General features: G+C 57.8%; 60 protein-coding genes and 3 tRNA genes (2 of these 63 cut by a window edge). 32 read left to right on the top strand and 31 right to left on the bottom strand.

Features of this window, described 5'->3' with window-relative positions; translation table 11 throughout:
• The 5 genes from GFB49_RS08520 to GFB49_RS08500 all read left to right on the top strand — a co-directional run.
• Positions 1–619, top strand: the 3' portion of a protein-coding gene (locus GFB49_RS08520) for a polyamine ABC transporter substrate-binding protein (protein ID WP_153215436.1). 467 nt of this gene lie to the left of the window's left edge; the window shows 619 of its 1,086 coding nt (coding positions 468–1,086); its start codon lies beyond the left edge, outside the window; it ends in the stop codon at positions 617–619.
• A gap of 123 nt (positions 620–742) precedes the next feature.
• Positions 743–1,870, top strand: a complete 1,128-nt coding sequence (locus GFB49_RS08515) for an ABC transporter ATP-binding protein (protein ID WP_343032520.1) — start codon at positions 743–745, stop codon at positions 1,868–1,870.
• Positions 1,870–2,751: an ABC transporter permease subunit gene (locus tag GFB49_RS08510; RefSeq protein ID WP_153215434.1), complete on the top strand. Its 882-nt coding sequence runs from the start codon at positions 1,870–1,872 to the stop codon at positions 2,749–2,751. The genes GFB49_RS08515 and GFB49_RS08510 overlap by 1 nt, the downstream gene beginning before the upstream one ends.
• On the top strand, positions 2,748–3,563 hold the full coding sequence (locus GFB49_RS08505) for an ABC transporter permease (RefSeq protein ID WP_153215433.1): 816 nt from the start codon (positions 2,748–2,750) through the stop codon (positions 3,561–3,563). Before GFB49_RS08510 ends, GFB49_RS08505 begins: the two co-directional genes overlap by 4 nt.
• Positions 3,563–4,912 carry an NAD(P)/FAD-dependent oxidoreductase gene (locus GFB49_RS08500; RefSeq protein WP_194269296.1) on the top strand — a complete coding sequence of 450 codons (1,350 nt, stop codon included), beginning with the start codon at positions 3,563–3,565 and terminating at the stop codon, positions 4,910–4,912. The genes GFB49_RS08505 and GFB49_RS08500 overlap by 1 nt, the downstream gene beginning before the upstream one ends.
• Here GFB49_RS08500 and GFB49_RS08495 read toward each other — a convergent pair.
• From GFB49_RS08495 to GFB49_RS08485, 3 genes are all read right to left on the bottom strand, one after another.
• A complete protein-coding gene (locus tag GFB49_RS08495) occupies positions 4,864–5,670 on the bottom strand; it encodes an aminoglycoside phosphotransferase family protein (RefSeq protein ID WP_246149653.1) in 807 nt (268 codons plus the stop codon). The two genes, GFB49_RS08500 and GFB49_RS08495, sit on opposite strands and share 49 nt — an antisense overlap.
• A gap of 87 nt (positions 5,671–5,757) precedes the next feature.
• Positions 5,758–6,435 carry a flagellar hook capping FlgD N-terminal domain-containing protein gene (locus GFB49_RS08490; protein WP_153215432.1) on the bottom strand — a complete coding sequence of 226 codons (678 nt, stop codon included), beginning with the start codon at positions 6,433–6,435 and terminating at the stop codon, positions 5,758–5,760.
• Between the two features lies 1 nt (position 6,436).
• Entirely contained in the window at positions 6,437–8,323 is a 1,887-nt protein-coding gene (locus tag GFB49_RS08485) for a flagellar hook-length control protein FliK (RefSeq protein WP_194269295.1), read from the bottom strand.
• Between the two features lie 129 nt (positions 8,324–8,452).
• On the opposite strand from GFB49_RS08485, the gene GFB49_RS08480 reads away from it, so the two are divergent.
• The 5 genes from GFB49_RS08480 to flbT all read left to right on the top strand — a co-directional run bounded on the left by GFB49_RS08480 (position 8,453) and on the right by flbT (position 11,013).
• Positions 8,453–8,746 (top strand): rod-binding protein, encoded by a 294-nt coding sequence (locus GFB49_RS08480; RefSeq protein WP_153215430.1) that lies wholly within the window; start codon positions 8,453–8,455, stop codon positions 8,744–8,746.
• Positions 8,739–9,098 carry a flagellar biosynthesis protein FlgN gene (locus tag GFB49_RS08475; RefSeq protein WP_153215429.1) on the top strand — a complete coding sequence of 120 codons (360 nt, stop codon included), beginning with the start codon at positions 8,739–8,741 and terminating at the stop codon, positions 9,096–9,098. The genes GFB49_RS08480 and GFB49_RS08475 overlap by 8 nt, the downstream gene beginning before the upstream one ends.
• Positions 9,099–9,311: 213 nt before the next feature.
• Positions 9,312–10,154, top strand: coding sequence for a flagellin N-terminal helical domain-containing protein (locus GFB49_RS08470; RefSeq protein WP_153215428.1), 843 nt, complete (start codon positions 9,312–9,314; stop codon positions 10,152–10,154).
• A gap of 80 nt (positions 10,155–10,234) precedes the next feature.
• A complete protein-coding gene (gene flaF, locus GFB49_RS08465) occupies positions 10,235–10,606 on the top strand; it encodes a flagellar biosynthesis regulator FlaF (RefSeq protein WP_343032519.1) in 372 nt (123 codons plus the stop codon).
• 2 nt (positions 10,607–10,608) lie between these two features.
• The gene (gene flbT, locus GFB49_RS08460; protein ID WP_153215427.1) at positions 10,609–11,013 is read left to right on the top strand and encodes a flagellar biosynthesis repressor FlbT; all 405 of its coding nucleotides are present in this window, start codon (positions 10,609–10,611) and stop codon (positions 11,011–11,013) included.
• A gap of 239 nt (positions 11,014–11,252) precedes the next feature.
• Here the strand turns inward: flbT and GFB49_RS08455 are convergent, their stop codons facing one another.
• From GFB49_RS08455 to rplS, 3 genes are all read right to left on the bottom strand, one after another.
• A complete protein-coding gene (locus tag GFB49_RS08455; protein WP_153215426.1) occupies positions 11,253–12,062 on the bottom strand; it encodes a division plane positioning ATPase MipZ in 810 nt (269 codons plus the stop codon).
• Positions 12,063–12,252: 190 nt separating this feature from the next.
• On the bottom strand, positions 12,253–12,474 hold the full coding sequence (rpmE, locus tag GFB49_RS08450; protein ID WP_153215425.1) for a 50S ribosomal protein L31: 222 nt from the start codon (positions 12,472–12,474) through the stop codon (positions 12,253–12,255).
• A gap of 11 nt (positions 12,475–12,485) precedes the next feature.
• A complete protein-coding gene (rplS, locus tag GFB49_RS08445) occupies positions 12,486–12,860 on the bottom strand; it encodes a 50S ribosomal protein L19 (RefSeq protein WP_153215424.1) in 375 nt (124 codons plus the stop codon).
• Between the two features lie 445 nt (positions 12,861–13,305).
• On the opposite strand from rplS, the gene GFB49_RS08440 reads away from it, so the two are divergent.
• Positions 13,306–13,725: a hypothetical protein gene (locus tag GFB49_RS08440; protein ID WP_153215423.1), complete on the top strand. Its 420-nt coding sequence runs from the start codon at positions 13,306–13,308 to the stop codon at positions 13,723–13,725.
• A gap of 78 nt (positions 13,726–13,803) precedes the next feature.
• On the opposite strand, the gene GFB49_RS08435 is transcribed toward GFB49_RS08440, so the two are convergent.
• Positions 13,804–14,634 (bottom strand): LytTR family DNA-binding domain-containing protein, encoded by an 831-nt coding sequence (locus GFB49_RS08435; RefSeq protein ID WP_153215422.1) that lies wholly within the window; start codon positions 14,632–14,634, stop codon positions 13,804–13,806.
• A gap of 265 nt (positions 14,635–14,899) precedes the next feature.
• Here GFB49_RS08435 and GFB49_RS08430 point away from each other — a divergent pair, with 265 nt between their 5' ends.
• From GFB49_RS08430 to GFB49_RS08420, 3 genes are all read left to right on the top strand, one after another.
• On the top strand, positions 14,900–15,688 hold the full coding sequence (locus GFB49_RS08430) for a MipA/OmpV family protein (protein ID WP_153215421.1): 789 nt from the start codon (positions 14,900–14,902) through the stop codon (positions 15,686–15,688).
• A 39-nt stretch (positions 15,689–15,727) separates the two neighbouring features.
• Entirely contained in the window at positions 15,728–16,951 is a 1,224-nt protein-coding gene (locus GFB49_RS08425; RefSeq protein ID WP_153215420.1) for a fumarylacetoacetate hydrolase family protein, read from the top strand.
• Positions 16,952–17,114: 163 nt separating this feature from the next.
• Entirely contained in the window at positions 17,115–17,378 is a 264-nt protein-coding gene (locus GFB49_RS08420) for a LysE family translocator (RefSeq protein WP_153215419.1), read from the top strand.
• 140 nt (positions 17,379–17,518) lie between these two features.
• On the opposite strand, the gene GFB49_RS08415 is transcribed toward GFB49_RS08420, so the two are convergent.
• Complete coding sequence (locus tag GFB49_RS08415; RefSeq protein WP_153215418.1) at positions 17,519–18,196, bottom strand: TetR family transcriptional regulator; 678 nt, start codon at positions 18,194–18,196, stop codon at positions 17,519–17,521.
• Between the two features lie 188 nt (positions 18,197–18,384).
• On the opposite strand from GFB49_RS08415, the gene GFB49_RS08410 reads away from it, so the two are divergent.
• The 6 genes from GFB49_RS08410 to GFB49_RS08385 all read left to right on the top strand — a co-directional run bounded on the left by GFB49_RS08410 (position 18,385) and on the right by GFB49_RS08385 (position 23,659).
• Positions 18,385–18,876, top strand: coding sequence for an Lrp/AsnC family transcriptional regulator (locus GFB49_RS08410; protein WP_153215417.1), 492 nt, complete (start codon positions 18,385–18,387; stop codon positions 18,874–18,876).
• 132 nt (positions 18,877–19,008) lie between these two features.
• Positions 19,009–20,247, top strand: coding sequence for a trans-sulfuration enzyme family protein (locus tag GFB49_RS08405; RefSeq protein WP_153215416.1), 1,239 nt, complete (start codon positions 19,009–19,011; stop codon positions 20,245–20,247).
• Positions 20,248–20,427: 180 nt separating this feature from the next.
• Positions 20,428–21,198: an ABC transporter ATP-binding protein gene (locus GFB49_RS08400; protein ID WP_153215415.1), complete on the top strand. Its 771-nt coding sequence runs from the start codon at positions 20,428–20,430 to the stop codon at positions 21,196–21,198.
• 55 nt (positions 21,199–21,253) lie between these two features.
• Positions 21,254–22,033 (top strand): transporter substrate-binding domain-containing protein, encoded by a 780-nt coding sequence (locus GFB49_RS08395; RefSeq protein WP_153215414.1) that lies wholly within the window; start codon positions 21,254–21,256, stop codon positions 22,031–22,033.
• 65 nt (positions 22,034–22,098) lie between these two features.
• Entirely contained in the window at positions 22,099–22,821 is a 723-nt protein-coding gene (locus GFB49_RS08390; protein WP_343032518.1) for an ABC transporter permease, read from the top strand.
• A 13-nt stretch (positions 22,822–22,834) separates the two neighbouring features.
• Positions 22,835–23,659 carry an ABC transporter permease gene (locus GFB49_RS08385; RefSeq protein WP_153215413.1) on the top strand — a complete coding sequence of 275 codons (825 nt, stop codon included), beginning with the start codon at positions 22,835–22,837 and terminating at the stop codon, positions 23,657–23,659.
• Between the two features lie 267 nt (positions 23,660–23,926).
• Here GFB49_RS08385 and GFB49_RS08380 read toward each other — a convergent pair.
• From GFB49_RS08380 to GFB49_RS08355, 6 genes are all read right to left on the bottom strand, one after another.
• Positions 23,927–24,003, bottom strand: a tRNA-Arg gene (locus tag GFB49_RS08380).
• 92 nt (positions 24,004–24,095) lie between these two features.
• A tRNA-Arg gene (locus GFB49_RS08375) sits at positions 24,096–24,172 on the bottom strand.
• A 92-nt stretch (positions 24,173–24,264) separates the two neighbouring features.
• A tRNA-Arg gene (locus tag GFB49_RS08370) sits at positions 24,265–24,341 on the bottom strand.
• Between the two features lie 102 nt (positions 24,342–24,443).
• The gene (locus tag GFB49_RS08365; protein WP_153215412.1) at positions 24,444–25,841 is read right to left on the bottom strand and encodes a sensor histidine kinase; all 1,398 of its coding nucleotides are present in this window, start codon (positions 25,839–25,841) and stop codon (positions 24,444–24,446) included.
• A 28-nt stretch (positions 25,842–25,869) separates the two neighbouring features.
• On the bottom strand, positions 25,870–27,288 hold the full coding sequence (locus GFB49_RS08360; RefSeq protein WP_153215411.1) for a dihydrolipoyl dehydrogenase family protein: 1,419 nt from the start codon (positions 27,286–27,288) through the stop codon (positions 25,870–25,872).
• A gap of 4 nt (positions 27,289–27,292) precedes the next feature.
• Positions 27,293–28,063 (bottom strand): TVP38/TMEM64 family protein, encoded by a 771-nt coding sequence (locus tag GFB49_RS08355; RefSeq protein WP_153215410.1) that lies wholly within the window; start codon positions 28,061–28,063, stop codon positions 27,293–27,295.
• A 366-nt stretch (positions 28,064–28,429) separates the two neighbouring features.
• Here GFB49_RS08355 and rpmH point away from each other — a divergent pair, with 366 nt between their 5' ends.
• From rpmH to yidD, 3 genes are all read left to right on the top strand, one after another.
• A complete protein-coding gene (rpmH, locus tag GFB49_RS08350) occupies positions 28,430–28,564 on the top strand; it encodes a 50S ribosomal protein L34 (protein WP_005980833.1) in 135 nt (44 codons plus the stop codon).
• 58 nt (positions 28,565–28,622) lie between these two features.
• Positions 28,623–29,045 (top strand): ribonuclease P protein component, encoded by a 423-nt coding sequence (gene rnpA / locus GFB49_RS08345; protein ID WP_153215409.1) that lies wholly within the window; start codon positions 28,623–28,625, stop codon positions 29,043–29,045.
• Positions 29,046–29,162: 117 nt separating this feature from the next.
• Positions 29,163–29,441, top strand: a complete 279-nt coding sequence (yidD, locus tag GFB49_RS08340; protein ID WP_153215408.1) for a membrane protein insertion efficiency factor YidD — start codon at positions 29,163–29,165, stop codon at positions 29,439–29,441.
• Here the strand turns inward: yidD and GFB49_RS08335 are convergent, their stop codons facing one another.
• Positions 29,442–29,993 (bottom strand): DUF3833 domain-containing protein, encoded by a 552-nt coding sequence (locus GFB49_RS08335; RefSeq protein ID WP_153215407.1) that lies wholly within the window; start codon positions 29,991–29,993, stop codon positions 29,442–29,444.
• Positions 29,994–30,114: 121 nt separating this feature from the next.
• Here GFB49_RS08335 and ttcA point away from each other — a divergent pair, with 121 nt between their 5' ends.
• From ttcA to GFB49_RS08300, 7 genes are all read left to right on the top strand, one after another.
• Entirely contained in the window at positions 30,115–31,002 is an 888-nt protein-coding gene (gene ttcA / locus GFB49_RS08330) for a tRNA 2-thiocytidine(32) synthetase TtcA (protein ID WP_153215406.1), read from the top strand.
• 65 nt (positions 31,003–31,067) lie between these two features.
• Positions 31,068–32,606: a putative bifunctional diguanylate cyclase/phosphodiesterase gene (locus tag GFB49_RS08325; protein ID WP_153215405.1), complete on the top strand. Its 1,539-nt coding sequence runs from the start codon at positions 31,068–31,070 to the stop codon at positions 32,604–32,606.
• Between the two features lie 141 nt (positions 32,607–32,747).
• A complete protein-coding gene (gene yidC / locus GFB49_RS08320) occupies positions 32,748–34,568 on the top strand; it encodes a membrane protein insertase YidC (protein WP_153215404.1) in 1,821 nt (606 codons plus the stop codon).
• The gene (locus tag GFB49_RS08315) at positions 34,565–35,314 is read left to right on the top strand and encodes an MOSC domain-containing protein (RefSeq protein WP_153215403.1); all 750 of its coding nucleotides are present in this window, start codon (positions 34,565–34,567) and stop codon (positions 35,312–35,314) included. Before yidC ends, GFB49_RS08315 begins: the two co-directional genes overlap by 4 nt.
• Positions 35,314–35,964 (top strand): ribosome biogenesis GTP-binding protein YihA/YsxC, encoded by a 651-nt coding sequence (yihA, locus tag GFB49_RS08310; RefSeq protein ID WP_153215402.1) that lies wholly within the window; start codon positions 35,314–35,316, stop codon positions 35,962–35,964. The genes GFB49_RS08315 and yihA overlap by 1 nt, the downstream gene beginning before the upstream one ends.
• 2 nt (positions 35,965–35,966) lie before the next feature.
• Complete coding sequence (locus tag GFB49_RS08305; RefSeq protein ID WP_153215401.1) at positions 35,967–36,332, top strand: DUF2946 family protein; 366 nt, start codon at positions 35,967–35,969, stop codon at positions 36,330–36,332.
• A gap of 76 nt (positions 36,333–36,408) precedes the next feature.
• Positions 36,409–37,836, top strand: coding sequence for a PepSY-associated TM helix domain-containing protein (locus tag GFB49_RS08300; protein WP_153215400.1), 1,428 nt, complete (start codon positions 36,409–36,411; stop codon positions 37,834–37,836).
• 337 nt (positions 37,837–38,173) lie between these two features.
• Here the strand turns inward: GFB49_RS08300 and GFB49_RS08295 are convergent, their stop codons facing one another.
• Entirely contained in the window at positions 38,174–38,902 is a 729-nt protein-coding gene (locus tag GFB49_RS08295) for an SDR family NAD(P)-dependent oxidoreductase (protein ID WP_153215399.1), read from the bottom strand.
• Positions 38,903–39,032: 130 nt separating this feature from the next.
• On the opposite strand from GFB49_RS08295, the gene argB reads away from it, so the two are divergent.
• Together argB and GFB49_RS08285 are read left to right on the top strand one after the other, a co-directional pair.
• Positions 39,033–39,893 (top strand): acetylglutamate kinase, encoded by an 861-nt coding sequence (gene argB, locus GFB49_RS08290; RefSeq protein ID WP_153215398.1) that lies wholly within the window; start codon positions 39,033–39,035, stop codon positions 39,891–39,893.
• 744 nt (positions 39,894–40,637) lie between these two features.
• Entirely contained in the window at positions 40,638–41,135 is a 498-nt protein-coding gene (locus tag GFB49_RS08285) for a SixA phosphatase family protein (protein ID WP_153215397.1), read from the top strand.
• A gap of 11 nt (positions 41,136–41,146) precedes the next feature.
• Here GFB49_RS08285 and GFB49_RS08280 read toward each other — a convergent pair whose 3' ends face one another.
• The 15 genes from GFB49_RS08280 to GFB49_RS08210 all read right to left on the bottom strand — a co-directional run.
• Positions 41,147–42,028, bottom strand: a complete 882-nt coding sequence (locus GFB49_RS08280; protein ID WP_153215396.1) for a hypothetical protein — start codon at positions 42,026–42,028, stop codon at positions 41,147–41,149.
• 156 nt (positions 42,029–42,184) lie between these two features.
• Positions 42,185–42,976, bottom strand: a complete 792-nt coding sequence (locus GFB49_RS08275; protein WP_153215395.1) for an amino acid ABC transporter ATP-binding protein — start codon at positions 42,974–42,976, stop codon at positions 42,185–42,187.
• A 12-nt stretch (positions 42,977–42,988) separates the two neighbouring features.
• Entirely contained in the window at positions 42,989–44,287 is a 1,299-nt protein-coding gene (locus tag GFB49_RS08270) for an amino acid ABC transporter permease (RefSeq protein WP_153215394.1), read from the bottom strand.
• 2 nt (positions 44,288–44,289) lie between these two features.
• On the bottom strand, positions 44,290–45,522 hold the full coding sequence (locus GFB49_RS08265) for an amino acid ABC transporter permease (RefSeq protein ID WP_153215393.1): 1,233 nt from the start codon (positions 45,520–45,522) through the stop codon (positions 44,290–44,292).
• A gap of 128 nt (positions 45,523–45,650) precedes the next feature.
• Positions 45,651–46,667 carry an amino acid ABC transporter substrate-binding protein gene (locus tag GFB49_RS08260; protein ID WP_153215392.1) on the bottom strand — a complete coding sequence of 339 codons (1,017 nt, stop codon included), beginning with the start codon at positions 46,665–46,667 and terminating at the stop codon, positions 45,651–45,653.
• A 227-nt stretch (positions 46,668–46,894) separates the two neighbouring features.
• Positions 46,895–47,602, bottom strand: coding sequence for an ATP12 family chaperone protein (locus tag GFB49_RS08255; RefSeq protein ID WP_153215625.1), 708 nt, complete (start codon positions 47,600–47,602; stop codon positions 46,895–46,897).
• 4 nt (positions 47,603–47,606) lie between these two features.
• Complete coding sequence (locus GFB49_RS08250; RefSeq protein WP_153215391.1) at positions 47,607–48,272, bottom strand: HAD-IA family hydrolase; 666 nt, start codon at positions 48,270–48,272, stop codon at positions 47,607–47,609.
• The gene (locus GFB49_RS08245; RefSeq protein WP_153215390.1) at positions 48,272–49,318 is read right to left on the bottom strand and encodes an RluA family pseudouridine synthase; all 1,047 of its coding nucleotides are present in this window, start codon (positions 49,316–49,318) and stop codon (positions 48,272–48,274) included. The genes GFB49_RS08250 and GFB49_RS08245 overlap by 1 nt, the downstream gene beginning before the upstream one ends.
• Position 49,319: 1 nt before the next feature.
• A complete protein-coding gene (gene crcB / locus GFB49_RS08240; protein WP_153215389.1) occupies positions 49,320–49,697 on the bottom strand; it encodes a fluoride efflux transporter CrcB in 378 nt (125 codons plus the stop codon).
• Positions 49,698–49,836: 139 nt separating this feature from the next.
• Positions 49,837–51,165 carry a replication-associated recombination protein A gene (locus tag GFB49_RS08235; protein WP_153215388.1) on the bottom strand — a complete coding sequence of 443 codons (1,329 nt, stop codon included), beginning with the start codon at positions 51,163–51,165 and terminating at the stop codon, positions 49,837–49,839.
• 15 nt (positions 51,166–51,180) lie between these two features.
• On the bottom strand, positions 51,181–52,575 hold the full coding sequence (locus GFB49_RS08230; RefSeq protein WP_153215387.1) for a trypsin-like peptidase domain-containing protein: 1,395 nt from the start codon (positions 52,573–52,575) through the stop codon (positions 51,181–51,183).
• 14 nt (positions 52,576–52,589) lie between these two features.
• Positions 52,590–53,222, bottom strand: coding sequence for a hypothetical protein (locus GFB49_RS08225; RefSeq protein WP_153215386.1), 633 nt, complete (start codon positions 53,220–53,222; stop codon positions 52,590–52,592).
• Positions 53,223–53,370: 148 nt separating this feature from the next.
• Positions 53,371–54,453 carry a 3-deoxy-7-phosphoheptulonate synthase gene (locus GFB49_RS08220; RefSeq protein ID WP_153215385.1) on the bottom strand — a complete coding sequence of 361 codons (1,083 nt, stop codon included), beginning with the start codon at positions 54,451–54,453 and terminating at the stop codon, positions 53,371–53,373.
• 263 nt (positions 54,454–54,716) lie between these two features.
• Positions 54,717–55,319: a YitT family protein gene (locus GFB49_RS08215; RefSeq protein WP_153215384.1), complete on the bottom strand. Its 603-nt coding sequence runs from the start codon at positions 55,317–55,319 to the stop codon at positions 54,717–54,719.
• Between the two features lie 107 nt (positions 55,320–55,426).
• A protein-coding gene (locus tag GFB49_RS08210; RefSeq protein ID WP_153215383.1) for a YitT family protein crosses the window boundary here: on the bottom strand, positions 55,427–55,536 show its 3' end. 535 nt of this gene lie beyond the right edge of the window; only the last 110 of its 645 coding nucleotides appear in the window; the start codon falls outside the window, past its right edge; its stop codon occupies positions 55,427–55,429.

The raw sequence follows: 55,536 nt of genomic DNA, 5'->3' as shown, positions 1-55,536 counted from the left end.
TGATCCCGCCAATATGGAAAAACTCGCCGAATGCGGTGTTTACTTCCTGGACGCGCCGGACGAAATGATCCCAGCGGCGCTGAAATACATCGGCGAAGATCCCAACAGCATGGATCCCGAAGTTGTCGCAAAGGCCGAAGCGGTTCTGCTGGCCGTGCGCCCCTACATCAAGAAATTCCACAGTTCAGAAAACATCAACGCTCTGGCCAACGGCGAGATCTGCGTGTCCTTTGGCTGGTCCGGCGACATTCTGCAAGCTCGTGACCGCGCAGCTGAGGCCGAAAACGGTGTTGAAATCGCCTATAACCCGCCCAAAGAAGGTGCGCTGATGTGGTTTGACCAACTGGCCATTCCGGTCGACGCTCCGAACCCGGAAGGTGCCCATAAGTTCCTGAACTTCATCATGGATGCTCAGAACATGGCCGCCGCGTCCAACTATGTCTTTTATGCCAATGGCAACAAGGCGAGCCAGGAGTTCCTGGTGGAAGATGTGATCGGTGACCCCGCCATCTACCCCAACGAAGAGACTGTCAAAAACCTCTACATCAAAGAAGCCTACCCGGCCAAAGTTCAGCGCGTGGCGACACGTATGTGGACCAAAGTGAAATCGGGCATCTAATCCCGTTCCCTCTTTGAAACCGGCCAGGGCGTAACACGCGCCCTGGTCCAAGGTGTCCGACCATCGGCTTTCAGCACATGGATAGGCAACCGAATTCTGTCCATGACGTCCAAGAGGTACATCGTGTCTATTCCTGTTTTTGCGCCCTGGGATGATCCTTTGGCTCACCCCCTGATCCAGTTCAAAAACGTCTCAAAACGGTTTGGCCAGTTCACCGCCATCGACGATTTGACCATCGACATTTTCGAACGCGAGTTCTTTGCCCTCCTGGGTCCCTCGGGCTGCGGCAAGACCACATTGATGCGCATGCTGGCCGGCTTTGAGGCCCCCAGCGAAGGGCAAATTCTGCTGGCAGGACAAGACATTGCCGCAGTGCCTCCGAACCTTCGGTCGGTCAATATGATGTTCCAATCCTACGCGCTGTTTCCCCATCTCAGCATCTGGGACAATATCGCCTTTGGCCTGCGCCGCGAACGTCTGCCAAAAGATCAGATCGAAGAGCGCGTGACAGAAATGCTGCGCCTCACCCGTATGGAAAGCTTTGCCCGGCGCAAACCGCACCAGATCTCTGGCGGTCAACGCCAACGGGTTGCGCTGGCCCGATCACTGGCCAAAGCGCCCAAGCTGCTGTTGCTGGATGAACCCTTGGGCGCGCTCGACAAAAAGCTGCGTCAGGAAACGCAGTTTGAACTGATGGATATTCAGGAAAAGACCGGCACCACCTTTGTCATCGTGACCCACGACCAGGAAGAGGCGATGACCGTCGCCTCCCGCGTGGCTGTTATGGACCATGGCAAAATCGTCCAGGTCGCCACCCCCGACAAGATCTATGAAGAGCCCAATTCGGTCTATGTGGCGGATTTCATCGGCGAGGTGAACATTATCAAGGGCACGGCCAAACCCGACGGCGAGGCAAGCTTTGCGGTCACCTGGTCTGACACCGCGCCGCCCTTGACGGCCCTGTCGCAAACCACATTCAGCGCAGATCAGGACTGCCACCTGGCGATCCGCCCGGAAAAAATCGCAATTTCCGCAGACAAGCCCGAAGACGCCGCCAATGCGGTGCAGGGCAAGGTTCTGGACATCGCCTATCTTGGCAATATCTCCACCTATCACGTAGAGCTGCCAACCGGCGCGATCATCAAGGCGCAGACCGCCAACACCCGCCGCATTTCACGCCGCGCCTTTACTTGGGAAGACACTGTTTGGCTGTCCTGGACCGCCAGCGCCGGTGTCCTGTTGGCGAACTGATGCGCCGCGCGTTTCTGATCCTGGTGCCCTATACATGGCTTTTGGCCCTGTTTCTGGTGCCCTTTGTCATTGTCCTCAAAATCTCATTGTCGGACGCCGCCATTGCCCGCCCGCCCTATCTGCCGCAATTTGACTGGGCCGAGGGAATCTGGGCCTTTTTAGCGCAGCTGGATTTTGAGAATTTCGTCTGGCTCACCCAGGATGATCTCTATTGGAAAGCTTACCTCAGCTCGCTCAAGATCGCGATCACCTCGACGTTCTTTACGCTGCTGGTGGGTTATCCCATCGCCTATGGCATGGCCAGCGCGCCGCCGATGTGGCGCCCGACGCTGATGATGTTTGTGATCCTACCGTTTTGGACCAGTTTCCTGATCCGGGTCTATGCTTGGATGGGGATCCTGTCGAATGAAGGCCTGTTGAACCAGTTTCTGTTGTGGAGCGGCTTTATCACCGAACCGCTGGTGATCCTCAACACCAATCTCGCGGTCTATATCGGCATCGTTTACACCTATCTTCCGTTTATGATCCTGCCGATTTATTCCGCGCTGGAACGGATGGACGGGTCGCTGATCGAAGCGGCCGAAGACCTGGGCTGTTCCCGGACAACCGCCTTCTGGCTGGTCACCCTGCCCCTGTCGCGCCCCGGCGTCATCGCAGGCTGTTTCCTCGTCTTTATCCCCGCCTTGGGTGAATTTGTGATCCCCTCCCTTCTGGGTGGCTCAGACACGCTGATGATCGGCAAGGTCCTGTGGGAGGAGTTCTTCTCCAACCGCGACTGGCCCGTGGCCTCTGCGGTGGCGGTGGTTCTGTTGCTGCTTCTGGTGATCCCGATTGTGCTGTTCCAGCGCAACCAGCAAAAACAGCAGGAGGCCGACACATGAACCGGATGAGCTGGTTTAACACCGTTTCCCTGACGCTCGGCTTTGCGTTCCTGTACATCCCGATGGTGATTCTCATCGTCTACAGCTTCAACGAAAGCAAACTGGTGACGGTCTGGGGCGGTTTCTCGCCCAAATGGTATGGGGAACTGCTAAAGAACGAGGCCTTCTTGACAGCCGCCTGGGTCACCTTCAAAGTTGCGGTGGCCTCCTCCACATTGGCAACTGTGCTCGGCACGATGGCGGCCTATGTGCTGGTGCGCGGCGGGCGGTTTTTTGGCCGTACGCTGTTTTCCGGCATGATCTATGCGCCCTTGGTAATGCCCGAAGTCATCACCGGCCTGTCGCTGTTGTTGCTGTTCATTGGCATCGGGCTGGACCGGGGCGTGTTGACCATTGTTCTGGCGCATACCACCTTTTCCATGTGTTTTGTCTCGGTTGTGGTCTCGTCCCGCCTGGTCACATTTGACCGCTCCCTGGAAGAAGCCGCGCTGGATCTGGGCTGCACCGGCTCCGAAGCCTTTCGCTTGGTCACTTTGCCGATCATCGCACCGGCTGTGATTTCGGGATGGCTTTTGGCCTTTACACTGTCGCTGGACGATCTGGTCATCGCGTCGTTCACATCAGGGCCAGCGGCCACTACCCTGCCGATCAAGATCTTCTCGGCTGTGCGTCTGGGCGTCAGCCCCGAAATCAACGCGCTGTCGACGATTATGATTGCTATTGTTGCCGTAGGGGTCAGCATCGCCTCACTGGTGACGAAATACCAGATGACCCGCCAGATGAAAGAAGAGCAGGAGGCGGAACGGAACTGATGCAACGCATCTTTCCCGCTTTCACCTATAGCGAAGGGCCCCGCGACAATTGCTGGTGGGACGACACCATCAAACGTCCCACCTGGCCCACATTCGGCGGCACCCGGACTGTGGACGTGGCCATCATCGGTGGCGGCTTCACCGGCATATCCGCGGCCTATCACCTGGCGCGGGCCGGGGTGCATGTGGCCGTGGTTGAGGCGGAAACGCCCGCTTGGGGCGCGTCGGGCCGCAATGGTGGGTTTTGCTGCTTGGGTGGCGCGAAACTCTCACAAACGGCCATGCAGCGCCGGTTTGGGGTTGCGGCGACCGAGACCTATCTACACAGCGAAGTTGCCGCCGTTGAACTGGCCAAACAGCTGATCGACTTCCACAATATCGACGTGGATGCCCATTCCCAGGGCGAGACACAGATGGCGCACAGCCCCCGCGCGATGGAGGCTCTGCGCCGCGCGGCGGATGCGGCCGCTGCGGCAAATGTCCCGGTCACCTTGACCGAACCACAGGATCTGGCCGCCGCCGGCCTGAACGGCGGTTTTTTTGGCGCGCTGACAACACCCGTTGGATTTGGCCTGAATCCTCAGAAATACCTGTTCGGACTGGCAGCCGCCGCTGCCGAGGCAGGGGCCGAATTGTTTCAAAACAGTCCCGTCACAGATCTGCGCCCGCATATGGGTCAATTCACCCTGCGCCTTCCCGGTGGCGTTTTGCAGGCCAAACAGGTGATCCTTGCCACCAACGGCTATTCCAGCGACGACATCCCCGCCTGGCTGCGGGCCCGTTACCTGCCCAGCCAGTCCTCGGTCCTGGTCACCCGCCCGCTGCAAGACCAAGAGCTGGCAGCGCAGGGATGGACCAGTGACCAGATGGCCTATGACACCCGGCACCTGCTGCACTACTTCCGCTTGATGCCGGATCGCCGTTTCCTGTTTGGGATGCGCGGTGGCTTGCGCGCGTCAGCCAAGGCCGAGGCGCAAATTCGCCGCCAATTGCTGCGCCATTTCCACAAGCTGTTCCCTGCCTGGAGAGAGGTCGAGGTGACCCACCGCTGGTCCGGCCTTGTCAGCCTGGGCGCGGGGCTTGTCCCCTTTATCGGGCCTGTGCCAGACCATCCGGGCCTGTTTGCGGGGTTGAATTACCACGGCAATGGCGTCGCAATGGGCACTTACGCCGGCCGCATCCTGGCGGATTTGGTGCGCGGCACGACCCCTGTGTTGCCCTATTCCAGCGTTGTCCAAACCGCGCCCCGGTTTCCTTTGAACGCCTATCGACGTGCCTTTTTACCCTTGGCTTATGGCTACTACGCGCTCAAAGATCTGAGCTTTGCCACCTCCAGTGACAAGGCCTGACGATCCGCCGCCGCACCTTTTTCTGCCCGCCACGCACAATAGGCCGCCATGCGCCAATGGAACCAGGGGCGCAGCGTCAGATAGCGCGACATCACATTTGGATCGGGATAAGCGCTTAGGAATTCCTGTTCCTCAGCCGCTGATAAAACCGCGCCGCGATACAGAAACTGCATCGAGGGTGACAGGAAAACAGCCAGATCTTCGGCCGGATCGCCCCACACCGGACATTGCCAATCGATCAAACGCCACTGGGGACTGGCGACCAGAATATTGCCCGGAACCGGGTCGCCATGGATCAGCGCACATGTGTCCAAAGGCGCGACAGGGCAACGCGGCCTTAACGTGCCAAGGCCTGGATCCGTCTGACACGCCGCTAAAATCACCTCTGTCTGCGCCTCAAGATCCGCGGATCCATTGGCCCCTTTGGGCAGATCTATGGCGATCTTCTGGCGGTGGAGCTTGGCCAAAATCTGCGCCACCTGCCCCGCGCCGCTGTGCCATGGTGTTCCCGAAACATGCGCGTATTCGATCCAATGCAGCCCGGCATCTAGGCCTGCATTGACAAACCGTGGAACCAGTCCGGTGTCATCCAGACAGCGCAGCATCAGCGCCTCGCGCTGCGGATCATTGGCAAACAATGGGTTCGCCCGCACCGGGTTGTATACTTTTAGGACCGTGGCCCCCAATTGAAACACCTGATTGGACCGCCCCCCGACAAGTCTTTGACGTTTCTGAACCGCCAGGCCGCGACGGGTCAAACAGTCCCAAAACAAAGGATCAATGTCGAAACAGGTGGTGGTCAGAGCGCGCTCCTATTGGCAAAACGCGCCCTGTTTCTGTCCGCCTTAGGCGGCCGGATCACGCAGCGCAGTCACATCCGTTGAGTTGATCGCCGAACCGCCGTCCATGATCAAGACCACTTCATTGTTTACAAACTGCGTTTCGCGGATTCTGCCGTAAACCTCTGGCGTGGACTTGGTCAGCACCTCTTCGTTGCGATAGTTTTCAAGGGAGAAAGTATAGTTTCCAACTGCAACCAGATCACCGTCCGAATCGCGGCCATCCCATTCATAGTTGTCGGTCGACACGGGCAAGCGGAGATCGTTGACCACGTTACCTTCCGAATCCTCGATGACCAAGCGAACATCATCCGCCGTCTCGTCAGGGTTTGGTGAGACTACAATCGGTGTGGCGCCGTCAAAGTAGCCCGCAACAGGCGCGCGCGCTTCCAGCCCGACCCATTGAGTAACCGTTGACATGGCCGACAGCGCCAATTGGGACTGGAGGCCCTGCAACAGCTCGTTGCCTTGAACCTGTTGTTCCACCATCGAGAACTGGGCCAGCTGCGAGGCGTATTCGGTCGAATCAAGCGGCTCCAACGGATCTTGGTTGGTTGCCTGGGTGGTCAAAAGACGCAGGAACGTCTCGAAATCGGAGGTAATCCCGCTGGCAGAGGATCCGCCGGAGGATGATGTAAATACCGATGAGGATGTTGGGTTCGTCCCGGTGACTGGTGTGGTCATTTTATACTCTCATATCCAACCCGGATCCGCCCAGGTTCAACTGTTGTCCGACAGGTGTTGTTTCGATTTCGTCTGCTACGGCTTGCCCTTGACGCGCAGAGCCACCCGATTGGTTGTTTCCGCCGGATTGCGACTGGGAATCACCGCTGGAGAAGGAGAAGGAGATGTTTTCAAATCCCATATCTTTGAACTCATTTTCCAACGCGCTGATGTGGCGACGCATCAAATCGCCGGTTTCTGAACGTTCAGCATGGATGATCACGCGCACCCCGTTTTCGCTGGTGCTCAACTGCATTTTGACCTGCCCCAGCTCTTTTGGGTTCAGCATGACTTCAACTTTTCGCTCGCCTTTGGCCGCAAAAGCTTCGGTCAGCTGCACCGCAATCCGCTGTGCAACCTCAGGCGTTGGAATTGTGGCAGGCCGGAACGTCGCCTCGGTGAGAGACTGGGTGATGCCAATCGCTTGGGGTCCAAGCCGGAAATCCTGCTGAGCACCATGGCCAAACCGTTCGTTGTTTTGCGGTTGGCCTATCTGTGCGAACAGGGCAGCTTGCGACACCTGTGTTGCCCCAACTATGCCACCTTCTCGTATGATTTGCCCCGGTAGAAGCGCGTCTTCCGCAGTTGTATCTGTTGAAACCTCTTCAAGCCGCACTTCGTCTGACTTTTCAGAGCGGGTTCCTGCCTGGGTCAGGCGGGAGGTATTTACAGGAACCACAGTTGTCGCAGCGGTAGGTGCAGCAGCCGCTGCGGGTGCCGTGACAGCAGTGGGCGTCTCAGCAGCGACGGGGATATCATCAGCAGGCGTCGCTGCAGCCGCCGGTATCGTTGCAGCGTTCGGAGCAACGGCAACAGCAGGTGTCGCAGGTAGCGTTTTAGAGGCTGCCGCGGGTTCAAACTGCGTGATGCCATCCAATTCAACACCTTCGGGAAGGTCAATTGGACCATTTGCAACCAACCCGTTGCCCGAATCCGTGACCTGCCGCAGCGCCAGTTCGTTTTGAACAGATGCCGCAATGGGCGAAACAGGAGCTGCGGTTGGAACTGCAGAGGCGACACTTTTATGAATTGCCTGCTGCGCAGCAGGCGAAAGCGCGCCAAGTCGCACCCGATAGGCAAGAGGCAGGTCTTGAATGGAACCGTTGGAGGTACGGGCCAATTCCGCAAGCACTTCAGCTTGGGTAAGCCCAGCTCCGATGGGTTGCTGTGACGCCACAGGGCCATTGACCGGAGTCTCCTCCGCCCCAGCCACCTCTTGCTGCGCGCCAGGTGGCGACTGCACCTGTCCGCCATTGGAAATACCGTTTGTTTGCGACAATCCCGTAGTTGGCACAGCCGCTTTCGCAGCGCCGTCCAACCCGTTACCGCTGGGTGTTGATTGTTGTGCCCGTAGTGCGCTGGAACTCGCGTCAGCCAACGGCACACCCTCACCGGCCGGTTGCACGGTTCCATCGGCCACCGCCTGCGTTTCAGGCTCGCCCCCGTCAGCAGCGCCCGTTTCTGGAACAGAACTAGCCACTACCGCCGCGACATCTTCTTGTGAAGCACCAGACCGCTCAAACACGCTGTTGTCATCGGTACTGGCCTGGCCCGCAGGTGCCGCTGCTGCCTCAGCTGATACAAGCGCAGCAACATCAACCTCTGTGTGAGTCTCATCCGTTTGATCATCGGACGCTTCGACGTTTTCTTCAGCAGAATCCGGTCCGGGTACAGCACCTTGTGCTTCAGATACCTCTGGCTGCTCTGCCTCCGGTGCCGCTTGGCTGGAATCTGCATAAACCGCAGCGAATGAATCGCCCGATGGCGATTCGCCGGAAGATTTCCCAGGTTTAGAACCCAGCTTATTCTGACTAATATCAGTTACTTGTCCAACAATCGCGGTATTCATCATTGGTTTCCAGACATTCTATCTTGACATATTCAGAATAGATCAAATCGGTTACCGCAATTTTAACCGCTCGTCTGGCATTCTGTGAAAAATCGAAACAACTCCAACCGTCTTTAGTTGAGGTCCAGAATGGAAATTCACTCTTCACCCGTCCGGGCGCCAGACGCGGGCAGCCCGCGGGCCACTCCGCCCGCGCAGGATCCGATACGCAAGGCTGCTATGGATCTTGAAAGCGCATTTCTTGCTGAAATGTTGAAATCCGCCGGAATGGGCAAAGCACGCGACTCGTTTGGCGGCGGCGCGGGCGAGGATCAGTTTTCCAGCTTTCTCGTAGAAGAGCAGGCCAAACAAATGACCAAGGCCGGCGGCATTGGCCTGGCTGAATCACTTTATAATGCGTTGAAGGAGGCCCAAAATGACTGAGCTGCACGCACAAGACAAAATCGACGAATTGGATGAAATCCTGGAATTGGAACGTGAAGCGCTGATTGAGGGCAAGCTGGACAAGCTTCAGTCCTTATTGGAACGAAAAGACGCGCTGATCTCTGATTTGAACATGCTGGATGAGCTGGAGCGGGACGCATTGGAAACGGTGCATAACAAAGTCTCGCGCAACCAGCTTTTGTTGGAAAGCGCGATGCAAGGCATTCGGTCGGTGGCCAACCGCATGCAGGAATTGCGCCGTGTGCGCAAAGGGCTCGATGTCTATGACAAATCTGGCCGCAAAAGCAGCTATTCAACCATGGTCAGCAAGAAGCTGGAGAAGCGCGCCTAAGCCTGCTCAATTTAGGAAAAATTCTACTTATCCAAATTTGAGCTTTAGCACTCCATTAGCAACTCACGGTGCAAAGTCACCTTGCACCTCGAGACGGGGTGGCGCGGAAGCCAACAGGCAATTCGCACAGTCAGAAAGACGTCAGAGAGCGCCCCATATGGGGCAGGGATAAATCGAGGGAAAAAGAACCCTCGCACACAAGGATTAAATGCTATGACCAGCATTCTGACCAACAGCGGTGCAATGGTTGCGCTGCAGACTCTGAGCTCGATCAACAATAACCTGACCGACACTCAGAACGCCATCTCCACCGGCCGTGAGATCAACACCGCAAAAGACAACTCTGCCATCTGGTCCATCTCCAAAGTAATGGAAGCAGACGCAGCAAGCTTTGAAGCAGTAGAAGACTCCCTGGCTTTGGGTGCGTCCACTGTTGGTGTTGCTCTGGCTGCGGTTGAACAGATCACCGACATTCTGGAAGACGTTCGTGAGAAAGTCATTCAGGCGACTGGTGAAAACGTTGACCACGATGCAATCAGCGACGAAATCACCCAGCTGACCGACCAAATCGGGCAGATCATCGACGCGGCCCAGTTCAACGGTGCAAACCTGCTGGACTCAGATACTGTTGATGGCACGAATTCTGACCTGACGGTTCTGTCCTCAGTCAACCGTGCTGCGGGTGGCTCCGGTGTAACAGTGTCCAACATCACCGTTGCGGCACAGGACTTCACCACCGCTTTGGATCTGTCCGATATCGATGTGACCAGCTCTTCGGCAGCCGAAGCATCGCTGGACGCCATCGAAGCGCACCTGGAAACCCTGACGACATCCGGTGCTGAACTGGGTGCGGCTGCGGCCCGTATCGATGGTCAGATGGACTTCATCACCAAGGTGAAAGACGCGACCAAAGAAGGTATCGGTGCTCTGGTTGATACCGACATGGAAGAAGCGTCCGCGCGACTGAAGGCTCTGCAGACACAGCAGCAGCTGGGCGTACAGGCCCTGTCGATCGCGAACAACCAGCCTTCGACCATCCAGCAGCTGTTCCGTTAATCCACAGCTTGACCAGGGCGTTCTTGGACGCCCTGGTCCGCCGACCTCAGAGAATCTGATGTAATACGTTAGGAAAACACGTGAATGCCCAATTGAAGGCAAAAAATGCCTATGCCGCTGCGACCAAGTCCGCCAGCACCCCAAAAAGTTATGAGTACAAGGTCATTGCACGGGTAACACGAGAGCTTTTGGATGCGGCAAGAAAAGGTAAAAAAGGCTTCCCCGCGCTGGCAAGCGCACTGGAGACCAATCGCAAACTTTGGCGCATTCTTGAAAACGATCTTCTGAGTTCAGGCAATCAATTGCCCGATGACGCAAAAGAGAATTTGGTCTACCTGGCCGCGTTCACCCGTCAACACACCCCAAAAGTCCTCCGGAGGGAAGCTGGTGTTCAGCCTCTCCTGGAAATCAACACGGCCGTTTTGAGAGGCCTACGAGGAGGAGCGACCTAATTATGAGTGGATTGGTCCTAAAACTGGCCCCTAAAGAGCGCGTACTGGTAAACGGTGCAGTTATCGAAAATGGGGACCGCCGCAGCCGTCTGTCAATTGTCACACCAGATGCAAACATTCTGCGTCTTCGTGACGCTATCCATCCAGAAGATGCAAACACCCCGGTTCGCCGCGTCTGCTATGCAGCGCAGTTGATCCTCACGGGCGACGTTGATCCCAAAGAGGATCGGCTGGCGATGTTGCGTCGGCTGGAAGAGCTGAGCCAGGTCTTTACCGACCCCGACAGCCGCAGCTCTTTGGCAGAGGCAACAAATGCAATTCTGAATGACAACCACTATCGGTGTCTAAAAGCTCTGCGCACGCTCTTACCACGAGAGGAGCGATTGCTGGCCATTCGCCCGTCGTAAGGCGCTGCGCCAAATACCTTTGGATTACGGGATGAAGCTTCCAACGGCGCGCCTGTCCAACGCGTCTTGGACAGAAGGCGCCTGCGGCTACCCTTCATTCCCGTCGCCAGGGCTGTGATCCAATTGGCCCCGTTGCACGGTCATTGGCACCGGCATCCTTTACATACAGATGGCCTGCGTCAGAACCACATAAACCTGATCTTCCCGCAAAATTATGACTTTGCGGAAAGCATCACCCCTCAGATATCAATCTCTACTTCCGGCAAGTCGAGCGCTTTCATCATCTCGCGCAGCTCCTGACGGGCTGCAATGTTAGAGATGTTCAGCTGCTTCACGCCGATATCTTTCAGATCCAACAGCGTTAGCCCGCGTGGGAACAATTCGCGAAAGATCACCCGCTCGGAAAAGCCAGGAGCCACACGGAAACCGATGCGTTTGGACAGCATCTTGACGGCCCGCTCCATCTTTTCCTTGTTGACCATCCGCTGGGTGCCGACCCGGTTGCGGATGACGATCCAGTCAATGGGCTTTAACCCGGCTTGCGACCTCAATTGGCGAGCGTTCCACACCATCTCGGAATAAACAGATGGGCCTAGGATGTTCTCACCCTTTTGGTCGGTACGGGCCAAAAGGTCAAAATCGACAAAGCTGTCATTCAACGGCGTGATCAACGTATCCGCCAAGGAATGCGCCACCTGGCTCAGCCGGGTATGAGAGCCCGGACAATCGATCAGGATAAAATCCACCCGCGGTTCGAGATCAGCAATCGCTGCCGACAGGCGGTGGTCATACACGTTCTCATTCGGGCCCAAGGCGCTTTCATCGATGTCCGGCAGTTCGGTCAGTTCGATAAACGGCAGATCAATCCCGGTCTCTGCCACAAAGGCTTTGCGGTTTTCCAGATACCGCCCCAAGGAGCGCTGGCGCAGATCCATGTCCAGCACTGCAACCGAATGGCCTGTACGCGCCAAAGTGGTTGCAACATGCATCGAAACCGTGGATTTGCCAGCACCGCCCTTTTCGTTCCCCACAACGATAATATGCGCCATGACTGTGTCTTTACCCCAGATATTGCAGCAAGCTTCTTTTTAGAGACTATAGCTTGACCTCATTCAAAGGGAAAGATTCCGCGCAACTTCTCCTGAGGTTTATTGTTCCGCCGTAAAAACCGCCCGTCTCAACGCAAAACGCCGCCCCAAAGGGACGGCGTCTGCATGTGAAATGTCGAAACAGCAGAGCTTAGAAGCCCAGACCTTCGTATTTCTTTTTGAACTTGGACACGCGGCCACCGGCGTCCATCAGGCGGGTCGAACCGCCGGTCCATGCCGGGTGAGCAGAAGGATCAATATCCAGCGCCAGCTGGTCGCCTTCTTTGCCCCAGGTCGACTTCATCTTGATGATGGTGCCATCGGTCAGTTTGACGTCGATCAAGTGGTAGTCGGGATGTGTATCGGCTTTCATTGAACCACTCCTTAGGCTTTTTTGGGCTTGTAGTTGCTGTCTTCAGCAATACGTGCCGATTTACCGCGGCGGGTGCGCAGGTAGTACAGTTTCGCGCGACGAACGCGACCGCGGCGGACAACGGTGATGCTGTCGATATTGGTGGAGTGCAGCGGGAACACACGCTCAACGCCTTCACCAAAAGAAATCTTACGGACGGTGAACGAGCCAGCAATGCCAACGCCGTTTTTACGGCTGATGCAAACGCCTTCGTAGTTCTGGACGCGCGAACGCGAACCTTCGGTCACCTTATAGCCGACGCGAATGGTGTCACCGGCTTTGAAATCGGGGATCTCTTTCCCCAGGGCGGCAACTTGTTCCGCCTCAAGCTGTGCGATCAGATCCATCTGACCTTCTCCTATTTTGCTCGTGGTTTTGTCCACGAAGGTGATTTCTCGACCCAGAGCTCTGTGCCTTCATCGGGTCCGCCTGTGAAACCACCGCGCCCGCCAGAGATGATCCGACATTCTTTTGATCTTGGCTTCTTGTCTGGCGCACCGGTCGAAAGAAACCGGACGTGTCCAAAACAAAAAGATCCGCGCGACTCACACAGGAGCGCCGGATGCGCGGTTCATAGGCTTCCCCGCCCTATTTTGCAAGCTGTTTCGCAGCGAAACGGTTGCCTGGCCGCGCGCGCTGCGCAGGCAACGTCCTGTGGCGGCGCAACACCAACACCGCCCCCTTTACCTGATGGAATTGACCCGCCTGCCCACAAGACTAAGCTGAGGCCGATCGGTGCAATTGCGCAGCCGGTCGATGAACATCGTCCTTGGTATTTCAGGTGGTATTAGAATGAAAAAGCAATCCGTTCACAAACAAGCCCCCGGCGTGTTGCCAGGTATTGCATTGGCCGCGCTTGTCGCGATGTCTGCTTGTGAATTCGGCGGCCCTTTCCCCGAAGATGTTGCCGCGTCCAAGGCGATAAATGACGCTGTCTGGGAGACACGCACCCGCATCACGTTTAACGGCGCGCCTTATGAATTTGCGGTGTCAGACACGCGGGACTTTGCCCAGATCGCGCCTGCGGCCCCGAATTTTGCATATACAGCCGCGGATCTGGAACAGGCGGTCGCAGCAGAAACCGGATGTTCTGCCGTGTTTCAGGGTGGGTTCTTGGACCGCTTGGAAGGGTATACGCCAGACACAAATCTGCGCAGCACCCAGGAGGGGCTTACATCCTTCAACAGATGGCGGATTGATCTGAGCTGTTGACCGCCCTTGACGCAGGATTTCAGGAAAAAGCCGTAGATATGCGTGAGCCACCGTATTTTGACAATATGGTGGCGACCGCTATCCTGCGGCGTGTCTTTCAAGCGCTTGTTTGAGACCTGCGTATCTGCGTCTGCTGACTGAGATCTCAGAACCGTCCCGCATGATACATAGATAGCTACTGCCGTTTGGTCGCACCTGGTCAATGTGTTTTAGGCGCACCCAATGGGATCGATGTACCTGAACGCCTTTCAGGGGCGAAAGTTTTTCCACGCAATCAGTGAATTTCAGGTTCAGCATCGTGCTGCCCTCCACGGTCCGCAGATGCACATAATGATCATTGGCGCTGACGCTGATCAAATCCTCACCAAGGGTATGGGGCAGATCCGCAAACAGGCTCCGCAGGGTCGGCTCTTTATCAAAGCGCGCCATCAGCGGTGCACGATGCGCCATGGCGAACTCGGCCGCTTTGAACACCGCAAGAACCGCCAACGTCGTGAGGCCGATGGCGGGTAACGCGACATGGCTGAGTTCTTCCCAATACCCATCTGGGTCCAGATCAGTTCCCCCAGTGGCATTGGCGATGACAGCCTCCATCCCCAAAGAGAGCGGCGCCAGGCAAAGCGGCAGCAATAAAACTGCAGCCCCCATTGCCCAGAGGTCGGGAAGTCCCAGGCGCATTGCTAAAATCGTGAGCAAAGCCAGGATCAGCACCGCCCCCAAAAGATGGGCGATCCAATGTATCACAGCCCAGAGAAATGAAAGCTCTCTGGTGGCGCCGGGTTCCAGACCGGCCAGCACCGTTGCGCAGGCCAACAGGAGGATCGCGCCAACCAACAGCCGGTGCCGCCGTGACACGGTTTCACCACCCAAAAAGGTCATTAGATTGCTGAGTTTGAACTCTAAGGGCATGGGGCCACAACACCGAACATAGGATAGGAGTCGTCTGAGACGTTAGCCACGAGTGGCGCAGAGGAACACAGGTAATTCGCGAACGGTTGAAATCTACCGTTCGCGAAACGCGGCCTGCCGTTGGCGAAATAAGCCCGTGGTTTCAAGTGGTTTGGCTTTTCGGCCGGAAAGCGCACTGCGCAGATGTCGCAAGCGTAGGCCGGATGGTGCGATCTGTCGCACTGCGGTGCTGCGTGGTCTGAGCAAGCGTTTGAAAGGTCACAAAATGAACTTGGATATTCCATCCCATGCCCGCGCGGCTACCAGTTTTGCAATTCTAGTTTCGCTGATCGCCCCCGCGGCCCACGCGCAAGATCGCGGCGTGCGCGGTGCTGTTGGCTTGGGCGTATCATATGGGCCCACCTTCCTTGGATCAGACGAGCAAGAAAGCAATTTGATCCCGATCCTTGATCTTGAGATCGGCCGGTATGGTTTTCTGAACCAACGTGGTTTGGGCCTGCAAAACTCCAACAAATTTGGCAGCGGTGATCTGAAATATGGGTTTGGTCTTGGCTATGATTTTGAGGAACGGATCGCAGCGGATGAGCCAAACCTGAACGGTTTGCCCGATATCGAAGCCGGCGCCATTGCAACCCTGTTTGTGGAGTATGAAACCGGACCGCTGACATATGGTGTCGAACTCCAACATGGCTTGTCCGATGAAGGCTCCGACGGAACCCAGGTAAAGCTTTTTGGCACCTATAGCGCGCAGGTCAACAACCGCATGCGGCTGTCGGCGACGCCATACTTCATCTGGGCAGATGACTCCTGGATGGACACTTATTTTTCTGTAACGCCGACCCAGTCCGTCGCATCAGGTCTGGCGACGTTTGATGCCAATTCGGGTGTTGCTCAAGGAGGGATAGTGCTGACCGGGAGCTATGCGCTACGACCGCGTACAATCCTGTTTACAAGCCTCGATGTCTCGACGCTCACGGGGGACGCAAAAGACAGCAGTGTGAGCCTGGAAGACACGCAAACCAGCCTGACCGCTGGCGTCCTGTTCCGGTTCTGAGCTGATCGTGCCTTCACATTTGCCAAAACAGGATGAGCGATGCGAATTTTAATCCTTCTCACGGCGGCGGGTATCGGCCTGGCCACGGGTCTTTTTCTTTTGCACCCCGAAGACCCCGACCGCCGCAACGCATTTATGCACGAAACCGCGCCTCTCAAGATGGGGGTATTGCCCCCGGAAGACGGCGTCACATTGGCGCTGATAGACAAAGGTCCTGCGTCCGCACCGCATGTGCTGTTGGTGACTGATGTGACGCCACAGTCCATTACGGGCCTTGACCTCACCGCACAGGGGCTCACGTCTGAGGTCGAATTCTTTCAGGTGATCGAGCAGATCGGTTTGGACCGCCTCCGCACATTGGCTTCGGTGCCTTCCACCGGAGAGACGTCATTTCCCCTTGTTAGCCACCCGTACACTGACCTGTTGCCCGCCGCTGGTACAGCCAGCCGCCACATTGCAAGCGGCACCAATTTCCCCGAGCACCAGGAGGAAACTCAGGCCCAATCGGTGTTCAATTTTCCAAAATTCGGTGCAGCTACACCGCCGGTTACAACCGTATCTGTGACAGAACACGAACTGCTTGATTATGAGGTGGAGATTTGCGCGCGATTTGATCGCGACATCAAAAGCGTCGAGGATTTTGATCAAGCCCGCAAAGGGTTCTTCTTGTGCGGGGATTTTTCCGATCGGGCTGCTTTGATGCGTTTGATCGACCCGGACAATCTGGATTCAGGCAAAGGGTTCAGCGACGCCAAAAGTGGCCCGGACCATTTCCCCTCTGGCGGAGTTTTTGTTGTGCCACGGGATTGGCGCAGGTTTGTTGAAACCGAGCGCTTAACGACATCTGTCAACGGGGAGCCTCGTCAAGATACCCGCGCCGGTGACATGATCCTTTCGTTTCGCGATCTGGTGGAAAAAATCCTGGCCGATACAACAGAGGCACGGTTTCTTTATCAGTCGCGGTATTGGCATCTCGTGGAAGATGCCCGAATTGCCCAAGGACAGGTCCTGATGTCCGGAACGGCCGAAGGGGTGATCTTTATGCCGCCCAGTCTGCGCCAAATTTTACGCGGTTCATTCCGGTATGTGATCGATGGCCACGTCCTGAAAGGGCGCACGCCCTATCAGGCGGTTGTCGAGACGTTTTTAAACGAAGAGCGCAAATCCTACCGCTTTCTGCAACCCGGCGACCGTGTCTCACACCGATCTTCTCATATGGGGATGATTTCCGCGTTGGTGGTCCAGGCAACCATAGGAGAATAAGCCGCAGAAGGACACAGCGCTTTCGCCAGTCGACAAGGCGCGCAAATTCATTGATCACACATGAGAAGAAGTTCAGGTTTGCCTGCATACACATGCTGCGAAATTGTGAGACCGTCTTTTCAAAGCAATACAGAACCAAACAAAGGGACAGCGAGTTAAGCCCTTGGAAACCTGGACGTTATACGTGTTCACTGTTCTCGCCTTGATGAGTACGCCAGGGCCAAGCCAGCTGTTGATGCTGACAAATAGTGGTGTTCACGGCTTCCGCCGGTCGCTTGCCACCGCGGCAGGCGACCTTTCTGCAAATGCACTGCAGATGCTGGCGGCGGGGTTGGGGCTTGCAGCAGTTATCACGGCATCCGCGATCGCCCTCAGCCTTATCAATGAGCGGTGGTCGTATACCTCATTTGGTTGGGAGTTCAGATGATCCGGCGCGCCAAACCAGTTTCAGCCGCAGTGCGCGTGTCTGGACGACGCTGACTTCTGAGTTTCATTTAGTGTGTGTTTACAGACCGCGTCGGCGACAGCCACATTCTCTCCGGGCATATGTCCGCCCCGATGTTGGCCTCATGCCCGCGCGCGGTCTTGTGCGCGGGCGTCCAAATCAATGTGCCGGGTCAAAGTTCCCTTCGGCAGATGCAACAGATCCTCACAGGCGGCGACGCCGATTTCGGCCAGCCCCGAAGGGTCGTAAATCCCGTGCTCCAGCGATCCTTCCAGCCACAGCCCGTCAATGACACCGTTTACCACAATCGACAGGCGCTTGGTCTCTGCTGCGGTAACGCTGCGCCCGTGGGCGGCCAGAACCTCGGGGATCAGTCCTTCGAGAATTTCCAGAAATTCACCATATGACTCCTTGTGAATACGATCAAACTCAGGATCTGACCGCACCACGCCAATAAATGTCGCCCATAAAGAGACCTTGAAACTCGACAGGTTCGGTTCGGACAGGTTGCGCGCGATAAAGGACGCCAGACGGCTTTCGGCCGAACGGTCCGGCGCATCCGCATCCCGTGCGGCCTGACCGGTGAGCATTCCGATCAGATAGGCATAGGCCTCGCGCACCATCTCATCCTTGGAGGCAAAATAGTGGCGGATCAGCCCGGCTGACACACCGGCCTCTGCCGCGATTTTCCGCGCACTGGCCGCATGCAGCCCATGGTCGGCGACCACATTCAACGTGGCTTCGATCAGTTCACGGCGGCGCACGTCTTCTGACAGGCGTTGAAAAGTCTTGCGCGTCATCTGGGTGGGTGTCCTCTTCCTGCCACGGGGTGGCCTGTCCCGGCCCTGCGCCTGTGTCGCGCGTTTTTGTAGATCTACATTTGTTCAATAAACGCGCGGGTTCAAGCGGTTCCACTTTCAAACCTCCCGTTGGGGCGGGCGGGCTTCCTTTCTTGTTGTTCAATTGTACAATAAGTGGGCGCGCCAACATGACAAAGGTTTCATTCATGCAGCTTGACAGTTTTGACCGCCATATCCTGGACCTGTTGCAACGCGATGCCCAGACCAAAGTGGATGTGATTGCGGATCGGGTGGGCCTGTCCGCCTCTGCTGTGCAACGCCGCATTCGCAAGCTGAAGGCGGAAAATGTCATCACCGGAGAGGTCGTGGTGGTGAACCCCAAGGCAGCTGGCAATCTGATGACCTTTGTTGCCGGGGTCGAGATCGAGCGTGAAAACTATGAGGCGCTGGGCCGGTTCCGCGAATGGGTGGCGCAGAATGACAATATCCAGCAGCTTTACTATGTGACCGGTTCGCTGGATCTCGTGGTGATTATCCTCGCACGGGACACGGAACATTACGATGACATCTCGGCCGAGATGATGAAAGCCCATCGCCAGATCCGTCGCGTCACCACCCATGTGGTGCTGAAGTCGCTGAAAACCGGACTGGCGCTGCCGCTGCAGGATGAAGACCGCTGACGCTCCATTTGGGGCGCTTTCAATTCACGTGCGCCTTGATGTAGGCGCATCTGGTTCAATTTCGCTGCCAAGGGGTCGTTTTTTCGCTGCAAGATTTCTGCCAAGCCAGCCTGACGAAAGCGACAGACCCTCATGACCACCATCGACCCCAAAATGCAGATCCCGCAGCCACAGCCCCTGGGCCGCGAGACTTTGGCGCTTGATGCCGGGTTGGTGATTGACCCCCGCACGCGGGCGATCCAGCCCAATATCTCCATGTCGGTGAACAATATGGTTACTCCGGGAGAGGGGGCCTTTTCCGCGGATGGGGTCGAGGATCTGACCGCGCTGCCCTATATGTATGCGCGCTGGACAAACCCGACGGTGATCGAGCTGGAACAACGGGTCGCCGCCCTGGAAGAGGCCGAACAGGCCATGTGCACCGCCAGCGGTGTTGGGGCGATCTCGGCGACGTTTCTGGGGCTGTTGAAGGCGGGTGATCACCTGATTATCAGCGATGTCTGCTATGCCGGTGCGGCCGAGCTGGCCCGCGGTGTACTGCCCGATTTCGGGATCGAGGTCAGCCAGGTCAATCTGTCTGATCCTGACGCGCTCGCAGCAGCGATGCGACCCAATACCAAACTGGTGCATTGCGAGAGCCCCTGTAATCCGCTCTTGCGGTTCACGGACCTCGCCCGGATCAGCGAGATTGCCCATCGGGGTGGCGCGCTGGTCAGTGTGGATTCGACTTTGGCAACACCGGTGGCCTGTCGGCCGCTGAATTTTGGCTGCGATCTGGTGATTCATTCGCTGACCAAATTTATCAACGGTCACGGGGATGCCATGGGCGGGGCAGTCGCCGGAAGCCAGTCCCTGATTGCCAAAATCCGCGCCCGCAGCGGCGTTTACCTGGGGTCTACGCTCAGCGCGATGAACGCCTGGCTGATCCTGCGTGGGATCGACACGCTTTACCCCCGCATGAAAACCATGAGCGACAGCGCCAGCCAAATCGCCCGGTTTCTGGAAGACCATCCGCGTGTCAAACGTGTGCTGCACCCAAGTCTGGACAGCCATCCGCAGGTGGATCTGATCGCCCGACAGATGGATCTGCCCGGCGCATTGATCAGCTTTGAAACCAATGACTTGGCCGCGACGGAACAGAGGTTTGCGGACCGTCTGAAGGTGATCCACTATGCCTTTTCCGTCGGCCATCAGCGCAGCCTTCTGACGCTGCTCGACACCGACGTGATGATGAAATCCACCTATAAACTGCAGGGAGAACAACTGGCCGATTACCGCGCCTATGCAGGCGATGGTCTGTTCCGGCTGAGCGTCGGGCTTGAGACCGTGGACGATCTGATCCGCGATCTTGACCAAGCGCTGAGAGATTAACACCCAAAGAGGCGCGCACGCCCGTCTGACACCGGCCAAACATGGTGCAGACACGCTATCGGCTTGCAGAAAACGCCCGAAATGTGCTTTCCCTGTTTTACAGTCGTACAACAGGGCGAGACTCGCACAGACCCGTCAAGAGCGCAAAAGCGCCGCCAAACGGGGCCAACAGGAGAGAAGATGACACAAGATCCCGCGATTGAAATCCGCGATCTGCACAAGAGCTATGGCGCGATAGAGGTGCTGAAAGGCGTTTCGATGACCGCTTATCCGGGCGACGTGGTTGCCGTGATCGGGGGCTCTGGATCCGGCAAATCAACAATGCTGCGCTGTATCAATATGCTCGAAAAGCCAAGCTCGGGTCGCATTGCGATCCAGGGCGAAGCCTATGAGATGCGCCAGTTGGGGACCAACGCAATGGAGCCCGCTTCGCCGAAACAGGTGCAGCGGATCCGGTCGCAGCTTGGGATGGTGTTTCAGAACTTTAACCTGTGGCCACATCGCACCGTTTTGCAGAATGTGATCGAAGTCCCGATCCATGTCCTTGGCGTACCCAAGGAGCAGGCGGTTGCACGTGGTCGCGACGTGCTCGCCCGTGTTGGACTGGCTGAAAAGGAAGACGTCTATCCGGCCTTTATGTCCGGTGGACAGCAGCAGCGCGCGGCCATTGCGCGGGTGCTGGCGGTGGACCCGCTGGCCATGCTGTTTGATGAGCCGACCTCGGCGCTTGATCCGGAACTGGTGGGCGAAGTGCTCAGCGTGATCCGGGATCTGGCGGCGGAAAAACGCACAATGGTGCTGGTCACCCATGAAATGGCCTTTGCCCGCGATGTGGCCAGCCACGTGATCTATTTGCGTGATGGTCGGATCGAGGAAGAAGGCCCACCCGAGCAGATCTTTGGCGATCCGCAATCGCCGAACCTGCAACAGTTCATTCGCTCTGTCGCCTGACGCCTGTCGTCCTGCGCCCTTTTTACCCCATCACGTCACCCATAGGGAGAATACCATGCTTCGCAAACTGAGCTTTGCCATTCTTGCCACCAGTGCCGCGGCACTGGCCGCACCAGTTGCCGCCGAAACCTTGAAAGTTGGCGTTTCCGCCGAACCTTATCCGCCGTTCTATGCCCCGGATGCATCCGGCGAATGGAAAGGCTGGGAAATCGACTTCATGAACGAGCTGTGCGCGCGTATCGAAGCCGAATGCATTGTCACCCCGGTGGCATGGGAAGGCATCATCCCGGCGCTTAATTCGGAAAAGATCGATATGATCATCGGCTCCATGTCCATCACCCCGGCGCGGGCGGAACAGATCAACTTCTCTGACAAATATTATGACACGCCAACCGCGCTGGTCATGGCCAAGGGCAGCAAATTCGAAAACAGCCCCGAAGGTCTGAAGGGCGCCTATATCGGTGCGCAGTCCGGTTCGATCCAGCAAGTCTATGCTGAGAAATATTTTGCCGAAACCGCCAGCGAAATCCGCTTTTACCAGACCCTGGACGAAGAACTGCAGGATCTGGCGGCGGGCCGTATCGACGTTGTGATCGGCGACTCCCTCGCGATGGAACCGTTCATCACCTCTGACGAAGGCAAAGCCTGCTGTGAATTCAAAGGGGCCGTAGCGGCTGACCAGGACGTTCTGGGCTATGGCGTTGGCGTTGGCATGCGCAAGGAAGACACCGAGCTTCTGGCCAAAGTAAACGCGGCCATCGCAGAGATCCGCACCGACGGCACCTACGAGAAGATCTCGGCCGATTACTTCACCTTTGACATCTACGGCGAGTAATCGCTGACTGGGGCTGCCCCTGCCGGGCGGTCCCTTCCAACCCTCAGATCAGAAAGCGTGCCTGCGTGTTGCAATCCATTGACCTCAGCCTTTTAGCCTTCAACCCTCCGGGGTGGGGTGGCGCCCTGCTCAACGGGTTTGTGAAATCCATCCAGCTTGCCGCCGGTGGCTATGCCATTGGTATTCTGATCGGCATTCTGGGGGCCAGTGCCAAGCTCTATGGCAACCGGGTCGTCAAGGATCTGGCCGAGATCTACACGATGGTGATCCGTGCGGTGCCGGAACTGGTTCTGATGCTGGTGTTTTACTACGCCGGCACGGATCTGATGAATACTGTTCTCAAGGCGATGGGGTATGACGGGTTCGACGTCAACGGGCTGTTGGCCGGTATCCTTGTGATTGGTCTTGTGCAGGGCGGGTACACAACCGAGGTCATCCGCGGCGCGATCCTTGCGGTGCCGCCGGGCCAGATCGAGGCCGCCGCCGCCTTTGGCATGTCGCCGGGCAAGGTGATGCGCCGGGTGACTCTGCCTGCCATGACCCCCCACGCGCTGCCGGGGATGGCCAACCTGTGGATGATCGCAACCAAGGATACGGCGCTTTTGGCGGTCATCGGGTTCAGCGAGCTGACTTTGGTCACCAAACAGGCCGCCGCAGCAACCCGCGAGTATTTCATGTTCTTTATCGCCGCCGGGATCCTCTATCTGATCCTGACCCTTGGCTCCAACGTGATCCTGCGCCGGTTTGAACGTCACGCCCGTCGCGGCATGGTCCCGGTGCAGCGGTAAGGGGGGCAAAGAGATGACTGATATGAATATCCCCGCCACCGCCGACAGAACACCCGGTGCACTGGCCCAGATCCGCGCATTCTTCCTGCCCCATCGCATCGTCATGCTGGCGCTGGCCCTGTCGGGCGTTGCCGCCATGGTGCTGACCATGGACTGGAGCTGGCTGCCGCAGTTCATGCCCCGCCTCTGGGGCGGTCTTCTGATGACGCTTTATATGCTGTTTGGCAGCGTGATCCTCGGCTTCCTTCTGGCGGTTCCTCTGGGGCTGGTGCAGGTGGTTGGCCCACGTCCCCTGCGCTGGCTCGCAACCGGTTTCTGCACCGTCATCCGCGGCACGCCGCTCCTGTTGCAGCTCTGGCTGTTCTACTACGGGCTCGGGTCGCTTTTTGCCCAATACCCGGAAATCCGCGAGACCTGGATGTGGCCCTATTTGCGGCAGGCCTGGCCCTATGGGCTATTGGCGCTGACCATCTCCTTTGCTGCCTATGAAGGCGAAGTGATGCGCGGCGCCTTTGCCGGCGTTCCCCATGGAGAACTGGAAGCCGCCCATGCCTTTGGCATGCCCAGAACCAAGGTCTTTACCCGTGTCTGGTTGCCGCGCGCCGTGCACCGGGCCCTGCCAACCCTGACAGGTGAGATCATCCTGCAGCTCAAATCCACACCGCTGGTGGCCACGGTGGCGGTGGCGGATCTTTATGCCATTGTCACGCGGGTCCGGCAGGCCACATTGCTGACCTATGAACCGCTTCTGCTGCTGGTGGCGATCTACCTCTGCCTCAGCGCGATCCTGATTGCGGGTCTGCGCTGGCTGGAAAACCGGGTGCCCAGCGGCCATTGACCATCGCTTCCTAACCACTCCCAAAACGGCCTCATCTGGCCAGCCTCACCCCGATGGGTGCAATATGTATCCGACCATTTGGTGGGCGTGCCCAGCTTTTACTGACCTTCCCCCGCCCGTGTGCGCCACGTAGCTAATCTGCAAATCAGCCCTGATTTTCCCAAAAGGAAGTCAGATTAAACGAAACGGGCCACAGGGGCAAATCTGGGAATTGGGTCACGTTATGACACTTGGGTCAGGTTCATCTGACGTTCAACAAGTGGCAAATGGCGGACCGAGGAGGATTCGAACCCCCGACCCCTTGATTCGTAGTCAAGTACTCTATCCAGCTGAGCTATCGGTCCATTTGCCACAGAACCCTTGGGCAAACCCGGTTCTGTCGTCTGACACGCCCTATCTGTGCCGTTTTAATCGCCTGGATGCGATTAGAGGGAAGTGGCGGACCGAGGAGGATTCGAACCCCCGACCCCTTGATTCGTAGTCAAGTACTCTATCCAGCTGAGCTATCGGTCCATTTGCCACAGAACCCTTGGGCAAACCCGGTTCTGTCGTCTGACACGCCCTATCTGTGCCGTTTTAATCGCCTGGATGCGATTAGAGGGAAGTGGCGGACCGAGGAGGATTCGAACCCCCGACCCCTTGATTCGTAGTCAAGTACTCTATCCAGCTGAGCTATCGGTCCACTGTGGAGCCGGGGTGTATAGCGAGGTTGAGGGAGTCGCAACCCCAAAAACCAAAATAAATGACAAAACACCCACACAATTTAATGGGCCCTGCCAGGCGATCAAACCACCGCCTGCAAGGCGCCGTCGCCCTTGGGCAGGATGATCTCAAAGGCGGTGCCTTCGGGGCCGGTGCGGTTCAGACGCACCTGCCCGCCATGACCCCGCGCCAGTTCCGCTGCAATGGCCAGACCCAGACCCGAGCCGCCTTTGCGGGTGCCGCCCTGAAAGGGGGTGAACAGGTTTTCCTGCGCCTTCATCGGCAGGCCCGGTCCGCTGTCGACCACTTGGATACACCAATCGGGGCCGATTTCCCCGGCCTCGATCAGCACCGTGCCCGCTTTGCCGGTTGCCGCAATGGCCTGGCGGGCGTTGCGCACGAGGTTCATGATCACCCGGAACAGCTGTTCGGGATCGGCGCGCACCACCAGATCGGCGGGCACCTCGGACGCGATGGTCACCAGCCCGCTGTCTTCGGCCAGGGTTTCGCCTGCAACCACATCATCCACCACAGAGTACAGGGGCACCATGGTCAGCGTGGGCGCAGGTTCTTCGGCGCGACCAAAGGCCAGCGTGCTTTCGCACAGGGACACGGCGCGGGTGATCGAGTTTACCAGCTTGGGCGCAAGGCGGCGCACGGTGGGGTCTTCGCTCATCTCGATCCGGTCGGTGAACAACTGGGCCGAGGTCAGGATATTGCGCAGATCATGGCTGACTTTGGCCACTGCCCCGCCCAGCTGAGCCAGACGCTCCCGTTGCCGCAGCGCATGGGTCAATTCCACCTGCATCTGTTGCAGCGCTTCCTCGGCCTCGCGCAGCTCGACCACGGTGGCCAAGGGGGTGATGATCCCACGCGCGTCCTCGGGCGCTTGGGCATAGCGCTGCATATAGCCGACGACCCCTTTGATGGGTCGCACCAGAAGATACCGCACCGCCCAGAACAACAGCAGCGCAGTAAAGACCGAGATCACCGCGGACAGTACCAGAATGCGCAGCCCGTAATCCAGCATGGCTGCCCGCAATGGCTCTGTTTCGATGGTGATTTCAATCAACAGCCCCGCATCCCGCACCGGTTCCCCGATCACACGGACAACTTCGTTGGTCGGACGCGCCAGCCGCATCATCGCATCCCGGATCAGGGCCATTGCGGTGGCATTGCGAATGTCAAACGTATTGGCAATGGGCTCTGGAATAGGAGAGGCCAGCATCAGCTGGCGCAGCTCGTCCCGGCGCAACACCACGTTATAAACGCCGGCGTTCTGCAAAAGCTCCGCTTCCAGCTCTGTCTCCAGCATGTCATCCGCCAACAGCGCCAGGGATGCGATCTGGGCGCGCTCCAGCCGGTCTTGCAGATATTCCTGGCGAAAGCGCGCAATCGACGGGACAAAGATGAGGACCTCGGCCAGCATGACAAAGACCGTGGTCAGGATCAGAAATCTTCCCGAAAGCGTATTGAGCATTCTGCTCCCTTTATGGTGCGACTTTACGTTAGGGCATCCATCGCTGAACAAACCCTACCATGCGTTTAACAAACGGACTGTCGAATAACTTAGGAGAGAAATAAGCTCCCGCGACCCGTTTGTTAAGCTCTGCTATCGTCGGATAGGGCGCAATCATTGCGGCAATCTGGCTCATCTTCATGTTATTTGCCAATACCATGGACCACAGCGCACATTGTTCACCCGCCTGATGCCCCGCAAGGGAGACGCCAATGGGGCGTCCTTTGACCACCATGACCTTGATCAGACCTTTGGTTTTGCGTTCTGCAATCGCGCGGTCATTGTGGTGATATTCAAACCGCGCCACCTCCAGCTTGTCGCCATATTGCGCGCGGGCTTGGGCTTCGGTCAGGCCGATCTGGGCCAGTTCCGGATCCGTATAGGTGGCCCATGGAATGTGGTTGGTTTTCACCTTGGACGGCATGCCAAAAAGCGCGGATTTGATGATCACACCGGCATGATAACCGGCCACATGGGTGAACTGCAGCCCGCCGGCCACGTCCCCAATGGCATAGACCTTCTTGTTGGTGGTTTTTAGACTGTCGTCCACCTTGATCCCCGTGCGGGTGCTTTCGATACCGGCAGCTTCAAGGTTTAGCTTGTCGACATTGGACTTGCGCCCCACGGCCATCAACAGATGGGAGCCCGCATAGGTCGCGCCGTCCTTGGTCAGCACTTCAATGGCGCCCGCTTCCCCCCGGATTTCCGCCGCCAGCGCATCTTCGACAATCTCAACCCCTTCGGCGCGCAGGCTGTCCAGCACCACGGCGGCCATTTCGGGATCATCCTTGCCCAGCGCCTTGGCCCCTTCGATGACCGTGACTTTTGAGCCCAGCCGCACATGCGCCTGCGCCATTTCCAAGCCGATGGGGCCACCGCCGATGATCAGCAGATGATCCGGCTTTTCTTTCAGATCAAACAGGGTTTCGTTGGTTTCATAGGGCACACTGTCCAGCCCCGGAATGGGTGGCACCAGCGGCGAGGAGCCGGTGGCAATCACCACCCGGCGCGCGGTGATGCGGGTGTCGCCCGCGTCCACCTCGGTCGGAGAAACAAAGCGGCCAAATTCCTGAATCACCTTGACGCCGAACCCCTCAAACCGTTCCACGCTGTCCATGGGGGCAATCTGAGCAATCACGTCATGCACGTGATCTTTGGCGGCGGCGTAATCAACCAGCGGGGTTTGATCCGCCACGCCAAAGTCATTGGCATGGGCCTGGCCATAAGCGGCCTTGCCCGCGGCCAGCAGCGCTTTGGACGGGACGCAGCCAAAGTTCAGGCAATCGCCGCCCATCTTGTGGCCTTCCAGCAGGATCACGCTGGCGCCCATCTGGCTGGCGCCTGCCGCAACCGACAAGCCACCCGACCCGGCGCCGATCACCAGGATATCACAGGTCAATTTTTCCATTGGATCATTCCGCCTTATCAGAGGTCTTGTCAGTGGTATTGGCGGGTCGTACCGCCTTGATCACAATTGGCATTGCCGCCAAAACACAGAGCCCCAGGATCGGGCCAATAATATGAGGTTCCCACAAGAGGCTGAGATCCGGGTTTTCGCCGCGGTCAAACACTTCACCCAGGCCCACGCCAATCCAGGTGAACACAATCCCGCCCGGCACAATGCCCACAGCTGTGGTCCACAGGAAGTTGCGCAGTTTCACCCCAACCAGTGCGGGCAACAGATTGGCAACAAAGAAGGGCACCGCCGGCACCAGACGCAGCAACAGCAGCACTTCGATCTCGTTGTTGCGCAGCGCGTTTTTCAGGGATTGAACCCGCCCGCCTGCGTTTTCGATCTTGGCATTCAAAAACGAACCAAGCCCCCAGCGCGCCGCCAGAAAGATGCCCGTCGCCCCGATCGTGGCCGCCACCACATTGGCAAATGTGCCCGTGCCCAAACCAAACAGAAATCCGCCCGTGACCGAGGCCACCGCTGCACCGGGCAGCGAAAAGGCCACAATCACCACATAGATCCCCATAAACAGGGCCAACATGGCCAGGAAGTTCTGATCGCGAAACGCCACCAGGGCCTCACGATTGTCGCGCAGCGTGTCAAAGGACAGGTAGTCCTTGAGGGTTGCAGCCCCGATCACCGCCACCAGAACCACCGCAATCAGCGGCAGATGACGCGCCAGACCGGCTTTTTTGACCGGTGTGGATTGGGGTTCACTTGTGTCGCTCATGGGCGTGCCTCGTCTGTATCTGGCTCCTCAATGGTCCCCGCAGACCCATCATGAGGAATTGTCTTCCTTCAGTGCTACGCGGTAAGTATGAGCAAAGCGAGTATCCAAGGAGGCTTCTCACGCCGCCTTGATCCCCGGCCGGACATTTTGTGAGGTCTGCAACAGTTTCGCCCTGCCTTTGCGGGGTTTGCCGTCTGATTTGAAACTTTTTTGGCGGAAATATTGCAGTTTCACGGCAAAACCTGAGGAAAGGCCGGGAAAGGGGTTTGACTTACCGGGGATTCACTTCTAAAGACCGGGCTTCGAGATTGACCCCGGGTGTGTGTGATTCCGCACTGTTCCCGCAAAGATTAGGAGACCGGAGCGATGAAACGCACCTATCAGCCTTCGAACCTGGTTCGCAAACGCCGCCACGGCTTCCGTGCGCGCATGGCCACTAAGGCAGGCCGCAAGATCCTGAACGCACGCCGCGCACGTGGCCGCAAGTCGCTGAGCGCGTAAGTTTACGCAGCTTAAGTGATTTCCGTCAGGAACGGATTTAAAACCGCCGGAGGCGCCCATGGACGATGACACCATCGCAGGGACAACGCCTTCGGCGGTTTCCGTTTGCGCCACGCCCAGCGCCAAACAGGTCAAGAACCTGGGCGGTGTCGAAATCATTGCCAAACGCAGCGACTTCCTGCTGGCGGCCCGCGCCAAACGGCAGGGCACCAAAGCGATGATGCTGCAGGGACGCAATCGTGGTGACGATGGTCCTGCACGGGTTGGCTTTACCTGCTCCAAAAAGGTCGGCAATGCCGTGGCCCGCAACCGGGCCAAACGGCGACTGCGTGAGATTGCCCGACTGGTGCTGCCCGCCCATGGACGCGCGGGATGGGATTACGTGTTGATCGGCCGGGCAGAGGCCACCGCCAGCCGTGACCTGGCCGACCTGCAAAAAGACCTCATCTACGCGTTGAAAAAAATTCACGGCCCGTCATAGGCACCAAATGCTCCCGCCCGTGTCGGAGGCTTCACAGAAGCCCCCTCCCCCGTTGGGCCGAGCGCCGCTGGCGCGGCGCGGATTGCGCCTGGGGCGAAGGCTTACTATGTAAAAGCCATGACGCCATTTGCTTTTGTTCTCTCCCTGCCGGTGCGGGCCTATCGTCTGATATTCAGCCCCTGGGTTGGGCACAATTGTCGGTTTCAGCCGACCTGTTCGGCCTATGCGATGGAAGCGCTGGAAAAACACGGCGCGGTCAAAGGCAGCTGGCTGACCCTGCGCCGACTTGGCCGCTGTCATCCATTGGGATCCTCTGGCTATGACCCGGTTCCGGATCCCACTGCCCCCAAGACCAAGGGCGGCTGTGGGTGCTGCGGCACATCTTCGGAGAAGTGACTAGCGGCGTTCAAAGAACAAAGTGACCTCACCCAGGGTCACACCAAACCGGCTGAGATAGGCGCGGTTTAACACGCGCCCGTCCTCAAGCAGCCACATCCAATCATCAAACCGGACGGCCATTGTCCCCTGCCCACCCGATTTTGGCAGATCAAACTGGTAGCGCCAATTGAACGTATCCCCGCGTTCTGCGCCGATCGCCACTCCGCGCACGCCATCTGCGGTGCCCTCCCAGGTCTGATCCGGGCCAATTGCACCGGTTTTCCGCAACCGCCAGACACGGCGTTCTGTTGCCCCGTCAGAATAAAAGAACCGTTCATCCAGCGTCAGAACATCACCATCCCAGTCACCGCTGATCTCAACCTTGAACCGGCGGCGGATGGTGCCGAACCGGTCCTGAAACTGGCCATAGGCCACGGTTTCGCCGTGGAAATACGTCTCTAGATCAAGGTCCTGCGGGCTGAGCTTTGGGTCGTCCAACGCCGGACGGCCACAGCCCATCACCCCCACAAGGGCCAGGATCCCCAAGGTCTGCCAGTGGTGACGCAGCATACTCTCTCTCCTCTCAAGTCATGGACGTATACGTGGCACCGGGCGGCGCAGATCATTTGGGACTGCGGCTCGCGCCCTTTTTTTCTTGGCAAAACCCTGCGCCTTCGGTAGGGGGCGGGCCATGCTTGATGATGATCTGGACGAAATCCACCCGCTGTTTGCAGGCGCGCCGACCACCACCGCCTTCAAGAAGCTGCGCAAACGTATCGTTCGCTATACACGCGAGGCGATCGAGCAGTATGGCATGGTCGAGAAGCGCGAAGACGGCAGCCGTCCCAAATGGCTGGTCTGCCTGTCGGGCGGCAAGGACAGCTATACCATGCTGGCGGTTCTTTATGAATTGCAATGGCGCGGGCTTTTGCCGGTGGATTTACTGGCGTGTAATCTGGATCAGGGTCAGCCTGGCTTTCCCGCCACTGTTCTGCCGGACTTTCTGGAGAAAATGGGCGTCCCCCACCGGATCGAATATCAGGACACCTATTCGATTGTGATGGACAAAGTGCCCCAAGGGCGGACCTATTGCGCACTTTGCTCTCGTCTGCGGCGCGGCAACCTGTATCGGATCGCGCGTGAAGAGGGCTGTTCGGCCGTGGTTCTGGGGCATCATCGCGACGACATTCTGGAAACCTTCTTCATGAATCTCTTTCATGGCGGACGTCTGGCGACAATGCCGCCCAAGCTGGTGAACGAAGAAGGCGATCTGTTTGTCTATCGCCCGCTGGCCCATGTGGCCGAGGCCGATTGTGAGAAGTTCGCCCGCGACATGGGCTATCCGATTATCCCCTGTGATCTGTGCGGCAGCCAGGACGGGTTGCAGCGCCAGCAGGTCAAACAGATCCTGGACCAGTGGGAATCAAACAGCCCCGGTCGCCGTCAGGTGATGTTTCGGGCCCTGATGAATGCGCGCCCCTCGCATCTTTTGGACCCCAAACTGTTTGATTTCATGGAGCTCACCACAAAAAAAGCGGATAATTCGTCTGAATCTGAGGAGATTCCGCTTTTGCGTTAAAGGTTCAGTCAGATCAGAACCCCTAGTGTGGACCCAAGCCGGTGATAAAGGTGAAAGGTCCGCAAATGAACATGTTAAACTCAGGTCTGCTGGCACGGCTGCGTAATTCTCTTGCGCCGGTCCTGTTGGGTCCGCCTGTGTTGGCGTTTCTGCCTGCTCTGACGTTGGGCACCTATTGGATGGGTGGCGAACACGCGCTGATGATTGCGGCCCTGGGCCTGCCCTTGTTTTTTGCCGGCCTTGGCTTCTTTTCACGTGGAACCAACGCACCGCTGGATTCAACGACCGGGCTTGTGCTGCGCGACGGGTTTGAGATGGTCACCCAAGAGGTGTTTGAAACCGCCGGGCGCAAAGAGCAAAACTCCGCGGTTTTTATCATTGAAATCGACCAGTTCGCCGAGCTTGAGAGTGAATATGGCGAGCAATCGGTTGAATATGTACTGCGTCAATTGGGCCAACGGCTGAGCGAGGCCACCCGGTCACGCGATTGTGTGGCACGGATCGCCAGCAATAAATTTGGCATTTGCCTCAGTGTGATGCCGCAATTGGATCTGGAACTTTGCATCCAGCTTGCCAGCCGTTATCAGACCAAACTGGAAGAAGCGATCCAGCTGGACGGCACCAGCATCTATGTGACCTGCTCGATCGGGTTCTGCACCCGCCGCCAATCGCCCGAAGAAGAATCCGAAAGCTGGGTTGCCGCCGCCTTTGCCGCGCTGGAAGAGGCCAAGCACAATGGCCCCTCGGGCATGCGCGCCTATTCCTCGGAACTGCACCACCGCACCAAACGCCGCCGCAATCTGCACGGCGAAGTGGTGCAAGCCCTGGAAAGCGGTCAGATTCAGGCCTGGTTCCAGCCGCAGATCAGCACCGACACCGGCCAGATTTCCGGCTTTGAAGCGCTGGCCCGCTGGGTGCACCCCGTGCATGGAATGATCCCGCCGACCACATTTTTGCCCGCGCTGGAAGACGCCGGGCTGATGGAACGGTTGAGCGAAGTGATGGTGTATCAGTCTCTGTCCGCGCTCAAAGCCTGGGATGCCGCTGGTGTGGACGTGCCGCAGGTGGGCGTGAACTTTGCCGCCGATGAGCTGCGCAACCCCGGTCTGGTCGAACGGATCAAATGGGATCTGGAACGATTTAGTCTGGACGCCAACCGCCTGTGCATCGAAGTGCTGGAGACCGTGGTCAGCGACAGCCCCGACGATATGATTGTGCGCAATATTGCCGCATTGGGTGAATTGGGCTGCGGCATCGATCTGGACGACTTTGGCACGGGACATGCGTCAATCGGTGCGGTGCGCCGGTTCAATGTGAGCCGGATCAAGATCGACCGGTCCTTTGTCACCAAATCCGACCGCGATGCAGAACAGCAGAAAATGGTCGCCGCGATCCTGACAATGGCCGAACGGCTTGAACTGGAGACCCTGGCCGAAGGGGTGGAAACCGTCGGGGAACATGCTCTTTTGGCGCAGCTGGGCTGCGACCACGTGCAGGGCTATGGCATTGGCCGCCCAGTGCCCTTTGACCAGACGCTGGACTGGATTTCGGCCCATATCTCCAAATTGAAAGAACCCCCAGCCATCGGCGGCGCCTCCTCATAGGCGCGCCGCAGCGCGATTTTGCTTTGTAAAAGCAGACAAACACCCAGCTGATCCGATCATCAGCCCGGATTCTGCTTGACCTTTTGCACCTAGGTCTGTTGAACCACCCTGTCATTTGCACGCATGAGGTGGCAGTCCCAGATGGACGATCAGAACAAGAACCTTCTCCTTGCAACCGCTCTCAGCGCTGTCGTGCTGCTCGGTTGGTATACGTTTTTCCCCCCGCCGGCTGACGAGCCTGCGCCAACAGAGCTGGCCCAGTCCGACCTGACCCCGCCAACAGATGGTGCGGTGTCAGCGCCTGCGGCGGCTGCAGCCGGCGCCGCTGACGCACAGGCGGTCAGCACCACAGCCGATGCCGAAGACGACGCGCCCCGTGTCGCCATCGACAGCCCGCGCCTCAAAGGCTCGATCTCGCTCAAGGGCGGTCGTATCGATGATCTGGCGCTCAAGGATTATCAGGTCACCAATGATCCCGCCTCGGACATTGTTCATCTGCTGACCCCCGTGGGTCAGGCCAACGCCTATTACGCGCTCTATGGTTGGGCGCCTGGTACCGGCCTTGGCATTGATGACGTCCCCGGCGCAAACACGTTGTGGTCCGCCAGCCCGGACGCGACCCTGACGCCTGAGACCCCCGTCACGCTGACCTGGGACAACGGCAAGGGCTTGTCCTTTACCCGCACCATCTCGGTGGATGCGGACTATATGTTCAAAATCGACCAGGCCGTGACCAATGCCACCGGCGCTTCGGTTGCGCTGGCCCCCTATGGCACCCTTGCCCGTCATGGTGAGCCACAAGACCTCAAGAACTTCTTTGTTCTGCACGAAGGTCTGGTGCGCGAAGCCGACGGAGAGCTGAGCCAGGTCAAATACAGCAACTTCGAGGATTTCGAAGTCGACCCACGTGATGCATCAAATGCGGAAACCGTCGCCGTCGAAGACAGCGGCTGGATCGGCTTTACCGACCACTATTGGATGGCCACGCTGATCCCAGAAAACGGCCAGCCGTACCGTGCCATTGCAAAACACGACCCGCGCCGTGACATCTATCAGACCGATGTGGTCATGCCGACGATGACGGTTGCTGATGGCGCGTCTGCCGCGACCTCGACCCAGCTTTTTGCCGGTGCCAAGGAATGGGCCACCATCAAAGCCTATGAAAAAGCAGGCATTGCAGGCTTTATCGACAGCATCGACTGGGGTTGGTTCTTTATGCTGACCAAGCCGATCTTTGCCGTGCTGCACTGGCTGAACCAGCTGATCGGCAATATGGGCGTTGCGATTATCGCGCTGACCATTCTGATCAAGGTCTTGGTGCTGCCTCTGGCATGGAAATCCTATTCTTCAATGGCGAAGATGAAGGAACTCCAGCCCGAGATGGAGAAGCTGAAAGAGCGCGCAGGCGATGATCGCCAGAAAATGCAAAAAGAGATGATGGAGCTGTATAAGAAGGAAAAGGTCAACCCGGCCGCAGGCTGTCTGCCAATCCTCATTCAGATCCCGATCTTCTTCTCGCTCTACAAGGTGATCTTTGTCACCCTGGAACTGCGTCACGCGCCTTTCTTTGGTCCGTTCCAGGATCTGTCGGCCCCGGATCCGACCTCTTTGTTCAACCTCTTTGGCCTGTTGCCTTGGGCCTCCCCTGCCCCCGAAAGCATCCTGGCACTGGTCTTTATTGGTGTGCTGCCGATCCTTCTGGGCGTGTCCATGTGGCTGCAACAGAAACTGAACCCGGCGCCAACCGATCCGACACAGCAGATGGTTTTTGCCTGGATGCCGTGGGTCTTCATGTTCATGCTGGGTAGCTTTGCGTCAGGTCTGGTGGTTTACTGGATTGCAAACAACACCATCACCTTTGCCCAGCAGTACCTGATCATGCGCAGCCACGGCTATACGCCGGATGTGTTTGGCAACATCAGGAAAAGCTTCAAGCGTGGCGAGAAGCCGGAGAGCGAATGACCAACACCGTTACAGAAATCTGGCGTCACTCGATCAAAGCACATGGTCGTGAAACGTTGGAACAGGTAACCCTGACCGCCGGGCAAGCTTTGCCCGGCGATCGTCTTTGGGCGGTTGCGCATGAGGAGGCCAAGGATGCCGATGGCTCTGAATGGGCACCGTGTCGTAACTTTACCCGCGCGGCCGGCTCGCCCCAGCTGATGGCCATTGCCTCGCAGCTCAACGACAAAACCGGTGAGCTGACGCTGACCCATCCAACCGCCGGGCAAATCACCTTTTTGCCGGATGGCAATGCATCCGCCTTTCTGGAATGGGTGCGCCCCTTGGTGGCAGAAAACCGTCCGGCACCCGCCCAGCTGGTCCGGGCAAAGTCCCGCGCCATGACCGATACGCCCTATGCCTCGATCACGCTGGCAAACCTCGCCTCTCACAAAGCGGTCGAAACCGCGATGGGTCAGGATCTGGCCCGCACCCGCTGGCGCAGCAATATCTGGTTTGATCTGGGCGAGGCCTGGGCCGAAGAGGCCTGGATCGACCGTGAGGTTCAGATTGGCGAAGCCGTCCTGCAGGTCCGCGAACGCGTCAAACGCTGCATGGCAACCACCGCCAACCCGGATACGGGCGAACGCGACGCTGAGACACTAAAAACCCTGAATGAAAGCTTTGGCCACCAGCATTTCTCGGTGGCCGCCGAAGTTGTCCGCCCTGGCCGTATCAACCTGGGCGATCCTGTGAAAGTCCTTTGATGCAGATGCAGTTTACCCTGGCGGACGCGCCGGATGAGATCTCCTCGGAAAAAGGGCGCAAGCTGTTTGCCCGCGAATCCGAGTTTCTGAAAGGCGTGGTCGCCATGAATGGCCTGCCGGATGCGGACCGGACCGAGGTCTGTTTTGCCGGTCGTTCCAATGTGGGCAAATCCTCACTGATCAACGCGCTGACCGGGACCAAAGGTCTGGCGCGCGCCTCCAACACGCCCGGCCGCACGCAAGAGATCAACTTTTTCATGCAAGGTGCAGACCATTATCTGGTCGACCTGCCGGGATATGGCTATGCCAATGCGCCGCTGGATGTGGTGGAGAAATGGCAGAAGCTGCTGAAAAAATACCTGTCCGGACGCCAGAACCTGCGCCGCGCCTTTGTGCTGATTGACAGCCGCCATGGGGTCAAGGCGGTGGATGAGGAGATCATGAAGCTGCTGGACACCTCGGCCGTCACCTTCCAATGTGTGATGACCAAAGCGGACAAGGTCAAAGCCAAAGACCGCGAGAAGGTGATAGAACAGGTCAAAACCGCCCTGTCCAAACACCCCGCCGCCTATCCCGAGATTGTGCTGACCTCATCCGAGAAAGGCGACGGTATCTCGACACTGCGCGCGATTATCGCCAATCTCCCCTAAGAATGAATCGCCTGTCGTCATATCTCCTGTTGATTGCCCTGGCTGTCGCCGGGATGGTCCCGTCTGGCTGGATGCCAACGGTGGGAACCGACGGCAAGGTTCTGATGGTGATCTGCACCTCCGAAGGGGATGTGGAACAATGGGTCGACCTGGGCAACGACACCTCTCCTCATGACGGAGAGGATCACGACGGCGATCGCATTTGCCCCTTTGCTGCACTGTCACAGACAGCCATGCTGACCGAAAGTCCGGCCCTGCCGCTGGATCTGTCCCTGCGCCGGTCGTCCTGGGCGCACGCGGCCTTTACCCATCACAGCGCCGGGTTCCACTGGCGCTATGACGCCCGCGGCCCACCCACACTCTCCTGAATTCCCAACAGCTTTGTATGAATTCACCGGCCCATGATCTGGGTCCGGAGCCCCATTGGTATGGAGAGTATTCCGCATGGAAACCACACCGGCAGCACGCCAACCCCACCCCACCCGCGCAGCTGCGCAAGACCCTGATAAACTGGCGCAAAAATTCTATTTTGCCGCATGGCGCTGGCATTTCTACGCAGGCCTTTATGTCGTCCCCTTTATGATCATGCTGGCCGTGACCGGGCTGATGATGATGTTGATCACCCAGTTCGACGGTCGTGATGGCGAGAAAATCCAACTCACCACCGTGACCGAACAAGCGCTGCCCTACGACAGGCAGGCCGCCGCAGCGCTGGCGGCCCAACCGGGAGACCTGGCGGAATGGATCGGTCCCAAGTCCGAAACATTGGCCACGGTTTTTCGGATCAAAACCGACGAGGGCCAGCGGCTGGTCGCCCTGAACCAATACACCGGTGAGGTGCTCAAGGTCTGGGACCGCCGCGCCGGCTGGTACGACTGGGCCGACAATCTGCACGGCTCACTTCTGATCGGCGACACCGGTGACCGGCTGATTGAGATCGCAGCCGGTCTGGGCCTCTTGCTGGTTCTGACCGGGCTTTATATCTGGTGGCCGCGCGACAACTGGCGCGCTGCTCTTCTGCCCGACTTTTCCGCGCGGCGCCGCGCCCTTTGGAAAAGTCTGCACGGGGTGGTTGGGTTCTGGATGTCCGCGCTGTTGATCGTCTTCCTGATTTCGGGCCTGTCCTGGACCGGGATCTGGGGCGGCAAGTTTGTGCAGGCCTGGTCGACCTTTCCGGCGCAGAAATGGGATGCGGTCCCCCTGTCGGACACAACCCACGCCGCACATCTGAACCACGGCCACACCAATGATGTGCCCTGGGCGCTGGAACAGACACCGATGCCAGCCTCAGGCTCAGAGGCCGGGATCACCGGCACTGCCGAAGGTGAGCCGGTAACAGCCGAAACCGTCATCGCCCTGGGACGCGCCTTGGGGATGGAGGGGCGTTTCCGCCTGGCCTATCCCGGCAGCGACAAAGGCGTGTGGACCATCAACCGCGACAGCATGTCATCGGACAGTGATGATCCTTTCATCGACCGAACCATCCATGTGGATCAATACAGCGGCAAGATCCTCGCTGATGTGGCCTATGCGGATTATTCCTGGGCCGGCAAATCCATGGCCGTTGGCATTCCCTTCCATATGGGGCTGATGGGCACGTGGAACTTTGTCCTGAACCTTGTATTCTGCCTCTCAGTCATCTTCATCAGCGTCTCGGGCATTGTAATGTGGGTAAAACGCCGCCCGAGCGGCGCAGCACGTCTGGCTGCTCCGCCTGTGCCCGCAGACCTACCGTTCTGGAAAGGTGCCCTTCTTGTTGGTCTGTTCTGCGCCCTGGCCTTCCCGCTTGTGGGGGTGACACTGCTGGTCGTTTTGGCACTGGACGTACTGTTACTGAGCAATCTGCCAGTTCTAAAACGGGCGCTTAGCTAACCTTTCGCTCTGCTATGTCAGCCTGTTTCACACCAGGCCGACGGGCACGGATGCTCTGCGTCGACGTCCCTTCCCAGTCAGACCAATGCAGGCCGCCTTTGGTGCCCTGCATGACGCTTGCGACAGGCATCCATGCCCGAAACTGGCCCGCAACCCATGCGGTATGCGGGCCTTTTTTAACCTTGGTTCCAAGTCCTTAGGGCACGCATAAGTATTTTTAAAAAGACGAAAGCAAATAGCCTCAACACAGAACAGAGGTGTCCTGATGGAGGCTCTTTTTCATCTTTTCCCAAATACTTAAAATTCCACCCGCGCAACAGGCGCAGGCGGCGGCGTTTTATACGTGCTGGGCACCGTTCACTTCGATCTCTGCACCCGAGATATAGGAGCTTTGATCGGAACAAAGGTAAAAGATCGCATCCGCGACTTCCGACGGCTGGCCCAGACGCTGCATCGGCAGTTTCTCGACGATTTTATCGGTTCCTGGGCTCAGGATCGCGGTTTCAACCTCACCAGGGGCAATTGCATTGACCCGCACCCCCATAGGGCCAAAGTCATGGGCCATTTCACGGGTTAGCGCCGCCAGTGCGGCCTTGGAGGTCGCATAGGCCGCGCCCGCAAAAGGATGCACACGGCTGCCCGCAATCGAGGTCACATTCACAACCGATCCTTTGGCCGCTGCCAGTTCATCCTTGAGACCACGCGCCAGCACAACCGGGGCAAAGAAGTTCACGTGAAACACGCGCCCCCAATCGGCCAGATCTGTGTTCAATGTATTCAACCGGCCGCCATCCTCGGCCTTGGGTGAAATGCCCGCGTTGTTCACCAGCGCATCCAATTTGCCGTCAATACGCTCCTGGATCAGCCCTACCGCATTGATCGTATCGGCAGGGTCGCCCAGATCCAGCTGAACGTGATCCTCGGCTCCGCCACCCCAGGGGCATTCTTCTGGATGGGCCTGACGAGAGCAGGTGATTACCCGCCAGCCTTCATTGTGAAACCGGCGCACGGTGGCATGACCGATTCCCCGGCTCGCCCCCGTCAGCAGTAGAGTCTTTTGCCGCATGTGGTCTCTCCTGTCTGGAATTACCGGAAATCTACCAATTGCGGGGGGCGCTGCAATGGAATAACGCTCCCGGCCCTTGGCAGCGGTGTAAATTGTCCCTAAACCCACCCGTCAAAGGGATGATAGAGCGATGAAGAAACAGGATATGAACCGGGATTGGATTGCCACCGCCGAAACACTCTCCAGCGCATTGCCGTATCTGCAGCGCTATGATGATGCGATTGTGGTTGTCAAACTGGGTGGTCATGCCATGGGCAGCGACGAAGCCATGGACAGTTTCGCTCGAGACATCGTTCTGCTGCGTCAGGTCGGCGTGAACCCGGTGATCGTCCATGGTGGCGGACCAATGATCAATGCGATGCTTGAGAAGCTCCAGATCCAAAGCACATTTGTAAACGGCAAACGCGTCACAGATGCGGCCACCATGGAAGTGGTCGAAATGGTTCTGTCGGGCGTTGTCAACAAGCGGATTGTTCACGCGCTCAACCGTCAGGGTGGTCGCGCCGTAGGGCTCTCGGGCAAGGACGCCAACCTGATCACCTGTGATGTACCAAACCCGGAGCTGGGCTTTGTCGGCCAACCCGCCGAGATGGATCCCACGGTTCTGAAAAACCTCTTTGACAAGGACATGGTACCGGTCATCGCCCCCATTGGTGTGGGAAGGGATGGGGCCACGCTCAATATCAATGGGGACACAGCTGCCGGCGCCATCGCGCAATGTCTGAAAGCCGATCGCCTGCTGCTGCTGACCGATGTCGCGGGTGTAAAGAACGCCGACGGAGATGTGATGACCGAGCTCAAAGCCGCAGATGTCGAGGCGATGACGGCCGAAGGCGTGATTGCCGGGGGCATGATCCCCAAGACTGAAACCGCCCTTCTGGCCGTGCGCGGTGGGGTTCGGGCCTGTACCATCGTGGATGGCCGGGTTCAAAACGCGGTGCTGCTGGAACTTTTCACCGATCATGGCGCAGGCTCTATGATCCGTGCATAACGGCGCGCCCGCGCGTTGTTGTCCAAAATAATCTTGGTAATCCTACCCAGTTGGCTATCCTGTTGTCATTCCAACAACAGGACGGCCAATGAACTGTGATATCTACAGTCAGATTGAAGCGGCTACGCAGGCTGCGCATCTGGCTGTCTATGGTGCCTTCCACCCGTCCACCGGCCCAGTGACCGGTGGAACCATAATCCTGCTTGGAACAGATGGCAGCTTCTGGCAACCTTTCACGCGATCACCGGAATGGAACGATGGGCAGCCTGACCCGATTGATCGCTGGTCCACCCGCGTTGTCACGGAATTGGCAAACCGGTTTACAGCCCAGACGCATTTCCCGTTTGGAGGCCCACCTTTTAAACCATTTGTTCAATGGGCTCTGGCCTCAGGGCGTGCTTTCACATCGCCGTCGCAATTGCTGGTGCATGATGAGATGGGATTGATGTTATCCTATCGCGGAGCCCTCCACCTTGCGGACAAGATTGACATACCAGTACCACGGCTGGCGCAGTCTCCATGCCCAGATTGCACAATTAAAGCATGCATTTACTCTTGCCCAGCAAGCGCATTGGTTGACGGCGGCCCGTATCAAGTGGCAAGCTGCCATAAACACTTGGACACAGCTAAAGGGCAAGACTGTATGGACTTTGGCTGCCTGGCCCGTCGACGTTGCCCGCTCTCTGTCGGAGCGGCACGATCGGACGCCCAATCCGCCCACCACATGAGGTATTTTCACGCGCCATGACCTGCACTTTGATCCTCACCCGTCATGCCAAATCCGCTTGGGACACAGATGCCCCAAGCGATCATGCGCGTCCTTTGAACAAACGCGGGATCCGATCATCGATTGCCCTTGGCGCCTGGCTCAGAGACTGTGGCCATGTTCCAGAACAAGTAATCTCTTCCTCGTCCAACCGCACACGCGAAACTTATGAATTGATGGAGCTCGACGCACCGGCGATATTCATCGAACGCCTTTATCATGCCAGTTCAGAGGTGATGTTTCAGGTCCTGCGCGAAGCAGAGCAGAACAAGGTCATGATCATAGGTCACAATCCAGGCATCGCAGCCTTTGCCCATGCGATTTTACACCATGCACCAGCCCATTCACGGTTCGAGGACTACCCAACCGGAGCAACGCTGGTGGCCAGCTTCCAAATCGACCGCTGGAGCGATTTAAAGTGGGGCAGCGGGCGCGCCCTAGATTTCGCCGTCCCGCGCGAACTTATTGGCGTATGAATTTTCCAGTTTCAAGCAGCCAAAGCCGCACGAATTGAGCCCTCGGACGGGAAATTCTTTCTGATTAGGGAGCGTAGCATTGCGCCGTTGCCGAAGTAATGCGCCCAAAACCCTCGTTCCAGAATTTCATAGTCAGCTGGGCTCATCAGAGTTTTGCAGACCTTCTGAAATTTGATCAATCCAGAGATCACAGATGTTTCATTCTGCCAAGCGCCATCACCCTTTTGGTCATCGTTGAAATAAGCGAGAGAGACATCCGCAAATTCGATTTTGTTATCACGTGCCGCCAACATGAACGGCGCCGCAAAAAGATGGAGAGTGTCACGAAACAGCTCAACCTGTGGCAAGTAATTTTGGATTAGAGAGCACCGATACATAATCCCAATGTGACGCGGGATGTACCCGAGCATAAAAAGGCGAAACGTTTCAGAGCTTTCATGAAAAAGCTCTCGATCGTAGAAATGCGATTGAAGCGTCAATTGAAAGTCCATCGCGTTGATATCCGGCGTTGTATAGCTTCTGTGTCCGAACAGCACCGCGTCGGCCTTGCCTTTGGTAGCCAGCTCAATCAAGTCAAGCGGGTTCAAGCTTCCCACGCTTAACAGATCGTCGTCGCTGATTGACAGGACATAATCATAGCCATCCAAGTATTTTGAATAGAAGAAGTACATATTGTCGTCGAAGCCGACACCTTCATTCGTAATGTACTTGTCGCAAAGCGGCTCAATTATATGCCGCGCTTCGTTATTACGATCACTATCAGTAACCGCCACGTGAAATTCGCAAGGGCCAGTATACTGTGATCGACGCTGATGCATCTGTGTCAATAAACGGACGAGCGGAATGTTACGTTTGTAGGTCGGGACAAGAAGGCAGATTTTCATGGCGGTCATTGCGATAAACACCTCAAGGATGATAACCCTTACGCTTTTCTCCCTATCAAAGCCTGGTTAGCAAATACTGAACAAGGCCTCATCTTGAAGAAACCCCAAAGGAAGTAAAAAAGGCCGGGCGAATGCCCGGCCTTCCCGTTTCACAACAGATTGTGATCAGTGTCCCAAAATCTGGCTCAGGAACTGCTGTGTCCGCTCTGATTTCGGGTTGTTAAAGAACTCTTCCGGCTCGTTCTGTTCGACGATCTGACCATCGGCCATAAAGATCACCCGGTTCGCCACCTGACGGGCAAAGCCCATCTCGTGGGTCACACAGAGCATGGTCATCCCCTCTTCGGCCAGCTCGATCATGGTGTCGAGCACTTCTTTGATCATCTCCGGGTCCAGCGCCGATGTCGGCTCGTCAAACAGCATGATCCGCGGTTTCATGCACAAAGACCGTGCAATCGCCACCCGCTGCTGTTGACCACCGGACAGCATGCCAGGATACTTATGGGCCTGATCTGGGATCTTCACCTTTTCCAGGAAGTGCATCGCCAACTCTTCGGCTTCCTTCTTGGGGGTTTTACGCACCCAGATCGGTGCCAGCGTGCAGTTTTCCAGGATCGTCAGATGCGGGAACAGGTTGAAGTGCTGGAAACACATGCCCACTTCCGAGCGGATCTTGTCGATGTTTTTCAGATCCGAGGTCAGCTCAGTCCCATCGACGATGATCTGCCCTTCCTGATGCTCTTCCAGAGCGTTCAGACAGCGGATCATGGTGGACTTACCCGAGCCTGACGGGCCGGCAATCACAATCCGTTCGCCCCGGTTGACGGTCAGATTGATATCCCGCAGCACGTGGAACTGGCCGTACCACTTGTTCATGCCGGTGATTTGAATGGCCACCTCATCCGAGATGGACATTTTCGAGCGGTCGATTTCACGTTCAATTGCCAATTCAGACATGGTTTGAACTCCTTAGCGATGATCGGTGGCGAGACGACGCTCAAGCCACTGCGAATATTGAGAAATGCCGTAGCACACGATGAAGAACAGGACCGCAGCCGCGCCCAGAAGCTCCCAGTAGACCCCGCTCCATTCGGTGGAGGCCAGGATCGGACCCCGGATCATGCCGACCAAATCGAACATGGAGATGACCGAGACCAGCGTGGTGTCTTTGAACAGACCCACGGCCACGTTCACGATGCCGGGAATGGAGATCTTCAGCGCTTGGGGCAGGATGATCAGACGCATCGCCTGCGCATAATCAAGCCCCAGACTGTCCGCAGCCTCATATTGTCCTTTGGGCAGGGCAGCCAGACCGCCGCGGATCACCTCGGCAATATAAGCGGCCGAGAACATGGTGATCATAATCACCACCCGCAGGAACAGGTCCACGGTGCTGTCGGGCGGGAAGAAGTAGCTCAGCATCACCGAGGCCACAAACAACAGCGTGATCAGCGGCACGCCCCGCACGAACTCAATAAAGATCACGCAGATCCATTTGATCAGCGGCATGTTGGACTGACGCCCCAGCGCCAGCGCAATGCCCAGGGGTACTGACAGCGACACACAGGTCACGCCCAACATCATATTGAGCATAAACCCACCCAGATCCCGCGAGGGAACCGCCTGCAACAGCGCGTTGTCTGACGCCCCGTCCGGGATCAGCTTGCCGCCGATGATCCACACCGCAAAAGCCGCAGCAATTGCGCCAAAGAACCCGATGGCAAAGCTTGCCTTACCATAGGTCTGGAACACATAGGCCGCAGCCGCCACACCCAAAAGCGCCACGATCGGGGCCAGAATGGTGCCCCCCCAGATCAGCCAGAAGGCCAAGAATGGGTAAAGCGCCGTGAACGCCAAAAGCTTGCGCGGCAGGTCAAAGAACAGAACCGGCGCCGCCGCCACAAACAGCAGCACAAAAGCCAGGGTTGGGCGCCAGTATTGATCCGTCGGGTATTTGAACCCAAACAGAAGCTGGTTCCAGCGTTCTGACAGGACCGAGAAACAGGCCCCGGTCTTGCCCTGCAGCACCTCGCGGCATTCCGACAGGCTCGAAGTGGTCCAGACACCGTTCCAGATCCACGGCAGCGCATCTGACAGCAGTTTGTAGATGATCAGCAGGGCCGCAACGGTCAAAATGCCGTTCATCCACGAAGAAAACAGGTTGGCCCGTACCCATTTGATTGCCCCGGTCTCACGCGCTGGCGGCGGTGATTGGGGGATATTGCCATCCGCGACAAAAGCAACGGAATTGGTTGATTGATCCGTCATCTTCACCGCTCCTTCAGCTTCACAGATGCGTTGTAGACATTCATCACCGCCGAGATCAGCAAAGAGGCGGTCAGATAGAAGGCCATCAACAGCAGAACACATTCAATGGCACGCCCCGTCTGGTTCAACGTAATGCCGCCAAGCGTCGCGGTGATATCCGCATAGCCCACGGCAATCGCCAGCGAAGAGTTTTTGGTAATGTTCAGATATTGTGAAATGAGCGGTGGAATGATGATGCGCAGGGCCTGTGGCAGAACCACCAGGTTCATCACCTTGCCCGGACGTAGACCCAGCGCCGCGGCGGCTTCGGTCTGGCCTTTGGACACAGCCTGAATACCAGCGCGCACGTTTTCCGCGATAAAGGCCCCAGTATAGATCGACAGCGCAAACCACAGAGCGATCAGCGGACCGCCAATTTTGATCCCACCTTGGAAGTTAAACCCTTTGAGCGCCGGGTATTCCCAGGCCAGCCCCATGATCAACATCATGATCACAAAGGGCACAAGCCAGACACCCAGCACCATCGGCAAGGTCTTGGGGCGAACGCCGCTTTCTTCTTGTTTGGCGGTGGCCCAGACATTGATCTTACGCGCTGCAAACCATGAACCGACCGCCACAACCAGAACCACCAGCCAGTTTAGCGTCTGCCCCGGCATCAGCCCGTTTTCAAAAAACGGCATCGGGATATAGACACCCCGGTTGGTAAAGGCGACCGCATCCAACAGCATCGACGCCGTGGCATTGTCGCCCCGATAGGCGCGCGGTGCAGGCATCACGGCGGTCATCACGGTAAAGATGATGATGATCCAGATCAGCACCGGAATGTTCCGGAAGATCTCGACGTAGAACGCCATCAGCTTGGACACAAGCCAGTTGTTCGACAGGCGCAGAACACCGGCAATCACACCAAAGACGGTGGCGGTGATACAGGCCAGAAAGGCCACCAGAACCGTATTCAGCAAACCGACCAAAGCGGCGCGGCTGTGGCTGTCCTGGTTGCCATATTCAACCAAACGCTGGCTGATGTCGTAACCGGCAGTGTCGCCCAGGAAGCCAAAGTTGATGTTCAAACCCGCGGTGCGCAGGTTCTCAACTAGATTGTTCCCGAGATAGACAAATGAAAGCGCCAAAGCCAGAAAGGCCAGAGCCTGGAAAGTCAACGACCGGTAACGGGTGTCGTTGATGAGCATCGACAGCCGAAAAGCGGTTTTCGGCGGGTCAGTCAAAGTTGACATGTGGTGAAATCCCCAAAGCGTGCGGTGATCCAGTCCCGTCGGAGGTTTGCCCCCGCTCCGTACATCCCGCAGCAATTATTTGGATGAGAAAAGGGCGCGGTTTCCCGCGCCCTTTTCCCGATTACATTTTAACGGAAAGGCGGTGCGTACTGCAGGCCACCTTCGGTCCACAATGCGTTCAGACCGCGTGCCAGACCAATCGGCGTGTCTTCACCGATGTTCTTGGCAAACACTTCGCCGTAGTTGCCGCCAGCTGCGATGGCTTTTGCGCCAAAGTCAGCGTCCAGGCCCAGCATCTCACCCAGAGTGCCTTCGGAGCCCAGCAGACGGTTGATTTCCGGGTTGTTGGTGCCAGCTGCCATCTCGGCCAGGTTGGCAGATGTGATACCCAGCTCTTCAGCTGCAACCAGCGCGTTCATGGTCCAGCGAACCACGTCACCCCAGCCGTTGTCGCCGTGGCGGACCAGCGGGCCCAGCGGCTCTTTGGAGATGATTTCCGGCAGCAGGACGTGTGCATCCGGCGCGTCAAAAGTCGCGCGGGTTGCCGCCAGACCAGATGCGTCGGTGGTGTAAACGTCGCAAGAGCCAGCCAGATACTGCTGCTGTGCTTCGGCATTGGTTTCGATCGGAACCGGCTCATAGCTGATGTTGTTCACACGGAAGAAATCCGCCAGGTTCAGCTCGGTGGTGGTGCCGGTCTGGATACAAACAGTTGCGCCATCCAGTTCCTTGGCCGAGGTCACGCCCAGCTCTTTGGGAACCATAAAGCCCTGACCATCATAGTAGTTCACGCCAACAAAGTCGAACTTCAGGTCGACATCGCGCGAGAAGGTCCAGGTGGTGTTACGGGCCAGCATGTCGATCTCGCCGGACGCCAGCGCGGTGAAACGGGTTTTACCGGTGGTCGGGACAAACTCGACAGCGCTTGCATCACCCAGAACCGCAGCGGCAACCGCACGGCAGACAGCAACGTCAAAACCTTGCCATTCGCCATTCGCATCCGGTGCAGAGAAGCCGGTCAGACCGGTGGACACACCGCAGTTCAGCTTGCCACGGGACTTTACGTCATCCAGGGTCGCTGCAGCAGCCGCACCAGCTGCCAGACCAGCAACGGTCATGGCACCAAAAAATACGGATTTCTTCATTTTTACCTCTTCCTGATTTTCCGCTTATTTGCGGTTATTTCCGGGACAAAGTTGTTCCCCCCCGGATCAGATGAACCTGAGTTGCTCCCAAATTCGCCTTGAGTGTGTGATCAATCATCAACAAACGTCAAGACCGTGATCAGGATTTTCGATGGTTCCATTCGCAAATTGCTTGAAACTCGGTCAGAGGTTGTGGGTTTACGCCTGTGCTACGCTGGTTTTATGTATCATTTGCACAGATCAAAGAAGCGTTTGGCGTGCATAAATTCACCGCGTTTCCGGGTCGCGATTTCAACCGCTTCTTCATCTGCACCCCATTGATCTTCCTGCCATTTTTCATCTACTCGGGACAGCTCCCAAATGGCATCAGCAGGCCGCCAATCCAGTGCCGCGGCAAAGCCCAAAACCAACGACCCCGACATCGACACAAGATCGTGAAAGGCAGCCAACTCAAAGGCGCTAAAAGCATGGGTTTTTTCCCGTAAAACGGTCAAAGCCGCCGGATCTTGGCCCGCATGCATAATGCCCGTTCTTGCAGCAAGGCGCGCGCCCAAAACCTCTGCGGCCCAAACTAACGCAACGTCCCAAGCCTCTGACTGGCGCTCAACCAGCGCCTGCGGGCTATCTGCGCGGTAACACAGCAAATCCGAATCACCATAGTCCGCCAGCATGTCGGCGACTTCTGCGTGCTGGATTGCGACCTTGTCGATGGCCGCATTGGCGGACCTTGTGCAGGACATACTGTTGGGATCCACATGATCCACCTGCGCGTCCCATTCCGCGGCCACCGCTTGGGCCATCGCAAGGGTTGGCAAAACCAAAGCAGCCTTGGCCGGTGTCTTCACCTTGCGCCCATCCAAAAGCACGGTGAACCCGTCACCCTCAGGCGCGGCTGTTGCCTCGGTCCAGAACCGTTTCTGTTTCCACTCGCTCATCGCCTCAGCCTTTCCAGATCTCATTCAACAGGGGTTTTAACGCAGCAAAATCCCGGATCACATGATCCGCTCGCAACTGCTCCACCGGGTGAAATCCCCAGGGCACTGCAATGGTCGTCACCCCTGCGGCGCGTCCCATGTCCATGTCATAAGAGGTGTCGCCAATCATCACCGTATGTTCCGGTGCCACACCCGTTTCCGCCATCGCCGCCATCACCATCGAAGGATTCGGTTTCGACGGGTGATGATCCGCCACCTGCCGGGTGACAAAACAGGTCAGGTCATGCGCCTCCAGCAACCCATCCAAACCGCGCTGCGATTTGCCCGTAGCCACACCCAGCAGATATTCGGGCACCGCATGAAGCTCAGCCAGCGCCTCAGCCGCGCCGGAATAAAGCGGCGAATGCGCCGCCCCCCCCGCCAGCCGCGCGGCTTTATATGCACGCTTATAGCCTTCAACCACGCCGGCCTGCAGATCACCAGGCAGATCCGGCACCAGCTGCGCAACGGCCTGCGGCAGCGACAGACCCACAATCGACAGGATCTGATTACGTGGTGGCACTGGCAGATCCAATCCACCAAAGGCCGCCGTCATTGCACCAACGATTGCCCCCTGGCTGTCCACCAGCGTGCCATCCACATCAAACAGAACCAGCCGCAGGTCCGACATTACCGCAGGCTCTCGAACGGATCATCCGCCGCCAGATCTTCGGTCCAGCCAAAGGTATCCCAGCTCTGTTTCATATGCTCCGGCAGTTCAGCCACGATAGAGACCTGCTTTTTGGTATCCGGATGTTCAAACGCCATGCGACGGCAATGCAGATGCAGCTTCTTGGAGATCACGCCACCGATCTGCGCGCCCCAGCCGTCCCCCATATTATCCTGCCCCGAGCCACCGTATTTGCCATCCCCAGCAATGGGGTGGCCAATCTCAGCCATATGGGCGCGCAGCTGGTGGGTCCGGCCGGTGATCGGCTCCATCGCCACCCAGGACGCCCGGTTCGCCACACGATACAGCGTTGCATATTGCGTGTGGGATCGCTTTGCGCCCGGCGTGCTGTCCACTTCGTTCAGATGCACGGCGATCATCTTTTCGCCTTCGCCACTGCGCCCATGACCACCCGCCTTGACCAGCCCGCATTTCACCTCACCCAAGTAAGGTGTCGGAACGCCGGCGACCAAGGCCCAGTAAATCTTGCGGGTGGCATGATGGCGAAACGCCGCCGTCAGCGCCTGCGCCGCCAGACGGGTGCGCGCCAGGATCAGAACACCTGATGTGTCTTTGTCCAACCGGTGCACCAGACGCGGCTTTTCGTCCAGATCGAACTTCAGCGCTTCGGCCAGACCGTCAACATGTTTGGTGGTGCCGCTGCCGCCTTGCACCGCCAGGCCCGCAGGCTTGTTGATCGCAAGCACTGCGTCGTCTTTATAGATCACGCAATCGCGGATCATCTTGGCATCCGCTTCGGAAATCCGCGCCTCTCGCGGAGCGGCAAGTTTCAGATCGCTTGCAGCCAGGGGCGGCACACGCACGGTTTGTCCCGCTTCCACCCGTGTGTTGGCCTTGACCCGACCGCCATCCAGCCGCAGCTCGCCCTTGCGACACATCTTCTCAATCCGGCCCTGGTTCACATGGGGAAACAGCCGACGCAGCCACCGGTCGATCCGCTGGCCCGCATCATCCTCGGAAACGGTAATATTCTGCACGCCGCTCATCTCACAGCACCCCTCTGGCCAACATCAGGCCCAAAAACAACGCCCCGATCGAGAGGCCAACAGACAGCGCGACATACACAGCCGCCTGCCCCAAATTCCCGCGTTCCACCAACGTAACCGCTTCCAATGAAAAGGCCGAAAACGTCGTAAAGCCTCCCAGAAGCCCGGTCATCACAAAGGGCGACAAATGGGTTACCCCCCGTTGCGCCGCCACAACAACAAAAACCCCCATCAAAAAGGAGCCAAGCACATTGACGCTCAGCACCCCCAGCGGGAAGCCAAGCACGCCAAAGGCGCGGGTGATCCACACACCCACCAAAAACCGGAACGATGCGCCAATCGCGCCGCCCAGCGCCACATATGCCACTGTTGAAACCATAAGGCCGGTCAGTCGCGCAGGTGGGCCCAGATGTCAAGTTTTGCCTGCTCTGCGCCACACACATGACGGCGCGGCTATGCGGCCCGCATTCATCTTTTCCCAAATACTTCCGCCGGAGGCCGCGCCCCGCAGGGGCGCTTTAATCGCCGCCTCTCTGTGCGCGCAGACGTTCGAAATATTCCAGACGTTTCTTCAGATCGCGTTCAAAACCGCGCTCCACGGGTTTGTACAATTGCGGCCGCTCCATCCCGTCGGGGAAGTAATTCTGCCCGGAAAACCCATCCTCGGCATCATGATCATAGGCATAGCCCGCACCGTAGCCCTGATCTTCCATCAGCTTGGTCGGCGCGTTCAGGATATGTTTGGGCGGTGGCGCGCTGCCGGTTTTTTTGGCCAGACGCCGGGCCGCCTTATAGGCCATGTAATGAGCATTGGTCTTGGGCGCGAGCGCCAGATAGACCACCGCCTGCGCCAGTGCGAGCTCCCCTTCGGGGCTGCCCAGCCGTTCATAGGTCTCCCAGGATTGCAAACAGACCGCCTGCGCCTGCGGGTCGGCCAGCGCAATATCCTCCACCGCCATCCGGGTCAGCCGCCGCGCCAGATAGCGCGGGTCTTCGCCGCCCTCCAGCATCCGTGCGAACCAATAAAGTGCCGCATCCGGGTCCGAACCGCGCACGGATTTATGCAGCGCGGAAATAAGGTTATAATGTTCATCCCCGCCCTTGTCGTATTTTGCGGCGCGTTTCATCAACCGGCTGGCCAGCTCATCCCGCCCCAGATCGGCAGCCGTGCGCCAGGCCGCAACCTGTTCGATCAGATTGAGCAACGCGCGCCCGTCGCCATCAGCCATCTCCAACAAGGCCTCTCGCGCATCTGCAGTCAGCGGCAAAGCACGGCCCAGCTCATCCTCGGCGCGCCGGGTCAGCGCCTCCAGATCATCCGCATCCAGCCGCTCCAACACCAGAACCTGGGCCCGCGACAGCACCGCCGCATTCAGCTCGAAACTCGGGTTTTCGGTGGTGGCCCCGACCAACAGGATGGTGCCATCCTCCATATGGGGCAGAAACCCATCCTGTTGCGCCTTGTTGAACCGATGGATCTCATCCACGAACAGCAATGTGCCCTGCCCGTTCTGGCGGCGGATCTTGGCGGCCTCAAAAACCTTGCGCAGCTCCGGCACGCCGGTAAAGATCGCTGAGATCTGAACAAAATGCAGATCCGTCTCAGCCGCCAGCAGCCGCGCGATGGTGGTTTTGCCCACGCCCGGCGGTCCCCAAAAGATCAAGGACGACAAAGACCCCGACGCCAGCATCACCCCCAAGGGCGCCTCGGGCCCCAGAACCTGGCTCTGGCCGATCACCTCTCCCAGCGTTTGCGGGCGCAAGCGATCCGCCAGCGGGCGTGGCGGTTCGGGTCGGTCCCTTTCGGGGATGCCTTCGGGGGGCGGGCTGTCAAAAAGGTCTGCCATAACACCCCATCTGGATCACAGGCGGAAGCGCAAGACAACCCGTTGCCCGCGCCTCATCAGCTCCACCTGCATCCAGCGGGTCTTTTCGCGCAAAGCCTGTTCCACATCCGTGGGGCGTTCAATGTCCCGGCCGTTCACACGCACCAGAATATCCGCCTCTTGGATGCCAGCCCGCGCCGCATAGGGTCCTGCATGGGTCACCACCACGCCATCTGCGGTAAAGGGCAGCCCCATGCCAGAGGCAACCGCAGGGTTGATCCGCGCGATCTCAAGCCCCGGAAAGACCGACCGCTCGCCCAGCGCCAGCGCCTCGGCTGGGGGATCATTGGGCGCTGGCAGCATCGCCACCTCGACGTCTTCGGCGACACCGTCACGCACGCGGGTAAAAACAGCCGTCTGTCCCAACCCGGCAACGGTCATGCGAAACACCATTTCTGGCGGAGAGTTCACAGGCTCCCCGTCCACCTGGGTAATCACATCACCCACCTGAAACCCGGCCCGTCCAAAGGGGCTTTTGGGGTGCAGATCGGAAATCATCATACCTTCCACCAGCCCCAGACCCAGGCTCTCGGCCAGATCCGCATCCATCAGTTGACCGGACATGCCCGCCCAGGGGCGTTGGAACGCCTCGGACCCTTCCTGAGCCTGACGCACAAATTCGCGCACCAGATTGGCAGGGATGGCAAAACCAATCCCGTTTGAGCCCCCTGATCGGCTGAGGATCCGGGTATTGATCCCAATCAGATCGCCGTTCACATCAATCAGCGCCCCACCCGAATTGCCGGGGTTAATCGGCGCGTCGGTTTGGATATAATATCCGCGTCCTGCGCCCGTTGCAGTGCCAGACCGCGCCAGACCCGAGATAATGCCCGAACTCACCGTCTGCCCCACGCCAAAGGGGTTGCCGATCGCCAGCGCCAGCTCGCCGACCTCCACACGATCACTGTCTCGCAGGGTCAAGAACGGCAGGTCCTCTGCCTCATCCAACTGCAGGATCGCCAAGTCAGACTCTTCATCGGCCAGCACCACTTGCGCGTTGAACTCGCGCCGGTCATTGGTCACCACCCGGATTTCCGACGCGGTGCCCACCACATGGTAATTCGACACAACATATCCGTCGGCCGACAGGATCACCCCCGATCCAAGCGAGTTCTGCACCCGTGGCCGACGCTGCTGACCAAACCCACGAAACAGATCGTCAAAAAACGGATCATTCATAAAAGGCGAGCGCGCCTGCGTTTCAGTGATGATCTTGGCATAGATATTGACCACTGCGGGCGCGGCCTCTTTGACCAAGGGCGCAAAGCCCAATGCGATCTCAGCCTGCGAGGCCGGCACCCGCGTTTCTGCCTGAATAGGCAGAGCACCCAGCATAACAATTGTGAGTGCTGTCAAACAATTACGAAACATTAATATTCCCCAAGTCACTTCTTGGAGAATATGCTCATCAAATCCAGGATGTTCAAGCCTTTGGACCGATCCGGCAGGACTAGTTCATAGTCATCCAGATCAACCGTTTTTTCCGCGCGTTGCAGCGCGTAATACTCCAGAACGTCCGGCTCACACAGTTCCACATCATGACGCATCCCGATGATGTCTTCGGCCAGGGCCACCGGGATTTCCCGACCCCAATCCATTGGATGATCCGGGCCCTGCTCCTCCATCACCGCGTGATGGTCTGTGACGATTTCATCCAATACTTTCGGCGGGTTGCCTGTGATCTCAAGGTGGTGTTTGTCGCCTGTTGATCCGTCATGAGACACCGACCACAGGCATTCACCACTCTCATAAAAAGAGACCCAGCTTTCGTTGGTGTCATAAAGCACCGTATAAGCTAGGAATGGACCATCAAAATCCGCTGCATTGTCCGCGATAAAGCGAGCTGAAAATGTGGCATCGCGCGTATTGATGACGCTCCATCCGGTCATTTCATGTTTGGCCACCCAAGGACCCCATTCGGGGGCATCTTCTTCCGGTGGCAGGACCTTCCCACCAAAATAAACACCGAACTTTTGCGGCTCCATTTTTGCCGCGACAATAGAATGTCCAGAGGCCATAATAATCATCCCTAAATTTAAAACCTAAATGCCCTTATGATTAAGGAGGCGAGCACATCTGGTCCAATCAACAAAAAGAGCGCGCCGTGATCGACGCGCCCAAGGTGCCCCATTTTCCTGGGGTCAGGGGGAGAGAGAACGGCAGCGCTTACCCCGCCAGACGAGACAGCGCGGCGCGGCGGTTGCGGACGGCTTCGGCCAGCTTGTTCATCTCAACCTCGGTGGCCTCCCAGCCGATGCAACCATCGGTGATCGACTGGCCATAGGTGAGTTTTGACAGATCGCCGTCCTTGGGCAGATCCTGACGACCGGCGACCAGATGGCTTTCGACCATCACCCCGGTGATCCGGCTGTCGCCCACCGAGATCTGTCCACGTACATCGGCCAGAACCTCGGGCTGTTTTTCGGGATCTTTGCTGGAATTTGCGTGGCTTGCGTCAATCATCACATGGCCGCGGATACCGTCCTTTTCCGCCATACGGCAGGTCGCATCCACAGAGTCTGCGTCAAAGTTGGTGCCGCCGCCGCCGCGCAGGATCACATGGCAATCGGGGTTGCCCGCGGTGCCACCAATTGCTGCCCGACCAGAGGGCGCAAGCGCCATGAAATGATGCGGGCGTGCGGCCGAGCGCACAGCGTCAATCGCGATCTGTACATTGCCTCGGGTGCCGTTTTTGAAGCCCACGGGGCAGGACAGACCCGATGCCATCTCGCGGTGGATCTGGCTTTCGGTTGTGCGCGCGCCAATTGCGGCCCAGGCCACCAGATCAGCGATGTATTGCGGCACATGAGCGTCCAGGAATTCAGTCCCCACCGGCAGGCCCATGGCGTTGATATCCTGACACAGCTGGCGCGCCCGGTGCAGACCCAGATTGATACGGAAGCTCTCATCCATGCCGGGGTCATTGATCAGCCCTTTCCAGCCGCCAATGGTGCGGGGTTTCTCGAAATAGACGCGCATCACAATCTCCAGCGCATCCCCCAGTTCCGCGCGCAAGGGCGCCAGGCGGCGGGCGTATTCCATCGCGGCCGGCACATCGTGGATCGAGCACGGGCCCACCACAACAACCAGCCGGTCATCGCGCCCGTGCAGCACGTTCTGGATGGTCCGGCGGCTTTCGATCACGGTCTCCAGCGCTTTGGATGTGGCGGGAATCGCCTCAGCCAGCTCTTTGGGGGAGGTCAGTTCTTTCATCTTGGTGATCCGCAGATCCTGGGTTTGTTGTGTCATCTCGGGGCTTCCTGTGTCGTGGTGTGCGGAGCCTCGGGTCCCTGGGGCAGCGGAAACAAAAAAACCGCCTGCGGGAGCGAGGCGGTTTGGTGTGGATGGTGCGTTTCTCTGGGTATGTTCAGAACGCGACAGATCCTCCGACCGCCATGTGGCGCGGATAATAAAAATACCAGAAGGAGGCAAAGGTCTGTGTCATGCGGCAAACGCTAGCGGAGATTCGCGCGCCTGTCGACAGGAAATTTTCCCAATGATTTCAACGCGCCTCAGGTTGCAGGCTTGCGCTGCGCCTGGCTGATGTCGAAATTCCAGGCAATCAGCATATTGGTCACGGCCGCCCCCAGGAAAGAGACAAGCAGCAAATCCCAGGACAGAACAAAGGCCGCGCCCAGGAAAATCGCCCCATCCACACACAGCTGAAACCACCCGGCTTTGAAGCCGGTTTTCTGCTCCACCACCAATGCCAAAATCGTGCCGCCACCCGCGGATGCGCCATGACGAAACAGGGCGATCACGCCAATACTTCCCAACGAACCACCCACGGCCGCCGCCACCATGGGATCAAGGCTGTCAAAGGAAATGAACCGCGCCAGCTGCGGCGCCAGAAGCGAGATCCCGACAACTGCTGCAATGGTCCGCAGGGTGAAATCCGGTCCACGCTTGAGCCAAGCCAACACAAAAAACGGCAGGCTCACCAGAAAGAACAACGTGCCAAAGTTCAGCGGTAGAACATAGGACAAAAGCAACGCCAGCCCCGCCAGCTGCCCGGTGACCAGCCCCGCCGATTTCAGGAACAGCAACGTCAGGGAACACATCAAAATGCCAAAGGCGATGCCTTGAACATCATAAAAAGAAATTGGTGAACGCATGGGGCGGCCTCATCAAATCTGTACTGATTTCGGGAGTCGATATGGGCCCTACGTCTCTCCATTATGTTGACTTGTCAACTTTCTCGCCGAAGAAAAACCGCCGACGCCTAGGATTTCAGCGTTTCGCCGTTTGATTGCGCCGGGTCGTCCACCAGAGGCCCTCCGCTGCGGGCCTGACGGATGTCAAAGTTCCAGATGATGATCAGATTCATCAGCG

It is taken from the genome of Tritonibacter litoralis, from assembly GCF_009496005.1.
Lineage (GTDB): Bacteria > Pseudomonadota > Alphaproteobacteria > Rhodobacterales > Rhodobacteraceae > Epibacterium > Epibacterium litoralis.
This window is presented reverse-complemented; position numbering and strand designations above follow the sequence as displayed.

Excerpts from the sequence above, each read along its gene's own strand:
- GFB49_RS08510 (WP_153215434.1), top strand. The coding sequence starts at position 1,870 with ATGCGCCGCGCGTTTCTGATCCTGGTGCCCTATACATGGCTTTTGGCC.
- GFB49_RS08505 (WP_153215433.1), top strand. The coding sequence starts at position 2,748 with ATGAACCGGATGAGCTGGTTTAACACCGTTTCCCTGACGCTCGGCTTT.
- GFB49_RS08500 (WP_194269296.1), top strand. The coding sequence starts at position 3,563 with ATGCAACGCATCTTTCCCGCTTTCACCTATAGCGAAGGGCCCCGCGAC.
- GFB49_RS08490 (WP_153215432.1), bottom strand. The coding sequence starts at position 6,435 with ATGACCACACCAGTCACCGGGACGAACCCAACATCCTCATCGGTATTT.
- GFB49_RS08485 (WP_194269295.1), bottom strand. The coding sequence starts at position 8,323 with ATGAATACCGCGATTGTTGGACAAGTAACTGATATTAGTCAGAATAAG.
- GFB49_RS08480 (WP_153215430.1), top strand. The coding sequence starts at position 8,453 with ATGGAAATTCACTCTTCACCCGTCCGGGCGCCAGACGCGGGCAGCCCG.
- GFB49_RS08475 (WP_153215429.1), top strand. The coding sequence starts at position 8,739 with ATGACTGAGCTGCACGCACAAGACAAAATCGACGAATTGGATGAAATC.
- GFB49_RS08470 (WP_153215428.1), top strand. The coding sequence starts at position 9,312 with ATGACCAGCATTCTGACCAACAGCGGTGCAATGGTTGCGCTGCAGACT.
- flbT (WP_153215427.1), top strand. The coding sequence starts at position 10,609 with ATGAGTGGATTGGTCCTAAAACTGGCCCCTAAAGAGCGCGTACTGGTA.
- GFB49_RS08455 (WP_153215426.1), bottom strand. The coding sequence starts at position 12,062 with ATGGCGCATATTATCGTTGTGGGGAACGAAAAGGGCGGTGCTGGCAAA.
- rpmE (WP_153215425.1), bottom strand. The coding sequence starts at position 12,474 with ATGAAAGCCGATACACATCCCGACTACCACTTGATCGACGTCAAACTG.
- rplS (WP_153215424.1), bottom strand. The coding sequence starts at position 12,860 with ATGGATCTGATCGCACAGCTTGAGGCGGAACAAGTTGCCGCCCTGGGG.
- GFB49_RS08440 (WP_153215423.1), top strand. The coding sequence starts at position 13,306 with ATGAAAAAGCAATCCGTTCACAAACAAGCCCCCGGCGTGTTGCCAGGT.
- GFB49_RS08435 (WP_153215422.1), bottom strand. The coding sequence starts at position 14,634 with ATGCCCTTAGAGTTCAAACTCAGCAATCTAATGACCTTTTTGGGTGGT.
- GFB49_RS08430 (WP_153215421.1), top strand. The coding sequence starts at position 14,900 with ATGAACTTGGATATTCCATCCCATGCCCGCGCGGCTACCAGTTTTGCA.
- GFB49_RS08425 (WP_153215420.1), top strand. The coding sequence starts at position 15,728 with ATGCGAATTTTAATCCTTCTCACGGCGGCGGGTATCGGCCTGGCCACG.
- GFB49_RS08415 (WP_153215418.1), bottom strand. The coding sequence starts at position 18,196 with ATGACGCGCAAGACTTTTCAACGCCTGTCAGAAGACGTGCGCCGCCGT.
- GFB49_RS08410 (WP_153215417.1), top strand. The coding sequence starts at position 18,385 with ATGACAAAGGTTTCATTCATGCAGCTTGACAGTTTTGACCGCCATATC.
- GFB49_RS08405 (WP_153215416.1), top strand. The coding sequence starts at position 19,009 with ATGACCACCATCGACCCCAAAATGCAGATCCCGCAGCCACAGCCCCTG.
- GFB49_RS08400 (WP_153215415.1), top strand. The coding sequence starts at position 20,428 with ATGACACAAGATCCCGCGATTGAAATCCGCGATCTGCACAAGAGCTAT.
- GFB49_RS08395 (WP_153215414.1), top strand. The coding sequence starts at position 21,254 with ATGCTTCGCAAACTGAGCTTTGCCATTCTTGCCACCAGTGCCGCGGCA.
- GFB49_RS08385 (WP_153215413.1), top strand. The coding sequence starts at position 22,835 with ATGACTGATATGAATATCCCCGCCACCGCCGACAGAACACCCGGTGCA.
- GFB49_RS08365 (WP_153215412.1), bottom strand. The coding sequence starts at position 25,841 with ATGCTCAATACGCTTTCGGGAAGATTTCTGATCCTGACCACGGTCTTT.
- GFB49_RS08360 (WP_153215411.1), bottom strand. The coding sequence starts at position 27,288 with ATGGAAAAATTGACCTGTGATATCCTGGTGATCGGCGCCGGGTCGGGT.
- GFB49_RS08355 (WP_153215410.1), bottom strand. The coding sequence starts at position 28,063 with ATGAGCGACACAAGTGAACCCCAATCCACACCGGTCAAAAAAGCCGGT.
- rpmH (WP_005980833.1), top strand. The coding sequence starts at position 28,430 with ATGAAACGCACCTATCAGCCTTCGAACCTGGTTCGCAAACGCCGCCAC.
- rnpA (WP_153215409.1), top strand. The coding sequence starts at position 28,623 with ATGGACGATGACACCATCGCAGGGACAACGCCTTCGGCGGTTTCCGTT.
- yidD (WP_153215408.1), top strand. The coding sequence starts at position 29,163 with ATGACGCCATTTGCTTTTGTTCTCTCCCTGCCGGTGCGGGCCTATCGT.
- GFB49_RS08335 (WP_153215407.1), bottom strand. The coding sequence starts at position 29,993 with ATGCTGCGTCACCACTGGCAGACCTTGGGGATCCTGGCCCTTGTGGGG.
- ttcA (WP_153215406.1), top strand. The coding sequence starts at position 30,115 with ATGCTTGATGATGATCTGGACGAAATCCACCCGCTGTTTGCAGGCGCG.
- GFB49_RS08325 (WP_153215405.1), top strand. The coding sequence starts at position 31,068 with ATGAACATGTTAAACTCAGGTCTGCTGGCACGGCTGCGTAATTCTCTT.
- yidC (WP_153215404.1), top strand. The coding sequence starts at position 32,748 with ATGGACGATCAGAACAAGAACCTTCTCCTTGCAACCGCTCTCAGCGCT.
- GFB49_RS08315 (WP_153215403.1), top strand. The coding sequence starts at position 34,565 with ATGACCAACACCGTTACAGAAATCTGGCGTCACTCGATCAAAGCACAT.
- yihA (WP_153215402.1), top strand. The coding sequence starts at position 35,314 with ATGCAGATGCAGTTTACCCTGGCGGACGCGCCGGATGAGATCTCCTCG.
- GFB49_RS08305 (WP_153215401.1), top strand. The coding sequence starts at position 35,967 with ATGAATCGCCTGTCGTCATATCTCCTGTTGATTGCCCTGGCTGTCGCC.
- GFB49_RS08300 (WP_153215400.1), top strand. The coding sequence starts at position 36,409 with ATGGAAACCACACCGGCAGCACGCCAACCCCACCCCACCCGCGCAGCT.
- GFB49_RS08295 (WP_153215399.1), bottom strand. The coding sequence starts at position 38,902 with ATGCGGCAAAAGACTCTACTGCTGACGGGGGCGAGCCGGGGAATCGGT.
- argB (WP_153215398.1), top strand. The coding sequence starts at position 39,033 with ATGAAGAAACAGGATATGAACCGGGATTGGATTGCCACCGCCGAAACA.
- GFB49_RS08285 (WP_153215397.1), top strand. The coding sequence starts at position 40,638 with ATGACCTGCACTTTGATCCTCACCCGTCATGCCAAATCCGCTTGGGAC.
- GFB49_RS08280 (WP_153215396.1), bottom strand. The coding sequence starts at position 42,028 with ATGACCGCCATGAAAATCTGCCTTCTTGTCCCGACCTACAAACGTAAC.
- GFB49_RS08275 (WP_153215395.1), bottom strand. The coding sequence starts at position 42,976 with ATGTCTGAATTGGCAATTGAACGTGAAATCGACCGCTCGAAAATGTCC.
- GFB49_RS08270 (WP_153215394.1), bottom strand. The coding sequence starts at position 44,287 with ATGACGGATCAATCAACCAATTCCGTTGCTTTTGTCGCGGATGGCAAT.
- GFB49_RS08265 (WP_153215393.1), bottom strand. The coding sequence starts at position 45,522 with ATGTCAACTTTGACTGACCCGCCGAAAACCGCTTTTCGGCTGTCGATG.
- GFB49_RS08260 (WP_153215392.1), bottom strand. The coding sequence starts at position 46,667 with ATGAAGAAATCCGTATTTTTTGGTGCCATGACCGTTGCTGGTCTGGCA.
- GFB49_RS08255 (WP_153215625.1), bottom strand. The coding sequence starts at position 47,602 with ATGAGCGAGTGGAAACAGAAACGGTTCTGGACCGAGGCAACAGCCGCG.
- GFB49_RS08250 (WP_153215391.1), bottom strand. The coding sequence starts at position 48,272 with ATGTCGGACCTGCGGCTGGTTCTGTTTGATGTGGATGGCACGCTGGTG.
- GFB49_RS08245 (WP_153215390.1), bottom strand. The coding sequence starts at position 49,318 with ATGAGCGGCGTGCAGAATATTACCGTTTCCGAGGATGATGCGGGCCAG.
- crcB (WP_153215389.1), bottom strand. The coding sequence starts at position 49,697 with ATGGTTTCAACAGTGGCATATGTGGCGCTGGGCGGCGCGATTGGCGCA.
- GFB49_RS08235 (WP_153215388.1), bottom strand. The coding sequence starts at position 51,165 with ATGGCAGACCTTTTTGACAGCCCGCCCCCCGAAGGCATCCCCGAAAGG.
- GFB49_RS08230 (WP_153215387.1), bottom strand. The coding sequence starts at position 52,575 with ATGTTTCGTAATTGTTTGACAGCACTCACAATTGTTATGCTGGGTGCT.
- GFB49_RS08225 (WP_153215386.1), bottom strand. The coding sequence starts at position 53,222 with ATGGCCTCTGGACATTCTATTGTCGCGGCAAAAATGGAGCCGCAAAAG.
- GFB49_RS08220 (WP_153215385.1), bottom strand. The coding sequence starts at position 54,453 with ATGACACAACAAACCCAGGATCTGCGGATCACCAAGATGAAAGAACTG.
- GFB49_RS08215 (WP_153215384.1), bottom strand. The coding sequence starts at position 55,319 with ATGCGTTCACCAATTTCTTTTTATGATGTTCAAGGCATCGCCTTTGGC.